Source organism: Arthrobacter sp. ov118 (assembly GCF_900116495.1).
Taxonomy (GTDB): Bacteria; Actinomycetota; Actinomycetes; order Actinomycetales; family Micrococcaceae; genus Arthrobacter.
Map to the genome: position 1 here is coordinate 1 of NZ_FPAY01000011.1, position 57,311 is coordinate 57,311.

Consider the following 57,311-nt stretch of genomic DNA (forward strand, 5'->3'; position numbering starts at 1 on the left):
TGCCACCTACCGGCTCAACAGCGCAGACGCAGGCAGGACCCTGTCCGTCCGGGTCACCGGAACCAAAACCGGCTACACCTCGGTCACGAAGTCCTCCACCGCAACGGCCGCAGTCACCGCAGGTACCCTTGCCCCGGCCCCGGTTCCGACGATCTCCGGGACAACCAGGGTCGGTTACACCCTCACGGCCAACCCCGGCACCTGGGGCCCTGCCCCAGTCAACCTGACGTACCAGTGGTACCGCTCAGGCACCGCCATCACCGGAGCAACCGCTGCCACCTACCGGCTCAACAGCGCAGACGCAGGCAGGACCCTGTCCGTCCGGGTCACCGGAACCAAAACCGGCTACACCACCGCCACGAAGTCCTCCACCGCAACGGCCGCAGTCACCGCAGGTACCCTTGCCCCGGCCCCGGTTCCGACGATCTCCGGGACAACCAGGGTCGGTTACACCCTCACGGCCAACCCCGGCACCTGGGGCCCTGCCCCAGTCAACCTGACGTACCAGTGGTACCGCTCAGGCACCGCCATCACCGGAGCAACCGCTGCCACCTACCGGCTCAACAGCGCAGACGCAGGCAAGACCCTGTCCGTCCGGGTCACCGGAACCAAAACCGGCTACACCACCTCCACACGGGCATCCGCGTCGACACTTCAAATCGCTCGCTAGGGCCTTTCGAAGCTGCCTAGTTTGATAATCAACACACCCGAGACGATGGAAACCATACTCCCAGCCGAAAGGCCGGTTCCCCTGCCTTGGTCCCTGGCTCACCGATACTGCGCCCTGGGCCTGCCATCAGCGGGCATGCTGGTTCCGCGTGTCTGCTCCGGCCGCCCCACGCGGTGCTCGTATCGTCAAGACATGCCAAGGGGAAGAATAGAGAATAGGCAGGGCACTCCTCTCCTCTTGGCAGGTCAAACATCGATAGATGACGTCCTCAGGGAGCAGTACGACCTGACTCCCCAGCTCCCATTGCATTGGGCCCCTTTTGAGACCAATCCCCCAGGCCAGCGTCGCGACGCCGCCGGCTCGCGTCCCACGCGGGCCGAGTAGAAGCAACTCCGCTAGCCTGATGGTGCCCAGGCGGAGCAGCCTGCCGCGTTACTTAGGGGGGCCGGTCCCCTCGCGGGCCAACCACCGATAGCGGATATTATGACAAGCTGGGTTGGGTAGGGTCCATTATCGGCGCCGTCGAAATCGCCTGTGGAAGCGGCCTTCAAAAAAGGGCACCGGCACCTCCGTCAAAATTGAACGAATTTGGTCAGAGTGTGACATGGCCTTTGATGACGGTACGGCTGGCGCCTCCCACCCAGATGGCGTCTGCTTCGCTTGCGATCCTCAGGTATCCGCCGCGTCCGAGGACAGTCCCCTGTTGGACACTGAAGGTACTCTCGGCTGCACCCTCACCGCGAAGCCACTGGGCCAGCCCAGCGTTCAGGCTACCGGTCACGGGGTCTTCGTCCACGCCGTGGCCCGGCGCGAACGCGCGGACCTCGAAATCCGCCGGGCCGCCCTTTTCGTAAGCACCGATGACACCCACTTTGATCTTGCCCATCGTGGAGAAGTGTGGCCGGAGATCCAGAACCTGCCGGGCGGAGGCCAGGCGAATACCAAGCCAGCCGGGACCGTTGTCAACCCAATTGCTGCCGAGGACTTCATCGGGGGTGATACCGAGGCCGGTTATAACCTGCTGCAGGACTGCCGCCTCGACCGAACCGGATCTGGTCAGGGGCGGCGCTTGGAAGGACAGTTCTGCGTCTTCCCGCCGTATCTTGACCAGTCCTGCACGGCACTCCTGAACGAGATGGTCCTTATCGTGAGGCTGCCCGCCATTCTCCAGCCACGCGTGGGCGGATCCGAGTGTCGGATGCCCGGCGAAGGGAAGCTCCACTCGTGGGGTGAAAATGCGGAGCTTGTAATCTGCTGCCGGATCGGACGGGGTCTGCAGGAATGTCGTCTCAGACAGGTTTGTCCAGTTGGCGAAGTTCTGCATCTGCTCTGCGGTCAGCCCGTCGGCGGCATGGACGACCGCGACAGGGTTCCCGGCTTTCGGACCGGGGGCGAACACATCTACCTGGGTGAACGGGCGTGCTGATGCGGCGAACATCATGGACTCTTTCTCGCCCGGCCGCAGGAGCTAATCCCTGCACGAGGCTTGGCTTAGTTGTTGGTGGCGCTGGCAGAAACCCCGCTCGGCTTTGGCCTCGGCGGCAAGTCAGCCTATTGTGCCGGAAACCTGGCTCTACCCTGTACTGGCGCAGCGCCTGGACACTGGCCGTCATTGGCTCCGTCCGCGGGCCCCGGGCACCTGAACCGTCTTGGTCGGCTTATCGCATCGGGGCGCCAGCTGGTGCGCAACTGCGATCCGGCCTCTCCCTGCCGCCGCCAATAGCCGTAAGGCGTTCAAGCGGAGGGGTTAATGGCTTGATTGCTGGCATTGCAGTAATGACCTCCAGCCCTGGGCGTACTACTTCCCTGCACGGCCAGCGGAAGATGGATCAGCCACCCGTTGCCGATGCAGGGCACCGGCTGGCTTCATGCGCTCTGCTGAGCAGCGCCGAAGCGGTTCGCTTCAAAGGCTGTGTGCGCCAGGCACAGATGGGCAGCCATCAGTGCCTCGGCCGCCGCAGAATTGCGGCTTGCGATCGCATTTGCAAGGTCCTGATGGAAGTGGACGCTGCGGTCGATGTCCGCATCTGAATAGTAGAAATACGTGCCTAAGGTCAGGGAGGTGTCGGTGAGGGTTCTGACGAACTGAAACAGCCTCGGTGACCTCGCAGCGGAAACAATGAGCAAGTGGAAGGCTTGGTTGTTGTGGTGCAGGTCGTCACGGTAGCCCTCAGCGCGGCGTTCGGCCAGTACCGCCATCTCATCTACGAGGGACTGCAGACGCGCGATTTCCTCTGGGGTGGCCGCTTGTGCAGCCAGAGAGGCTGCCCGGGATTCCAGCATCTGCCGCAGATCAAAGACTTCATTGATGTCACTGCGGGTCCACTGTGCTACGAACGAGCCCCGGTTCGACTCGGTAGTCACGAGGCTCTCCTGGGTCAGTCGCTTGAGCGCCATCCGTACCGGAGACCTGCTGACGTTGAGTTCCTGGCTGATTTCGGTCTCGACCAGATGCTGTCCCGGCGCGTAGGTGCCGGACATGATCCGGCTTCGGATCACGTCATAGACCTTTGTGCTCGGCTGGGCCATACCTCGCCCCCTTTACTAGGTAGTGTCGTCAGCGCACAGCGCCCCGTGCTCGGATAAAAATAGCGTCCAAGGAAAAGCTACTTCCACTCTAATATCCGTCCAGGACATGCCGGGTGATAGGCATGGATGGTCTGAAGCGCCGGTGGTAGGACTTCAGGCGGCGCTTCAGGGCTTCACCATTCGGGTTTAGGCGTCGAGTTTGGCTCGTGGGTCGTGCCTTGCTACCCGGCTAAGGAGATATTCAACTTCTGCCTTGGCGGTCTCGGTCAGTTTTCCGCCGGGACTGCGCTGGGCGTCGGAAGTCAGAACGCCACGCCTTTTCAGGACGTATTTCCGCACTGCGAGGCCGGCGGCACCAGGTTGCTGTTCGTAACGGATCAGCGGGAGGTGGGCGTCGAAGAGGTCGTGCGCGAGGTCACGGTCTCCTTCTGCCGACATCCGGACCACGTCAACGAGCATTTCCGGGAAGCAGTATCCGGTCATGGCACCGTTTGCACCGCGTTCGACTTCGAAGTCCAGGAAGGCCCCGCCAAAGCCGCAAAGGATGGACAGGTGCGGAATTTTGCCGCCTTCTTCCAGTGCACGGAGTTGGCTGATCTTTTCCAGTCCGGGCCAGTCTTCGTGCTTGAGCATGACGGCGTTTTCGTTCTCCACCGCGATCCGGCGGATGACGTCCGTTGCCATGATGACCGAGAAGGTCAGCGGGAAGTCCTGAATCACGAACGGGGTGTCCTTGCCGATGGCTTCAGCGGCGCCGCGGTAGTAGTTCACGATTTGGTCATCGGTGCGCAGCGAGGCCGGCGGGGCGATCATCACGCCGGCTGCGCCAAGGGACATTACCTTTGCGGACAGGGCGCCCATGGCGGCGTAGCCGGGTGCGGAGACACCAACGATGACAGGGAGGTCCGACCGGCTGATGAAGCGTTCTGCGACGGCTTCTGCTTCCTCGGTGGTGAGTTTGGGTGCTTCGCCCAGGGCTCCGAGGACGGTGATTCCGTTGACGCCGGCGTCTTTGTAGAAATCGACGAGCCGGTCAATGGAGGGAAAATCGATCTCTCCGTTGTCCAGGAAAGGCGTCGGGGCGATCGCGTAGACGCCCTTTTCCGTGCGGTTGAGTTTCATGGTGGGGCTTTCCTTCTCGGGTGGTGGCCGGCGTATGCCGGCCACCAGGTGAAAGGACCGGGAACGGTCCCGGTTAGACGCTGGGAATCAGGCCGCCATCGATCCGGACGACCGAACCGGTGATGTATGAAGCGCCGGCTCCCGCGAGGAATGTGACGGTCTGGCCGTATTCGTCCGGGTTACCGTAGCGCTGGACAGGAATGGAGGCGGTGCTTTCGGCCGTGACGTCGGCGACCGGGCGGTTCTCGCGCTGGGCTTTTGCCTCGTCCAAGGCGGTGATGCGGCCGGTTGCGATGCGCCCCGGGAGGACGATGTTGGAGGTGATCCCGAACGGGCCGACCTCCCGGGCGAGGGTCTTGGACCAGCCGACCAGGGTCGAACGCAGAGAGTTGGACAAGCCCAGGTTAGCGATCGGGGCGATGACTCCGGAGCTGGTGCTGGTGATGATGCGGCCCCAGCCGCGTTCCTTCATGCCCGGGAGTACGCGGTCGGTCAGGGCGATGACGGGCAGGACCATGGACTGGAAGTAGGAGTTCCAGGTCTCGGTGGGCTGACCGTGCACCAGTGTGGGGGGCGGGCCGCCGGTGTTGTTGACCAGGATATCGATCGGCCCCAGCTCCGCCTCGATTTCTGCGACCTTCTTATCGATTGCACTGACATCGGCAAGGTCCCAAGCGAAGGACTTGGCGGTGCCTCCGGCAGCGTTGATGGCTGCGGTGGTGACATCTGCGTACTTTGATTCGATGTCCGCGACAGCGACCTTGGCACCTTCAGCGGCGAGGGAGCGGGCAATAGCGCCGCCCAGGCCTCCGCCGGCGCCCAGTACCAGGGCGACCTTGTCTTTAATTCCTAGATCCATTGTTTTTCCTTACGTTCTCTCACGCCCGGCAGGGCGTGAACCTGGTGCTGACTTAGGCGATGGCCTTGGCAGCTTGTGAGGATTCGAGCAGCCAGGAGACTGCCGAATCGATGTTTTCTGCTGTGCCCGGCGCCGGCGTGGAATCCTTCAGCGCCCCGACAGTCTGTTCATAGCGCTCACGCGTTCCGGCGAGAACCGACGAGGGCAGACCTGCTTCGTCCAGCTGCGCGATGGCCCGGTCGACTTCATGGAACCGGCGCTCGGCATGGAGGACGTGGGTACGGACGACGGCGTTGAGGAAGTTCGTGAACCCCTCGGTGTCGATGTCCTCCAGCACCCGGTAGAGCTCCTCACGCACGCCTTGGCTCTCGGCAGCGATCAGCGCCTCAACCCCCAGGGCCTCGAGTCCCTTGGTCAGGACTGTCCTCAGCAGCTTGAGGGCGATTGCGTCACCGGCAGTGGCATCGTTCAGGGCCCTTGCCGGCGCCCCGAGTTTGCCGAAGTCCGTGACTGCAGATGAAGCATCCGGGCCAGCGGCGAGCAGGTTTGTCCTGACGCCGGTCAGGCCGACTGCGCCCATGATGGCGATGTCCACATATCCGGCCGACTTTGCCTCAAGGAGCTCGGCTGCTTTTCGCTTGTCGGCGGAGTTGGCTGTGCTCAGGTCGGCGTAGAGCGTCCCTGGGCTGGTGTGGGCAGAAGCCTGTTCGGCAACGGAGACTGCAACGTCGCCAGTGACGCAGGCCCAAATACGGTCCATGTCAGCGAGCCAGGGCCCAATGGAGCTCTTGAGTTCCACACCTAGTTGTTCTGCCAGCTCCTGTGCGGCTGCCGACGGGTAGGCATCACACAGGACCAGTTCGAAGTGGGGGGCAGCGGCGGCGGCGTAGAGCCGTCCCACTTCCCCGCATCCAATGATTGCAAGCTTCATTACTCGCTCCCTTCCGCTTTCAAAAGTACAATCCAAACACAATCTTGGCAAGGGGCCCGCAAAAAAGGGGACTATTGACGTTGCTTGACCAGAATAGTACTTTATATGTACAACTGGTGATCTGGATCATATGGCCCCGGAAGGTGCGGTTCCCCCGATCTAGGGCTCAGGTAATCGCAAGACCTCCCCAATCGACGAAGCTTGGAGCAACACTCATGACTGATACAACCCATCCGCCACAGGTGGATCCGCGGACCATCAAAATCATCAAGTGGCGGCTGCTGCCGTTCCTGATGATCTTGTACATCGCCGCGTTCATCGACAGGGCAAACATCGGCTTCACCGCCAAGCATCTTGAAGCTGACCTTGGCATCACCCCGGCAGTCTTCGGCCTCCTCAGCGGGGCATTCTTTATCGGCTACTTCATCTTCGAAGTGCCGAGCAACCTGCTGCTGCAGAAGTTCGGTGCCCGGAAATGGATCACGCGCATCGTTGCCTCCTGGGGCCTCGTGGCCGCAGCAACAGCGTTCGTCGACTCGGGACAGACGCTGCTCATCGTACGCATCCTGCTCGGCATCGCCGAGGCAGGATTCTTCCCGGGCATCATCCTGTTCCTCACCTACTGGTTCCCGGAAAAGGAACGCGCCCGCACCGTGGCGATGTTCATGGTCGCGCTGCCCGTGGCCACGGTTATCGCAGGGCCGGTATCAGGTCTGATCCTGGACAACATCCACTGGCTGAACTGGGAAAGCTGGCGCTGGATGTTCCTCATCGAAGGAGCCTTCGCCCTTGTTTTGGCGCCCTTCGCCCTGAAACTGCTGGTTGACAGCCCCGCCAAGGCAAAATGGCTGACGCAAGGCCAAAAGGACGAACTTCAGGCCCGCCTGGAGTTCGAGCGCGCCCAGAAAGTTGCCTCGCACGGGAGCTTCTCCAAATGGAAAGTGCTGGTCAACCCCCGCGTCCTGGCCATGGCGGTCATCTACTTCGCCAAATCAAACGGCATCTACGCGCTGGTCTTCTTCACCCCGTCCATCATGGCGTCCATCTCCAAGTCCACCAGCGCCACCACGGTCGGGCTGCTGACCGCCCTACCGTACGTGCTCGCCACGGTCGCCATGATCTACTGGGCCAGACGCTCGGACAAAACCGGGGAACGCCGGTACCACGTCGCCATCCCCTACCTCATCGGCGCCGCCGCCCTGGTGGTCCTCGGGTTCTTCCACACCGACATGGTCATCTCCACCGCCCTGATCTGCCTGATCACCGTGTGCATGTACGTCCCCTACGGACCCTTCTGGTCACTGCCGAGCATGTTCCTCACCGGAGCCGCAGCAGCAAGCGGCCTGGCCTGGATCAACGCCCTGGCCAACCTCGGCGGCTTCTTCGGACCCACCGCACTCGGGGCAGCCAACGAAGCCACCGGCTCCGTCTACGTCGGCCTGTTCTTCGTCGCCGGCCTGCTCGTCATCGCCGCGATCACCGTCCTGCGGCTGAAGGTCGTCACCCCCATCGACAATCCGGAGCCCGAGGAATCCCGCACGGCGAAGACCGCGATCAGCTAGCCCTTTTCCGGAGGCTTCCAGAAACGCAAGGTGTGAAGTGCCGTCGGCCGCCCGCCGACGGCACTTCGCAGGCTCCAGCGACTTGAATCTTTTCGTGCCGCCCGGAAAATACGTCCACTCCGGAGAGGAACTCCACCATGCAAACAACAACGCCAACGACCGGGGAAGCGTCCTTCACGGACGCCGCCCGCACAGCAGCCATCGACAGCAATGACCTGCAGCACCTCCTGCGCCTGGGAACCGCCACTGTGTACGAGGCACAGGGCCAGCGCGGCTCCATAGCATCGGAAATCCGCCCGATTGATCCCGGCATGAAACTTGTCGGCACAGCCCTGACAGTGGACACCTCTCCAGCCGATAACCTGATGTTCCACCAGGCAATTCTGATGGCAAAGCCCGGAGACATCCTCGTGGTCGACGCCAAGGGGTTCACCAACGCCGGCCCCTGGGGGGACATCCTGACCCTGGCAGCACAGCGTGCCGGAATCGCGGGCCTGGTCATCGACGGATCCATCCGAGATTCGGAAGCCATCATTGAGGCCGGATTCCCCGTCTTCGCACGCGGCATTTCCATCCGCGGCACAACCAAGGTTGACCCCGGCAGGATTGGCTCCCCCATCAATCTCGCCGGAACCCAGGTGGAGACCGGTGACGTCATTATCGGGGACCGCGACGGGCTCGTCCTCGTCAAAGCCAACGAAGTTCCGGCAACCCTGGCCAGCGCCGAAGCGCGGGAGGCAAAGGAAGAGGACTACCGGCGGCAGATCGCCGAGGGCGTGTCCACCGTTGAACTTCTCGGACTTCTCCCCACCCTCGAACGCTACGGATGGTGACCGGCCCCCGGGCACAAACGGCGCACCAGCTTCTGCCCGCTCCGGGATACCGGTACGGAGCGGATGCCGCATTAGAAAGGACGGGCCATGCGGTTCGCACATGCAATGAAACGGACAACGCCGGCACCTTCGGCCGGTGCTAAGAAGCTTCCGGCCGGGTTCCACAGGACACCGGACTGGAGCATCCTCAGACCGGGTGACCGCATCATCATCCGCTCCAGCGATGATGTGACGGTGGCCGGTCAGGTGGATGCGCTCACATCTGACGGAAGCCTCATGTGGGTGGTCCCCGACGGCGGCCCGGCACGCAAGATGTACTACTTCATCGACAACGAGGAGATCTGGAGTGCACGCCAGCCGGGCAGCTGATCTGCACGCCCAGCGCTCTCTTACTTCAGGCCCCAATCAAACCCGAATGGAATAACGGTGACACCATCCCCGCAGCACGTCTCTCTTTTCAGCACCATTGCGGTGAAAAAGGCCCTGGATGATGTCGTCTGCGACGCTTTCACACAGGAGACCGGCGTCGCCGTTGAGACTGTGTATGAACCCACCAATGCGCTCCTGGACCGTATCGCCGCAGGCGCCCGGCCCGACGTCATGATCGGCGTAACCCGCCAGCTGTTGCCGCTGGGGCAGAGCGGCATTGTTGACCTATCCACCTGCACGCCCGTCGCCAGGGTCCGGGTCGGAATCGCCGCGGCCGGGGATTCCGAGCCGGACATCACGACAGTCGACGCCCTCATCACGACACTGACCGCCGCCCGGTCCGTTGCGTACTCCCGTGCCGGCGCAAGCGGTCTGTATTTCGCCGGGCTGCTCGAAAGGCTGGGCATAGCGGAACAGGTGAATGCCCGCGCTACGGTCATCGATTCGGGATTCGCCGCAGCAGCGGTGATTGATGGAAGGGCCGACATCGCCGTTCAGCTGATGAGCGAGCACCGTTGCGTTCCCGGAGCGAATATTGTTGGCCCGCTTCCCGATGAGGTCCAGCAAATTACCGAGTTTTCCGCCGTCCTCGGCGTAGCAGCAACACTTCGCCGTGAGCCGCAGGCCTTCATCGAATTTCTCACCAGCAAGCAGGCTCGAGAAGCGTACAGTCTCACCGGCATGGAAGCCGCGGACATCACACCTACCTATCATCACGACCGAGAATCAAAGGTTCACAGCAAATGACACAGACCATTGCCGACCAGTCCGATACCTCAGCGGACGTCCCGGCGGCCGCGACAAAGTCAGCCGGGCACGTCATCGTTGACACGCTCGTCGCCCAGGCATCAAGCGCGCCCACGTGGTTCCGGGCGAGAGTTTCCTGGACGTCCTGGACGGGCTACATGGTTCTCCGATCGAGACCATTGTGTGCCGCCACGAGGGCGGTGCGACGTACATGGCGGAAGCCGACGGCAAGATGAACCAGACGCCGGGCGTCGCGATGGTCACCCGCGGCCCGGGTGCGGCCAACGCCCATGTCGGACTGCACACGGCGTGGCAGGACTCCACCCCCATGGTGCTCTTCGTCGGACTCATCCCCTTCGCCCACCGGGACCGCGAAGCCTTCCAGGAATTCGACATCAAAGCCTGGTTCGACACCGGCGCCAAGCGCGTCATGGTCCTGGACCACGCCGAGCGGGCCTCAGAAATCGTTGCCGAAGCCCTGTTCGCAGCCATGAACGGCCGGCCCGGCCCCGTTGTCATCGGCCTGCCCGAGGACGTCATCCGGCAACAGATCCCCGCCGAACTTCACCCGCCCATCCCCGTCGCCACCGGCGGCATGACCACGGTGGATTCCGATGCCCTGGCCACCGCCCTGGCCAGTTCCAGCAAGCCGCTCTTCGTCACCGGCGGCAACGACTGGACCCAGGAAGGCGCTGACCAGTTGACCGCGTGGCTGGAAAAGCACCACATCCCTGCGGCGGCTGAATGGCGGACCCAGGGCACCGTGCCCTTCGACTCCCCCTCCTATGTTGGCCCTATCGGTTACGGGCGTCCCCGTCCGACCTATGACCTGCTCGAAGAGACGGACCTGCTGATCTTTGTCGGCACCGTCCCGGGAGATGTCATCACCGACGGGTTCCTGTGCCGCCAGGACTGGTCCAAGAAAAACTTCCTCGTCACCATCGACCCGTCCCTCCGCGGCCGCTCGGGCCCGGTTTCCTACCAGATCGTCGCCAAACCCGACGTGTTCATCCGCGACCTTGCCAAGATCGAACTCCCGGTGAAGGACGAATGGAAAGCCTGGACGGCAAGGATGCGCGGCGAACAGGAAGCCTTCGCAGCTCTCCCCCCGGCGACGCCGACGAACGGTCCTGCCCGGATGGACACCCTGATGGCGAACCTCGTGCCCACCCTCCCCGCGGACGCCATGATCACCCTTGGCGCCGGGGAACACACCAACTGGGCGCACCGCTACTTCCCCACCCAGCGCTACGCGTCCATGATCAGCGCCCGAAACGGCTCCATGGGCTACTCCGTCCCCTCAGCAATCGCAGCGTCCCTGGAATACCCCGGCCGGCGCATCGTGACCATCGCCGGGGACGGCGAATTCCTCATGAACGGCCAGGAGCTCGCTACCGCAGCCCAGTACGGTGCCACTCCCCTGGTGATCGTGATGGACAACCAGGAATACGGCACCATCCGCACGCACCAGGAACGCCACTACCCGGACCGGGTCTCCGGCACCCAGCTGAAGAACCCGGAATTCGCGCTCATGGCCCAGGCCTTCGGCGGCTTCGGCATCAAAGTCGAACAGGACGCCGATGTCCTCGCGGCCGTCGAAGCAGCGCTCAAAGCCATCGATGAAGACCATGTCTTCGCGCTCATCCACCTCGTCGTCGAGCAGCGTGTCAGGGCCTACTAGGCGCAGACATAAGCACTGCCGACCAAAGCCCGAAGTCTTATGAACGGAAGTAGTAGAAGATGACTGTCCCCGCATTGAAGGAAATGGAATTACTGGACTTGGTTCCCACTGGCCTGTTGATTGGCGATCAGTGGCGGGATGCGTCCGACGGCGGCACGTTTGATGTGCATGATCCCGCCACCGGGGAAGTGCTTGCCACCCTCGCCTCCGCCACCAGCGAGGACGCCCTTGCTGCACTGGACGCCGCCGACGCGGTGCAGGCGTCCTGGGCCCGGACCGCACCCCGGGAACGGGCCGAGATCCTGCGCCGCGCCTTTGACCTGGTCACCGAACGCGCCGAGGACTTCGCGTTGCTGATGACCCTGGAAATGGGCAAACCACTCGCGGAAGCGCGCGGCGAAGTCACCTACGGGGCGGAATTCCTGCGTTGGTTCGCAGAAGAAGCGGTGCGCGACTACGGCCGCTACCTCACCAGCCCCGAGGGCAAGAACAAGATCCTCGTCCAGCACAAACCCGTCGGGCCCTGCCTGCTGATCACGCCGTGGAACTTCCCGCTTGCCATGGCCACCCGCAAGGTCGCCCCCGCCGTCGCCGCAGGCTGCACCATGGTCCTCAAACCCGCCAAACTTACCCCTTTGACGGCACAGTATTTTGCGCAGACGATGCTCGACGCCGGCCTGCCCGCGGGGGTCCTGAACGTTGTTTCGTCCTCTTCGGCTTCCGGGATTTCGGGGCCTCTGCTGAAGGACTCGCGGTTGCGGAAGGTGTCCTTCACCGGGTCCACCCCGGTGGGCAAGCGCCTCATGGCGGATGCCGCGCAGAACGTCCTCCGGACCTCCATGGAACTGGGCGGGAACGCACCGTTCATCGTGTTCGAAGACGCCGACCTCGATGCCGCCGTGGAAGGGGCCATGGCCGCGAAAATGCGGAACATGGGCGAGGCCTGCACCGCAGCGAACAGGTTCCTGGTCCAGGACTCCGTCGCCGCAGAGTTCACGGAGAAGTTCGCTGCCGCGATGAGTGCCCTGGCCACCGGGCGAGGCACCGACCCCGCCACGCAGGTTGGGCCGCTGATCGACGCGGGCGCCCGTGACGATGTGCACGCCCTGGTGGCCGCCGCGGTTGACGCCGGGGCCACCGCCATCACCGGCGGCGCCCCTGTGGACGGTCCCGGATACTTCTACCAGCCCACCGTCCTCGGCGGCGTACCCAACGACGCAGCGATCCTCGGCCAGGAAATCTTCGGACCCGTCGCCCCGGTCACCACGTTCACCACGGAGGACGACGCGATCCGGCTCGCGAACGCCAGCGAATACGGCCTCGCGTCCTACCTCTACAGCCGGGACTTCGGCCGGCTGCTGCGCGTGGCAGAGCAGATCGAGTTCGGCATGGTGGGGTTCAACGCCGGCGTCATCTCCAACGCCGCAGCACCCTTCGGCGGCGTCAAGCAGTCCGGCCTGGGTCGCGAAGGCGGTTCCGAAGGAATCGCCGAATACACCACCACGCAGTACATCGGCATTGCCGATCCCTACGCCGGCTAGGACCGCTGCACCTGTCCACCCGGGGGTCTGCTGCAAGCAAAACTATGGCAGACTCCCGGTGCCGGGCAGACTAAGCAGGTCTGTACAGCCAGAACCTGCTGCGTCCAAACTGGCGCCCCGCAGATGCCCACTGGATCAGGGCAGGACCATCGAGGAGTACTACATGACGCCGGCCGCCCACGCAGAACCGGTCACAGGGCTGGACGCCGCGATTGAAGAGCTGCGTTCCTCCCTGGAAGGCATCGTTGACACCTCCAGCCTGGCCCGCGCCCTGTACTCCAGCGATGCATCAAACTACCGGGTAGTCCCGGAAGTCGTCATCATGCCCCGGCACCGGGAAGACGCTATCAGCGCGGTCACCGTCGCGCAGAACCACGGAATTCCGATCACCGCACGCGGCGGGGGCACATCGTGCGCGGGAAACGCTGTTGGCCCCGGCATGGTCATCGACTTTTCCCGCTTCATGAACAGGATCATCTCCATCGACCCTGCCAACCGGAGCGCCGTCGTCGAACCCGGTGTCATCCTCTCGGACCTGCAAAAAGCAGCTGCTCCCTACGGGCTGCGGTTCGGCCCGGACCCTTCGACGGCAACACGCTGCACCATCGGAGGCATGATCGGCAACAACGCCTGCGGCCCCCACGGACTCTCCTACGGCCGCACAGCAGACAACATCAAATCCATGACCTGGCTCACCGGCACAGGCAAGATCATCACGGCCGAAGCAGGCACACAGGCGCTGGACGCTGTTCCCGGGCTCCGGAACTTCGTCTCAGAGAACATGGCTGTACTCCGCACAGAATTCGGCCGCTTCGGACGCCAAATCTCCGGCTACTCCCTCGAGCACCTGCTCCCCGAAAAGGGCTCCAACCTGGCCGCCGCCCTCACCGGGACCGAAGGCAGCTGCGGGATACTCCTCGAAGCCGAAGTCGCCCTGGTCCCCCAGTCCGCCGCCCCCGTCCTTGCGGTCCTTGGGTACGCAGACATGCCCACGGCGGCCGACGCCGTCCCTGCCATCCTCCCGCACCGCCCACTGGCGCTGGAGGGCCTTGATAAACAACTCGTCGACGTCGTCCGCCGTACCCACGGCACCGGCAGCGTGCCGTCACTCCCGGCCGGCGGAGGCTGGCTGATCGCCGAAGTAGGCGGCGACAACGTTCACGATGCGCTGGCAGCGGCGCAGCGGCTGGTCAACGACGCTGACGCGCTCGAGGCGGTCATCCTTCCGCCCGGGCCGGCAGCACGCCGCCTGTGGCAGATCAGGGCCGACGGGGCCGGCCTCGCCGGCCGTACAGCTACCGGCGAGCAGGCATGGCCAGGCTGGGAGGACTCCGCCGTACCGCCCGAACGCCTCGGGGACTACCTCCGCGGACTCGAAGAGCTTATGGTCTCCCACAATCTCTCCGGCCTGGCCTATGGGCACTTCGGCGACGGCTGCGTGCACTTGCGTATCGATTTCCCTTTGGAAGAGAACGCAGCGGTCATGCGCCAATTTCTGGAGGACGCCGCCGCCCTGGCTGTGCGCCATGGCGGCTCACTCTCGGGCGAGCACGGGGACGGCCGGGCCAGATCAGAGCTGCTGGCCACCATGTATTCCCCGGAGGCGCTGCGCGTCATGGAACGCTTCAAGGCCCTGATGGACCCTCAGGATGCCTTCAACCCGGGAATTGTTGTCCGCCCTGCGCCGCTGGACGCTGACCTGCGCCGGCCCCGGGCCAACCTGCTCTCAGCCAGCGACGGGTTCGCGTTCACCCACGACGGCGGGGACATCACCAAAGCAGCCCACCGGTGCGTCGGCGTCGGCAAATGCCGCGCAGACCTCGGCGTTGACGGGGGCTTCATGTGCCCGTCCTACCTGGCCACCAAAGACGAAAAAGACTCCACCCGCGGCCGGGCCCGCGTCCTGCAGGAAATGCTTAACGGCGGCATCGTGACCCTCGAATGGTCCGCCCCCGAAGTCCACGAAGCCCTGGATCTATGCCTCAGCTGCAAAGCGTGCGGCAACGAATGCCCCACCGGCATCGACATGGCAGCCTTCAAATCCGAAGCGCTGCACCAAACCTACAAAGGCCGAATCCGGCCCCTGACCCACTACACCCTCGGCCGGCTGCCGCAATGGCTTCGCCTCGCCGCCCCCATGGCCCCGCTCATCAACCTCACAGGACGCATCCCCGCCCTCAGCAGAATGATCATGGCCCTCATCGGCGCCGATTCCCGGCGCAGGCTGCCCCAGCTTCCGGCCAGTCCCTTCCGAAAAACACCCGAAGGCAAGAACTCACACCACGGCACCCCGGGCGGGCCCAAGGTCCTGCTCTGGGTGGACTCCTTTTCCGACGCTCTGGCACCCGGGGTTCCTCACGACGCCCTCGAAGTGCTCAGCGCCGCAGGGTGCGACATCCAAGTCGCGGGCCCGGGAGCCTGCTGCGGGCTGACCCTGATATCCACCGGGCAGCTGCAGCGCGCCAAGGCCGCCCTGCGGGCAACTCTCGATCAGCTCATCCCCCATGTACGTCAAGGCCGCACCGTCGTCGGCCTCGAACCCAGCTGCACCGCAACACTACGGTCGGATTTGCAGCAGCTTCTCCCCGAGGATCCCAGGGCAGCCGAGCTGGCCGGCTCGGTAAAGACCATCGCCGAGTTTCTCTCCGACATCAACTGGCGCCCGCCACGGGCGACAGGAAAGCTGCTGGTCCAGCCTCACTGCCACCACCATTCCGTCATGGGATTCACAAAAGACGAACAACTCCTCGCCTCAGCCGGTTACGACCTGGAAGTCTCCGCGGGATGCTGTGGACTGGCCGGGAACTTCGGCATGGAGAAGGGCCACTACGAGATCTCGGAGACGATTGCCGGTCAAGGAATCCTGGCGAGAGTCCAGGCAGCTCCCGACCGGACGATCCTCGCCGATGGTTTTTCCTGCCGTACCCAGGTCAAAGATCTTGCCGGGTTGGACAGCCTGCACATCGTCCAGATTCTGGCTGCAGCATTGCGGAGCGGTACCGCACATGATCCCAGCCTTGACGAAGCCCCCACCAGCCCCTAAATGGGTCTGCCTCGGAGCGCGCCTGCAGTGGGCGCACTCCGAGGCGTGGGCCGTCGGTGTACCGTTCTAGGCTTGGGTGTCCACGCGTGCTCCGGTCAGTTCTTCCGCAGTCCGGCTGACCCAGACGATCTCGAACTCGCTAAGAATCAGCAGTTTCCTGCTGGTCGTCACCGTGTCCATCATCCAGAACATCCCCAGATGTGGAGCGGTTTCGGTGACCGCACCGCAGTGAAGGAGCTGGCCGTCGGCCCGCGCTTCGACCCGGTCCTCTGGCACCAAATCGTCGCATGTGCGAACTACTGCGTTCTCGGCCATGAGAGGACCTTCCTGAAGATGCTTTTACAGCTCCTGGTGTTCACGCGTGAGCCCATAGGGCACAGCGTCACTGAGGGAAACCGTGAAGGAACCATAGTTATGGCGGGTCACGAGGATTCCCTGACGGTTTCCTGCTGCCCGGACCTTGAGGACTCCGACAGCTTCTTCCAGCTGCTGGTCCCGGTCTGAAGGATTGCAAGCCGTGACTGCTATCGCGGTTTTAGTGGAGTTCATGTGTTTTCCTTGCCTTTGTAGATGTGAAGCCTTAGCCCAGTTCTTCGAGGGTGCGCCGGGCGCCGTGAGCCCACAGCGATTCCAGCGTTGCGCTGTAGGGTTCCCGGAATTCTTCGACCGTGGCCAGGTCTCCGAACAGGGTTTTGTTCCGGATGAAAGCGGTGGTGTCGTTCCGCTGGCTTGCTGCCAGCTCCATCAGTTCATCCTTGAGGCGGTCCACGATGGTGAACTGCTCGCCCTTTTCCCCTACGCCCTCGGCGTACCGTGCCCAGCTGGCGCAGATGGCGGCACCGAGGGATACGCCTCGTCCGGCAGCAAGGTTTTCCCGTACGACCGGCAGCAGCCACTTGGGGATCCGGTCGCTGGATTCGGCGCGGAGCCGGGCGAGGGTGTCCTTGATTTCGGGGTTGCGGAACCGGGGAAGGAGGGCTGAACGGAATTCGTCAAGCCCCAAGCCCGGCACGGTGTGCAGGGTTGGGATGGCTTCGCGTTCGATGTAGGCCTCAAGGAGCCTGGTGATGTCAGCGTCCGATGCCGCTTCATGGGCGTAGGTATAGCCCAGGAGGGTTCCGAAGTAGCAGATGGTCTGGTGTCCGACGTTGGCCAGGCGCAGCTTCATGATTTCCCAGGGCTCGACGTCTTCCACGAGCTGCACGCCGCCCTGCTCAAAGGGCGGGCGTTCTCCGTCGAAGTTGTCTTCCAGTACCCACTGGCACCACGGTTCGGCGACGACGGGCCACCGGTCCTGGACGCCGAGGCGCTGCTCGACGTCGTGGCGGTCTTCTTCGGTGGTGACGGGGGTGATGCGGTCCACCATGGAGTTGGGGAACCTGACGTTTTCCTCCATCCAGTCGGCGAAGGCCGGGTCGATAAGGCGGGCGAAGGCTGTGAAGCTGGCTTTGGCTACCGCTCCGTTGCCCTGGATGTTGTCGCATGACATCACCGTGAACGGGGCGATGTTCCGTTCGCGCCGGCGCTGCAGGGCGGCGTACACGAAACCGAAGACCGTCGAGGGTCGTTCGGGGTTTTCGACATCCCGGCGGATTTGCGGCTCGTCGGCGAGGAACCCGCCGGTGACCTGGTCAAAGTTGTATCCGCCCTCGGTGACGGTCAGAGACACGATCTTGACCTCAGGCGATGCCATCCGCTCGATCACCTTTTCGGGATCGTCCGGAGCGAAGAGGTAGTCGATGATGCTGCCGATCACGCGGGCTTCGCGGGATCCGTCCGGGTGCTTCAGGACCAGGGTGTAGAGGTGGTCCTGTTCGGCCATAATGCTGGCCATCCGCCGGTCCTGCTCGAGGACGCCGACTCCGCAGATTGCGTAATCGTTGGCCAGTCCGGCGGAGAGCAGGCGGTCGATGACCATGGCCTGGTGGGCGCGGTGGAAACCGCCCACCCCGAAGTGCATGATTCCTGCCACGAGGTTGTCGCGGTCGTAGGAGGGGGTGGCAACGATGCCGCCGGCGTTGATCTTCGGGAGGTTGTCCTGGTTGAGGGCTACGGGGGCTTCAACTTCGGTGTTGTTGGTCATGTTTCTTTCCTTGGGCTCGGATGCACTTCAGGGGGATTCAGTGAAGATTGTCGTGGCGGTGCTGCATGGTTCGTTGGCTTTCAGTGTCGGGGGCGAGGGAAAACATGATCGCATCGAACAGCACCAGTGCTGACTGTTCAAACCGGCTCCCGCCAAATTGCTGGGAAGGTCCTGCCGGAACGCGCAGAACCAGCTTGGCGGCCTGCGCCAGCGGCGAGCCCGCGTTCTCGGTGACTGCCAGAACCGTTGCGCCCGCGGAGCTGGCCGTCTGGGCCTGGGCCACGGTCACTGGTGTTGTGCCGGAGCGTGAAAAGAGGATGATGCCGTCACCCACCCTGATCGAGGGGGCGGTTGCTTCTCCGACCAGATGCGCGTCGTGACCGACGTGCATCAACCGCATCGCGACCATGGCGGCGACCAGTCCGCTCCGGCCTTGGCCGGCGGTGAACCATCGCTGGTTCAGCCCGGTCAGGGCTGCTGTGGCCTCCTCCAGATCACGACCGTCAGCCATGAGCCCGGTTGTGAGTTCGTTGATGACTATCTGGAGCGCGTTAAGTGGTGACACTGCCGACATGAGGCAACTCCTGTCTTAATTCCTGAAAAAATGCCCGCCCCGAAACGGCGTACCGGATCCCTGCCGACGCGGTCGTCGGGAGGTTCTCCGCATTGACCCCGCCATCGACTCCGACGGAAAGATCGGCATTGTTAGCCGCCCTGACGGAGTTCAACCGGTCCAGGTCAGCAATGTGTCCTGCACTGCCGGGCGGGGTGAGCATGACGAGCACGCCGTCAAGGTCCAGCGCCTTCAGAGCATCAATGTCTCCGGGGGCAAGTTCTTCGACGGCTATCCAGATCTCGCAGGACAGGGCGCGGGCCAAACGCAGGATTTCCGGGGCGCTGGCGAGGTTGCGCAGCTGAACGGTGAGCCGGCGCGGGATAATCGGCAGGTTCTTGATGGTTTCGACCGGGTCATCGACCATCAGGTGGATGTCGAGTACTTTCGCTACCGGTGCCAGTGGTTCCAGTTCGGCCAGGCTCAGTCCTGGCTGGCCGCGAAAGGATCCCTCGATGACGTCGGCGTGGACCCAGTGGCCGCGGTGGGCAAGGTAGCGGGCTGCGGCGGCCCGGTCGTCCTTCAGGACTGCAAGCAGGCTCCCGGAGAGGAGGACGTGGTGTTCTTGTGCGAGCTCGGTGAGTCTGCCCATCATGCCCCCTCGCTGTACTGGCTGACAGACAGGTACCGGTTGTACCGTTCTTTGGCTTCCTCGTCCGGCCGGGGCTCAGCAGCAAGGTGTGCTTTGGCGGCCCAGACGTCCCGGACTTCACGGATGTCTCGCCCATGAAGGCAGGCGGCTGCCTGGATGGCTGCGCCGGCTGCCACCGGTTCGATGGCTTCAGAAAGGTGAACAGGCCTATTGGTCAGGTCGGCAAGCAGCTGGGGATACGCGAACGAACGCGATGCCCCGCCGGTGGCGATGACGCGGCCGGTGATGGAGGTGCCGGCATCCTGCAAAGCGTTCTCGCCTCGCAGCAGGCCGAAAATCACGCCTTCAACCGCTGCCCGGGCGATCTGGTCCCGGGTCGTGCCCGTTGTCAGCCCGGCGAGCGTGCCCGTTGCCGCCGGCAGGTTTGGTTTGCGTTCCCCGTCAAGGTAGGCGACGAGGACGGGCAACTTCTCGGTTGGCGCGTTCAGGGCCAGTTCGCTCAGTTCTGCGTGGCTGACGTTGAGCCACCGGGCGAATGCGTCGGTTACGCGCGCGGCATTGAGGGTGCTGACCAGGGGAAGGTAACCACCGGCGGCATCGGCTACGCCATCGACGATTCCTGCCGGGTCTCTCACAGGGGTGTCGCTGGTGGAGAAGACAACTCCGGAGGTCCCGAAGGAGTAGGCCACGTCCCCTGTCCGCACCCCTAGGCCGAGGGCGCTGGCGTGCTGGTCGCCCGCCCCCGGACCGACCACGGTGCCGGGGCGCAGGCCCAGCTCCTGCGCAGCGCTCTCGGTGACCATCCCGGCGGCCGTGGCAGGGCCAAGGACCCGGGGCAACATCGAAGCCCAGTCCTTATCCGGGTCGATGAGCTCGAGGATGCCGGTGTCATAGGCGTTGCGGCTTGCATCGTAATATCCAGTTCCGCTGGCTTCGGACCGGTCGGTGACCAGTTGTCCGGTCAGCCGCCACGTCAGCCAGTCATGGGGAAGCAGGATCGAGGCCAGCTGTTGAAAAGATTCCGGCTCGTTCTTCCGCAACCACATGACCTTGGAGACGGTGAAGGCGCTGGTAGGGACAGAACCGATCCGTGCCGCCCATTCGGACGGCGCCAGGACCTCTAAAAGCTGTCGCATCTCGGGTGCGGACGTGGTGTCGTTCCAGAGTTTGGCCGGGCGGATGACCCGCCCGGTCCCATCCAGTGCCACCAGGCCGTGGCACTGGGCGGCGACGCTGATGGCCTGGATGTCCCCGGCGGCGACGGCCGCATCTTTGGTTGCCCGGCCGAGAGCCTCCTTCAGGGCATTCCACCATGATTCGGGATTTTGTTCGCTGACGGGAGGAAAGGTTTGAGGGTGGGGAGCTGACCCCGTTCCGACTGCCTGCCCGTCCTCGTCGTAGAGGACCACCTTCGTCGATTGGGTAGAGCTGTCAACGCCGGCAAAGAGACCCATAGCGCTAGACCACCTTCAATTTGAGCAGAAAGCCCGCGATCACTTGACGGCGCCGAGGGAGAGGCCCTGGACGAGTTTGTCCTGGGCTGCGAAGCCGGCGAAGAGCACGGGGAGGGAGATCACGACGGCGGCGGCGCACACTTTGGCGAGGAACAGGCCCTGGCTGGAGACGAAGCCGGTGAGGAAGACCGGGGCGGTGCCGGCCATGACGCCGGTGAGGACGCGGGCGAGGAGGAGTTCGTTCCAGCTGAAGATGAAGCAGATCAGGGCGGTAGCGGCGATGCCGGGCATCGCGACGGGGGCGACGACCTTGCGGAGTGTGAGCAGCAGGCCCGCGCCGTCGATCTGGGAGGCCTCGAGCATTTCAACGGGGACTTCATCGAGGAAGGAGCGCATCATCCAGACGGCGATGGGCAGGTTCATCGAGGTGTACATCAGGCCCAGGAACCAGATGTTGTCCAGCGCCCCGGCAGTTTTGGCAAACAGGTAGAGCGGCAGGACGGCGGCGACCACGGGCATCATCTTCGTGGAAAGGAAGAAGAACAGCACGTCGGTCCACTTCTTCACCGGCCGGATGGACAGGGCGTAGGCGGCCGGGATGGCCAGGGCCAGGACCAGGATGGTGGAGAAGATTGAGGCGGTGGCGGAGTTAATCAGGGACGGCCACGGGCTGACCCCGGAGGTTGCGCCGAAGAACTCCTTGTAGGCGTCCAGGTTGAGGCCGGCGGCGACGGACGGCGGGTTGGTTGCGGCGTCGACTTCGGAGTGGAACGAGGTCAGGATCATCCACAGGACCGGTACCGCGAACAGCAGGGCCAGCAGCCAGGCAGCGATGCCGGCGGCGGTGTTGTTGCGGGTGGGGTCCATGCGGGATTTGCCGCGGCGCCGGGGAGTGCGGCCGCTGTTCAGGGCGGTGGGGCCCGGGGGTGTGCCTTGCGGTGCAGCGGGGGTGAGGGTGCTCATCGTGCTGCCTCCTTCTTGAAGAGCGAGAATACGGTGCGGAGTGCGAAGGTCGCCACGATGATGGTGCCGATGACCACCACGACGCCGGCTGCGGAGGCCAGGCCGTATTCGTTGGCGTAGTAGAACGTCTGGTAGATGGCGTAGGGCAGGTTGGCGGTGCCCAGGCCGCCGGAGGTGATGACGAAGGTGGCGTCGAAGTTCTGCACGATGTAGATGGCTCCGAGCAGTCCGCCGAGTTCCAGGTACTGGCGCAGGTGCGGCAGGGTGAGGTGGCGGAAGATGGCCCAGGGGGTGGCGCCGTCCATCTGGGCCGCCTCGACGGTGTCCATCGGGCGGGACTGCAGGCCGGCGAGCAGGATGAGCATCATGAACGGGGTCCACTGCCAGACCAGGGAGATGATGATGGCCATCAGGGGCGCCGTGGACAGCAGGTCGGGCTGGGGCGGGGTGTCGGAGCCGAAGAGTGACCAGATCCAGGTGAGGGTGCCGTTGATGAGGCCGTAGACGGGGTTGAGGATGGCGTGCTTCCAGATGAGCGCCGCCGCAACGGGCACGATGAGGAAGGGGGCGATCAGCAGGGTCCGGGCCAGTCCGCGGCCGATGAACTTCTTGTCCAGGAGCAGGGCCAGGCCGAGGCCCAGGAGCAGGCTGGTCAGGACGACGGCGACGGTCTCGACGATGGTGACGATGATCGCCTGGCGCATGTCGGGGTCGGTGAGGACATGGATGTAGTTCTCAAAGCCGGCGAATCCGGTCTCGTCCGGGCGGAGGCTGTTCCAGTTCAGGAACGAGATGATCAGGGTCACCACGAACGGGAGCTGGGTGACGATGATGAGGAAGATCAGGGCCGGCAGCAACGGTGCACGCCGCGCCCAGGCCAGTGCGCGTTCCCGAGCCTTGGCGTTCCTGGAAGGTTTGGGGGCGCTGTGCCCGGAACGGGCAGTGCGCGCTGTTGCTGTAGTCATGATGGTCTCCTGCGGTTCCGTGACCCGCCCGGGAGCGGGTCACGGAATCGGTTGGTGGGTTGTTACTTCTTGTACTTGTCGCCGATTTTTTGTGCGGCTTCCTGGCCCTTGGCCAGCGCATCGGCGACGGAACCCTGGCCGGCGATGGCGGAACTCACGCCTTGGGAGACGGTCGTGCCCAGGTCAGCGAACTCGGGGATCCCGACGAACTGAACGCCAATGGCAGGCCGCGGCTGGACGCCGGGGTTGTTCGGGTCAGTGTTTTCGATGGCCGTCTTTTCGGCCGCAAAGAACGGGGCAGCCTGCTGGAACTCGGCATTCTGATAGGTGGAGGTGCGCTTGCCGGACGGGACCTTCGCCCAGCCGAGCTTGGATGCGACCAGTTCCTCATACTTCTTCGAGCTGGCCCAGGCGATGAACTTGCCCGCCGCGTCCTGCTTCTTGGACGCCGCCTGCACACCCCAGGACCAGGTCCACAGCCAGCCCGATGACTTAGTCTCCTTGACGGGCGCCTGGGCGTAGCCGATCTTTCCCTTGACCGGAGAGCTGGAAGCTTCCAGGGACCCGGCGGCCGAGGTGGCGTCGTACCACATGGCGGCCTTGCTCTGGGTCATGGTGTTCAGGCATTCGGCGAATCCGGCCTGTGCGGCGCCGGCCTCGCCGTGGTCGCGCAAGAGCTTGGTGTAGAACTCAGTGGCGGCGGTGAACTCGGGGGCGTTGACCTTCGCGTTCCAGTCCTTGTCGAACCAGGTTCCGCCGAAGGTGTTGACCACAGTGGTCAGCGGGGCGAAGATCTGGCCCCAGCCGGGCTGGCCGCGCAGGCAGATGCCCTTCATTCCCGGAGCTGCGCCGTCGGCCTTGGCGGCCAGGTCAGCGATCTGGTCCCACGTGGGCTTCTCCGGCATGGTCAGGCCCTTGGCGTCGAAGATGTCCTTGCGGTACATCATGAAGGAGGATTCCCCGTAGAAGGGTTCGCCGTAGAGCTTGCCGTCCTTCCCGGTCAGCGACGCTGTGTAGGCCGGCAGGATGTCCGCCTGGTTAAATTCAGCGTTCTTGCCCACGGTGTCATCCAGCGGCGCCAACCAGCCGTTCGCCGAGTAGAACGGGATTTCGTAGTTCGACAGGGATGCCACATCGTACTGGCCGGCCTGGCTGGAGAATTCCTGGCTGATCTTGGCCCGGACATCGTTCTCCGGCAGGACCGTGTAGTTGACCTTGATGCCGGTTTCCTTGGTGAAGTTATCCGCAGTCAGCTTCTGCAGGTCTTCCATCTGCGGATTGTTCACCATCAGGACATTGATGCTGTTCTGGTCACCCGCGGTGCTTCCGCCGCCGGCACCGGAGCAAGCAGATAAAGCGAGAGCGCTGATAATTCCTATCGACAATGCAGACGCGATACGCGCCGACCGATGGGAAATGGCCATTGGGATCCTCCTTGATTCCGGTGGCTACCGGAGCAGTTACGAAATGAGCGTTGTGTGTGACCTTCACGATCACGCCGCCCCAGCAGTAGCGTGTTTGTGCTCGATCCGCTCATTTGTGAGATAAGTCTCATATGAGAGATTAGGGGTCATCTGCGCTCTGAGCAACTATGCTCATATGAGCGATATGAGAGGAGTGGCCGTGTCTAACAGTCCAGCGGGGAATGAGCCGCTACAGCAACGGGTGTTGATGGCCGATGTGGCCCGTGCCTACTATCTGGAATCCCAGTCCAAGGTGCAGATTGCCGACCGGTTCGGCCTGAGCCGCTTTCACATAGCGCGGCTTCTGGACAATGCATTGGCTTCCGGCATAGTCACCATCCAGGTCCATGATCCGCGTACCCCGGCGGCGCCCCGAGAGCAGCAGCTCGCCAGGCTCCTGGGGGTGCAAACGGTCCGCATCGTGGGGGAAGAAGACACGCCGCAATTGCATGTCGAGCGGGTTGGAGGAGCGGTGCTGAACCAGCTGGCAGAAGACATCCGGCCTGGCATGACCGTTGGCCTATCCTGGTCCAGGACCTTGGACCGGGCCGCTCATCTGCTCGCAGCACTTCCGTCATGCACGGTCGTGCAACTGACCGGGGCTTTTGAGACAACCGGCGGCGGGACCTTCCGGCGGCTCCTGGCGCAGCTTGATCGCCGCAGCGGCATCACCACGTACCCGTTGTACGCCCCGTTGGTCGTGGACCGCATCGAAACCGCACAGGATCTTCGCCGGCAACCGGTAGTGGCAGACGCGCTGGCAAGGGCTGATTCCCTGGATATCGCCGTGGTCTCTATCGGCGCCTGGCGCGCGAAGGAATCCGCGGTCTGGGAGAAGGCAAGCCCCGCGATGCGGACGGCATGCGAGGCAGCGGGAGCCGTAGCCGAGTTCTCTGGGCTGTTCATCGGTAAAACAGGCGAGGCCGTCAGCACGCCTCTGGACGGGCGTGTGATTGGCGTCAGTCTTCAGCAACTGCAGACCGCGCGACAGGTCATTGGCTTTGCTACTGGAGTCGACCGGGCAGATGCTGTCCGCGCTGCTGCGTCATCAACGATCTTCTCCTCCCTGGTAATGGATGTTGATCTGGCAAACGCGCTGATGGAAACATCACAGCCATAGGTGGGGGAAGCCCAAAAGGTACGTCGTGCGCCCATGTCCCCAGCCCACGGGACACGGTCGGTCGGCATAGCGACACCCTTGTCAGCTTGCAGTACACCCCATCCTGACGTCAGGCAGGAGTGAAAAGCTCGTCAGAATAGGGTCCTGAAAGCAGTTCCTGCACGTGTCCGCCGAACAGTCTTAGATTCAAACCTGACAGCCGGCCGCGCTGAGCTACGTCGGCAATTGCACAACAGCCTGCTGCTCAATTGCGGGTGTTCGGGGTGAAGGCAGGACCCGCTGCCCACAGCCGGGGACAATCCTTGGGGGTTATCCACCGCTACTGCTGCCGAGGGAGCTACCCCAACGGCTCCCAATTTCCAGCCGTGGATAACCCGGATTGACCCCAGCCATGGACAGCTAAAAGTCGGCTGGGCTCCGGCCCTGTGGTCCGGGGCAGCAAAGGCTCAACGTGTCCCTGGTTCTCTTCCTCCGATCGTGACCATCCAGCGGTGCTAGTCAAAGATTCCTGCTTCAGGGGTCTTATGGGGAAGAGCAGTTCTGTCCAGGGCGGGGGTTTTGTGTCCGTCGTAGGCGCATTTTTTGAAGGGGCCTTCCTTGTCCATGAGGACGCGCATGTGGGGGTCTGCGTGGTTCAGCCACCAGGTGCTGATGCCGAGGGCAGGCTCCAGCCGTAAGTGTTCCCAGGCCCGCCAAGTGGCTTCCATCCGAATCAGGGCTTCGGGGTGTTTGTACCATTCAGGGCACCATGCGTAGGCTGCGCCCTCGTTGACTTCCCGGACATAGGACTGGGCCAGCAGCTCGGAGAAGAACTCGACGGCGCTGGAGTACACCAGCTCCGGCTCACGCCCGGCATGGCCGTGACCTCTCTCTGCGGGCTGTACCTCTTCGTCGCCGAAGGCGTCCCCGAACTCTTCGCTCACGCCGTGTCACCGTCGGTCCAGGGGTTGCGCGCCGGGACGGCCACCAGATCCAGTGGCTGCTGTTCCAGTGCGCCAAGCGAGTCTTTGACCTTCTGGGCGTGGGGGCCGTTCATCCAGGGGATGGTTTCGATCATGGTGGCCGGGGCACCGGAGGCGAGCAGGATGGCCCTGAACCGGGGCAGTGCGGCCAGGTCGGCAACGGACAGGATTTCGTCCTTGCTTTCCTGCCGGGAGGAGGTGGAGCCGTGTTTGCTGTGGCTGCGGGAGACGTTGATGTAGCTGTACTGCCCGATCAGGCGGGAGAGCTCATCGAGGTAGCCGACTTCGGAGACGCCGCCGCCGTAGATTTTCACGTTCGAGGCGGACCAGAGTTTCCGCATGCCTTCGAGGTTCCAGACTTCCACGCCCTGGGACCAGGACTGCAGGATGGTCATCAGGATGATGCCGCGGGAGCCGTAGTGGCTGTACTGGTCCGGCAGGGCCTTCCACCGGCAGACGTTTGCCGCTTCATCGAGGATCCCGAGCAGCGGGGTGGCGAGGCGGCCGCCGGGCTGGGAGGTGGCGTACTTTTCGGCCGCTTCCACGACGGCTACGGTCAGGGCGGTGACAAGCGGTCCGGCGGTGCCAGCGCCTTCGCGGGAGAGGCTGTAGAGCGTGCCTTTGCTGCCCACGAACTCTTCGGGGACGAATTGCGGCCGTGGGTCCGTCTCCACCGTCGTGCCGGACATGGGGGTGACCCATTGGCTGACGTCGCGGTCGGTCAGACAGGAGACCATCTGCCGGGCGGTGCCGTAGACGCCGGCGCGCTGCTTTTCGGGTTCGCGGATGTGGCCCATCACCATGTCCGAGAGCAGGTCATAGCCGGTAGTGCGGAGGATGTCGGCGGGGGCTTCGTCGTGCGGGCGGGTCAGCCAGGTGTAGACCTGCGTGACCGGGGCGGCGTCGAGCGAGGCGGCGAGCAGGAAGGCTTTGAGCAGGTTCTGCCCGGCCGGGTCAAAGTAGGCATCGGGCTTGGTCCCGGGTTCCCGGGAGCCTGCGGCGAAGTGCTGTGCCATGGTCCCGGCCGTGGCTTCGTTCCTCACGTAGGACAGTGGGTTCCACCACCAGGTGGGGTCTTCTTCGGCGACGGCCTGCGGGTCGAAGACCCACACGTCGCCGGCTTCTGAGCGGATCGGACGTGTCACGTCCACGATGTCGCGCTTGTTCGACGTGGCGATCACCGCGCCGGGCGCGTCCAGGATCGCCGGGACAGCATACGAGGTGGTCTTCATCGTACGGGGCCCGGCGATGAGGATCAGCATGTCCTCCCAGGAGGCCCACAGCGGGCGCTTCCCGGCGACGCTGCGGCCGAGCCGCACACCTGTGGAGTTCTCCACGCCGAGGCGCACGGCCGTGGCCGTGGCTCCTTTTGTGCCCAGGTGATCGAGGTCTTTCCCGCGGCCCATGTGGACGGCGGCCTTATCCACCCTTGTGCGCTTGTGCGCTGTTCGGGAGCGGACCACCAGCACTGTCACCGTCAGGGCAATCAATATTCCGAGGAGCACGCAGGCGACGATGGTGGACTGGACCGGCCAAGGCACCCGGCCCTTGGCCAGTCCGGCAACCAGATCAATCGGGTGGGCCGGGGGCGAGGCAAGGCCGGCCATCCAGGATCCGAGATGTGCCGAGACCCAGCTGCCGCCCCCCATGACGACAGCTGCGCCGATGGCCAGCCAGATCCCCAGCCCGTCGCCGAGCCCGGTGCCTTTACGGTTCGGGGCACTCATGCTGCACCCTCTTCCTGGACCGGAGCGGCCGCTTCGGCCAGGGACTCTGCCGGGGCGTGCCAGCGCTTGTTGGTGTCATTCAGGGAGGCCTCGATGGAAGTGAGACCGATCTGGACGGGGATGCCGGGGCGGCCGCCGACCTTGATCAGAAATTTCCCGCGTCCGGGAGGTTCGACGTCGCCGCCGCGAGAGTCCCAGGCGGGCGGGTCCTGCCAGGAGATGAGCTTCTGCTGTTCCTGCCGCGAGAGCGGGACCGCTGCGGTCAGCAGCGGCATTTCGGAGGCCGGAAGCCCGCCGCAGATGACCATGCCGGAGCGTTCGACGAAGCCGCGGGCCTTCATCCGGTCTTCTTCTGCCGGGAGTGCCAGCAGGTCGGACATGGTGTGGGAGATCATGACCTGCCCGACGCCGACTGAGCGGTTGAGGCGGGTCAGGGCGTCCACCCGGTCCACCATGCCCTTGCCGGCGCGCAGGGCCCGCCAGAGCTCGTCGAGGACGACGAAGTAGTTCCGGCGCGGTTCCAGCCCTGCGTCGGCGAGGGCGTTGGCGACGTTGACGGTGCCGAAGCCGTAGGACCAGCAGGCCAGCAGCACTGCGGCCTGCAGGTCCGTTTCCGTCTCATCGATACTGGAGACGTCGAAGACGACCGCTCGGTCACGCCGCATCGGGTTCGTGGTGTGCCGGGAGAAGATTTCCCCGAGTTTCCCGCCGCCGGTAAGGCCCAGCAACGTCGCTTCCAGTGCCCGGGTTTCCTGCAGGTAGACGGTCATGTCGCCCCGGTCCAGGGCGACCTGGCGCAGCTCGTCCGGGGCGGCGATGATGACGTCGAGCAGGTCTTTCAGGACCGGAACACCGTCGAATGAGTCATCGAGGACGCGCAGGGCCCGGTCCAGGATGGTCTGTTCCTGATCCGTGGGCGGGTTGTTCCGGCTGATCGTGATGAGGGAAACGACCATGTTCAGGCGCCGGCCGTGGGCATCGGCCCGGACCCGGACGGCCGCTTCGTGGTGTCCGCGCTCCTCGAGGAGCTGGGCGACCTCAACGGCCTGTCCCGGATCGAGGATGTTCAGGTAGCCGCGGCCGCGGCCGAGTTCGATGACCTGCCCGCCGATGGCGCTAATGGCATCCACGTGTTCGCCCTTCAAATCCCCGAGCACCAGCGGGTGGACGCCCTGGCCGGACAGGCCCAGCAGCATGCGGCGCACGAGCGTGGACTTCCCCAGACCCGGTTTGCCGAGGATGAACGCGGACGGGTTGGAAATCAGGTGGGCGCGCTGGAACCAGCTGATCGGATCACAGCAGACGGTGGCCTGGGTTTCCTCGTGCCGGCCCAAAGGCACACCGATCATGGGCGAGGACGCACCCGAGGAAAATGGCCACAGCCCGCAGACCTGCACCGTGGTCCCGCGGTATTCACGCACCGCCGGGACCAGGGCGGCAGCCCCTCCCCCGCGGCCGCCCCACCCGCGGGACCCGGGGACACGCAGCCGGGCCGGGCGAGCAGTGGCCGCACGGTCACGGGCTTCGGAGTCCACACCGTCAAGGAGCGGATTCTTCTTCCGTCCAAAGAGCTTCTGCATTACAGGGCCTCCCTGATTTCGGTGGGCAGCAGGATGTGTTTGGGCAGGACGAGTCCGAGCGGCAGGGACGCGGCGAACGCGGTGTCCTGGGAACCGTAAGTCCGGCGCAGCAGCACCCGGGCCGTGCCGGAGGTCTGTTCCACGGCCGCGACAGCGTCGGCAAGGCGGTCCCGGTCGGTGACGGTGGCGGTGACGACCATGCTGAAGTTCACCAGCCCCGCCCCCTGAGCTTCCTCCTGAGCGGTCTGCGCGGCGGAGCGGGCATCGACCAGGGCGCGGGCCGACGGGCGGCCCCCGGAGGTGATGCGGACGTTGGCGTTGTTCTGATCCCGCTCGACCACGGCGGCGGCCCGGGCCGAATCCATCGGCCGGTAGAGCAGGGAAACGCGCTTGCGGTCGATGTCCCCGTGCGGAGCCAGCAGCCGGGACAGAATCCGGCTGTTCACCGACCCGCGCGGGGCACCTGTCATGGTCCAGGAAACAGAGAACGCACCGTCGTGCCGGTACTCATCCCAGCCCGCCTGCGTCGCGGACGGGCCGACTTCGCCCCACGTCAGGGCGACCGGGGACCCGGCGGCGTGGGCTTCATCGATAATCAATGCTGCGGGCGGGTCGTAGGCGATCCGGACGACCTCGCAGAGTTCCTGTGCCGACATGGGCCGGGCGATTCCGGCGCCGGTGGCCTGCAGCCGGGCACCGAGCCCGGGGATCCGGGACGCCAGGTCACGGGCGACATCTTCGGGTTCGCGCTTCCGGGACCCGGAGCGCAGCGCGGCCGTGAAGGTCAGGGACACCCAGGCCCGCACGGTGGCCGAGCCCTCCGGGTAAGTGCGGACAACCTCGCGGAGGATCGCCTTCGCGGCCTCCGGGGCGTCGGCGTGGATGTTCATTTCGACCTCGTTGCGCAGCCGGTAACCGGAATCCGGTGCGGTCTCCACGGTCACGGCCGCGGCCTCGAGTCCTGCTTCGTCGCCGAGGCCGGCAATCCAGCCGCCCCAGTTCGCAACCCACGCGTCGACCTGTTCGGGATCCACCAGGGACGCACCATCTGGTTCGGTGGAGAAGACCACGGTGAAGTGGTTCGTGGTGGGGACGTGGAGCATGGCGAACGGGCGGTTGTAGGAGTCGTTGAACTCATAGAGCCGGGATTTCGCGGCCAGGCCGGGCAGCTGGTACATGCCCCACTCGGTCACTCCCAGCGGGCCGGAACGGTAGAGGTTGGTCCCGGACGAGCGGGCGAGACGGAAGTTCATCCGGGTCGCGAACCGGTCCACCGTGGACTGGCCGTGCTTGTCCTTGACGGTCAGCAGCAGCACGAACAGACCCGCGACGGCGAGGACGCTCAGGCCGGGCAGCAGGCCAAGAAACGCGAAGGTGATGATGCCGGCCAGCAGGCCGGTCATGACGATTCCGGTGCCGATCGCGCCCAAGCTTCCCAGCCCGGCGGAACGGGGAACGCGCCAATTGCCGTAGGACGGTTCCTTATAGTCGGTATTAATTGCTGCCACGGGGGCCCTCCTGTGGTGAATCGTGTCCGGTTGAATCCTGGGCGGTCTGGTGTGCGGCCTGAGAGGCCCTGGACGCTGCTTGTGCTCCTGCGGCGACGGCAAGCCCGGCGGGTCCGGCGCCTTTGGCCGCTCCCGACGATGCCCCTGCACCGGCAGTGCCCGCGCCCCCGCCCGCTCCTGCGACTGAGCCGGAGGTGCCTGCCCCGGCGGTAGCGGCGCTTGCGGTGGTGCCCTTGCCGGGCGCTCCGCCGGGTCCCGTTGAGCCTGAGGTGGGTTTGGCGTTGCCGCCGTTACTGCCGCTTGCGCCCTTGCTGGCCTGTGCGCTGGCACTCGTCTGGCCAGGCTGGCTGGCCGGTGTGGGCGACGCGTTGCCGCGGCCACTCCCAGACCGACCCATCGAGACAGCCCCGGTGGCCATGGCCCCCACCGCCGCTCCGGCTCCCCCGCCGGAACCAGACGCGACAGCTCCCACCATCGGGGTGACGAAGCGCATCAGCGCCGGCAGAGCCAGCAGCGCGACAATCATGAGGGCGAAGCCGGTAATGGATCCCAGCAGGACGTTGCCGCCCGAGGATCCCATGAGCTTGAAGGCCACGGCGTAAACGATGGCCGCGGCCGGCTTGTAGAGAATGAACGCGATGGTCCAGCCGATGGCTTTCTGGAACCACTGGCGTCCCATCTCGGTGTTGGTGAATGCAGCGGTGGTCGGCAGGATCCCGGCCAGGATTACGAGCATGCCGCCGCGGACGATCATGAGGACGATCTGCACCAGCGAGGCAAGCAAACCCACCAGGCCGAGGATGATCAGGATGAAGACCCCGACCCCGGTCTGGTTCGTCATCACCAGGATGGCCATCGCGTGGGCGAAGCCCTTGCCGTCCGTTGCCCGGTCAATGATCGAGGCCGAGAACGCATCAGCAGCGATCACCAGAATGGAAATCACCGCCAGCCCGAGGCCGGTCACCAGCGTGAGGGTCAGCAGGGACCGGAGCAGGTCTTTCAACGGTGCCCCGCGCTGCTCCCAGATCATCCGGGTGCCCCCAAGAATGACCGACAGAACCGCCAAAGCCAGGGTCCAGTAGCCCAGTTCGGAGTTGACGAACCCGACCACCGGACTGGGGGTGAGCCCGTCCTGGGATGCGAGGTTGGCCGTGGGCATGGACACCCAGAACGTGGAGAGCGTCGTCACCATCTGGCTCATGCCCTCCATGATCGACTTCGCCAAATTGCCAATGGCGTCGTCGAGCATCCCGGAAACCGCATTGCCGCCCTGACAGATGACATCCAGGGGAACGCACTCAACCATGTCAGACCCCGGCCCATGCGATAAAGCCGCTCATGTCGCTGAGCGGGGCAACGTCGTTTATGAGCTGTCCGGCATCGGAAACCTTGACTTTCCAATCCCCATCGAGCCACTGGAGCGGCAGAACTGCGTGAAACAATTTTCCGCCGGAGGTTTGAAAAGCCAGATCAACGTTGGCTTCGGTGGGCACGTAGGACTTGAGCAGGAAGCCTCGTACCTGAACGGTGCCACTTGAGCCGGTGGAAGGATCCAACATCGTTGCTTGCTGTTTGGCTGCGTCACGCCCAGCACCGGGAGTCATGAGCTTGTCTGCCAGCTTGATATTCATTTGCTGTGACTTGGACGAGCCAAGGGCCACCAGGTTGACGGCAGAGTAGACGGCGCCCGTTGGCGAGTGAGCAAAGCAGGACCTGAATCCGCTGTCGTCCGTCAGCCCCGGCCCGAAGGTCTTGGGGTCAGTGGGGGCTGCCATTTTACCGACGAGTTCCCACTTGGACTTCGGTGCTGCGCCCAGAGCCGTCTCCGTGCTTGAGGGAAGCCCGCAAACACTCTTTCCAGCCGCGTCGGCTGACTTTGTGGGCGCCGCGGAGGCACCGGCCGACGATGAGGCCGGGGCGGGCTGGGCGGTGCTGTCTGCCTTGGGGAGGAAAAAGATCACGACGACGGCTGCGATTAGTGCGACGACCAGGGCGGCCGAGATGATGAATCCGGGTCGGGTGAACGGGCTGCGTTCGGTACTGCTTTGGGTGGATTCGCTCATGATGAACCTCTCCGGTAGTTGCTGGTTTAGACGAAGGCGCGGACGATACCGGAGGCGCCGGTGATGATGATGCAGCCGGCCAGGACCCAGCCGAGCTTTCCGATGGACTCGCCGCCTTCGCCGCGGCGGAGTTGGATGACCATGCCGATGCCGACGATGATCACGCCCAGGACGCCGAGGACCAGACCAATGCCGGAGGCCCAGTTCAGGACAGTCAGTAGGCCTTTGGCCTGTTCCGGGACGAGCGGGGTGGGGTTGGGGATGACGCTTCCGTCAAGTACAGCGAAGGAGTTCATGGTGAGACCTTTCAATTGGTGATGCTTGGTGTGGTATCGGTAGCCAGGGCGGCCAAGTCAGAGATGAACTGTTGGTACTCGCGGGCCGACGGCAGGGTCGTGGAGTCTCCGTGCCGCCAGGCCTCGACCCAGGGCAGGGTCCAGTACCGGGGGGCGCCCCCGCCGACGATGGCGGCGAAGTCCCGAAGAGCTTTGGGAGTCTTCCCCGGTGCGTCCGCCAGAACGGCGAGGCCGAGCAGATCAACCGCGGGCGCCGCGCCTGATACCCACTGGACCAGAGCACTCCGGGCCGCTGTCAGGCCCCGCATGTCTGCACGGCAGACCAGCAGCACCCGAGGCTTGGCGCCGTCCTGGAGAACAGGCCAGCAGTGACCGGCGGGGCGTGCCCCGTCGCTCAGCTCAGCGATGCGGCTTTCACCGGATCCCCCGTGGGCGCCGGTAATCCACAGCGCTGCAGAGCCGGAGAAGGTCCGGCGGCCCAGACGGTCTGCAGCGTCCGGTTCAACCAGGCCCCTGAGCGGCGCGCTGATCACTGCCGCCGGCGGCACGTGTGCATCCGGGGCTGCCGTTTCTGCGCCGTCGGCCCGAGCCGGGTGGGTGATCCAAGGGTTCAGGGACTGCTGCACGGCTGCTCCTTTCAAAGTCCGTTGTGTGTGGTTTAGAAACCGGCGGCCACGGCGGCCGCGGCCGCCAGCCATGCTCTCTGGGTTGCGGGCTGGAGGGCTTCATAGCGGATGGGGCCGTTGACCAGGGCCGGATCGTAGGGAATTCGCACGACTGCGCGGACGAACGGGGCGAAGCCGTCAGCGATCCGCTGTGCCTCGTCCCTGGCCCGCTTCAGGGCGTCTCCGCTCATGCTGCGCTTGGCGTCTGTGGACTCAGAGACGATCACGACGGCGTTGCGTGCCAGCTCCGCGTCATGCCCGCCCCGGGCCTCCAGCGTCTGCAGCGTCAGGCGCGCGGCTTCGGCGCGGTCCTCGATGGCTGTCACCGGGACGACGAGCTGGTTGGTGTGATCGATCATCCGCCGCCAGTTCGCGGCCCGGGCAGTGTTACCCGAGTCCATGACTACCAGCCGGTAATAGCGGGTGAGCACCTGGTGGGCAATATCAACTTCCTCGGCGGTCACTTCGTGATCGCCTTCCTCGTTTTCATCCGAGCGCAGGACGTCGAACTTGTCGGCGGTCTGGTGATGGACGAACTTGGCGATTTCGGCCGCGTTCGTGCCCGGTGAAAGCAGGGTCCGGGAGGCCTCGATCAGGTCCAGGACGCTCCGGTCGTGGGAGCCCTTTTCCGTCCGCCAGCCCAGGGTTCCTTGGGATTCGTTGTTATCCCACGCGACCGTGGCCGCGCCGCTGTAGCGGGCGAGGATGGCCGAGAGCATCACCACGGTCGGTGTCTTGTTCGCCCCGCCCTTGCGGTTGACGACGGCAATGGTCCGGGGACCGGGCCAGTGCTGGCTGACCGTGCGGACGTCCTTCCGCTCTGAGAGTTCTTCCTCCGAGGGGTCCATCCGCAATCCCAGCCGGGTCAGGGTTCCGCGCCAGCCCTGCGTGGCCGGTTCCAGCACCGGGGCGCTGACCAGGAAGGAGGTCTCTTTCAAGCTCCGGCGGGCCGGGGCGTCCTCCACGGCCGGGGCCGCTGCGGTAACTGTCTCAGGGGAGGGAGGCATTGTCGTTCCTGTCGGTGCTGTAGTTCCAGTGAGTGCGGCAGCTTCACTGTTCAGCCCGGACTGAGCCGGGCCCGGGGCCGTGTGGGGCTGCGCCGGTGCGACTGGGGCCGTCTGGGTGACGACGGCCACCCGGGGCGCTGCAGTAGTGGCGGCTTCCCTGATCCGGCGGCGGACCGGTTTGGGTGCGTAGCTGACGGATTCGGTGCTGCCGTCGGGGCTGACGATGAGTTCGCCGTGGCCTTCGGGGTCATCAATAGCCACCCGGACGGCCCGGTTCAGCGTCTTGGCTTCCCCGACGACGAGGGCCAGGGCGTTCTCGCGGAGCTGTTGCAGGGATCCTGCGCGTGCCACGGCGCGGGAGTTCCCGGCGACGATGACGTCGGCGGTGCCGTTGTCACGGACGATGGCCTGGATCTTGGGGAAAGCCAGTACGTCTGTCGGGGTAAGTCCCATGAGCTTCTTCCTGTTCTTGAGCGGGGTGGTTTGGGTCACCGGTCGGACGGCGGGGTGAGCCGGTTGACCTTCCAGGTGGAGTCTTTGGAAGTGCGCAGCAGCTGGAGCGCATAGGGGCCAATATCGGTCGGAACCGTGACGGTGACGCCGTAGCCGTTGGCTTCATCCACGGCCAGTACCGCCGGCCCGGTCACCCGGTTCACCGAAATGTTGGCCGGGTCCACCGTGGAGTAGTCAGCCGTGGCCTGCGGGGTGAGCCAGCGGGCGAAGTCATTCGCCCAGAGAGCAGCGTCGGTGCCGGGGCGGGCGTAGTCGGCCATGGCCCGGGTCGCGACCTGGGCCGCCTCCCTCTTGCTTTCCTCGTCCCAGGCGATGCCGGAGGTGGGCGGGACGGTCCCGCCCAGGGCCTGGGACCTGCCGCCGGCGCTCATCGACGGAGCCACGGATGTCGCAGGGGCGGACATCGAGATGGGCTGGCCTTCCGGACCGCCGCCAGTGGTCGCCGTGGGTGCGCACGCCGTGCACAGGAGCACGGCGGACAGGACTGTCAGGGTGCGTTTCACTTCTTCTCCTCCGAGCCTGGCACGTACAGGAACGCGCTGGGCACAGCGTTGTTCACGGTGCGGGTGTAGTACTGGTGGTCTTCCGGGGCCGGGTTGCCGTTGTAGCCCTCTTCCAGATAAGTCCCGTCAGTGTTGAGGGCCTTCACGACGGCGACGTGGCCGTAGGTGGGGTCCGCTCCCCCGGCCCCGGGCGCGTACCAGACAATCGCGCCGACCCGCGGCGCGGTGCCGGTGGGCCAGCCGCGGGCGTTCCAGCCGTCCCGCCAGGACAGGGCCGAGCCGAGATTCACGCCGTCGGGACGGAAGGTGCTGTTGAGGATCTTGTACGGGGCCGCGGTGCTGCCGAGCTGCTGGTTCACCCGCCACAGGGCGAAGTCCACACACTCACGGTTGAACATCCCCAAAGCGCTCGGCTGGTAGACGGCAGCGTTGGCCCACGGCAGGTCATCGCCCGCACCGGAAGCGCCGGGAATCGCACAGCCCGCGCCGGTGAGGGAAAGCTTCGTGTCTGAAAGCGCTTCGACGATCTTCGTTGCGGGCACCCAATAGCGCCGGTAGTGATACGGATCGGCGTTTCGCTGGACCCGGTTGGCAGCGATCGTCGGCTCCAAAGACTCCCAGCCGTCGATCTTCTGCAAGGCCCTTACGAAGTTGGCCGCGCTGATGGACGGGTTCATCCGGTCCGCGTAGGAACCCCAGGCACCGTTATCCCGTTGCTGAAACAGACCCCGGGAATCCGGTCCGGCCCCGTCGCCGATATCCAACACCCGCAGGCCCGACTCCCCCAGGGCCACCATCACACTGATCATCTGGCCCTTGGCCGAGAGGTTCAGGCTCTTGCCCGCGTTCATGATCGCTGCAGCATTCGTCAGCTGCTCAGGTGAGTATTCGTGGAACTTCGTGTCGGCGCTGATCGACACGGAGACCGAGGGGTCACAAACGGCCGCAGCTGGAGTCGACCCGAGGAGCAGAACAATCGATAGGACAAGGCCCAGGAAGACCGCGGGCATGATAATCACAGTGCCGATCAGCAGTCCCTTCGGCTTCATGCGAGCCACCGAGTCAGACCGTTTTGAACTCCATTGCTTAGTAATAGAGTGCGATGGCAAAGGAGGCACTGATTCTCCATGGCGTCAGGCAAGATGGATCCATGCCAAGCCTGATCCGACCAAAACTGCCGCCCGAAGTTGAGATGGCAATCAGTCTTTTGGGCAACCGTGCCCGAGTGGACATCCTGCGCCGCCTGTCGATGCTCGGCCCGTCGACCATTGGGCGCCTGCACGCTGCGGTGGATATCAGCCGACCCAGCCTGAATCGGCACCTCGATTTTCTCGCCAAGGCGGGTCTGGTGCAGACCGATCCTCCCGCAGGTATGCGCCACGGCAAGGATGTCGTCTATATGGTTCAATCCGCTCGAGTCCGAGAGCTGACCCAGAAGTACACCAGTTATGTCCAAGGCATGTGACCGCGACTGTCCCAGGACGCGCCGGCAGTACGCCGGTGCTCGGTGGCGGGTCGTACAACTTATCGTGGTGGGCACATGTCCACGATAGCAGGGCTGAAACATGTTTCAACCATGATTCAGTCGCTTTCGGGTTCCTTGCTTTCGTAGGAGTCCACATCGTCCAAGAGTGCGTTGATCGCCTCGAGGGTCTTAATGTCGATGTCGCCGAGAGTTCGGGCCGCGATGTTCTTCAGCTTGTTCCGGCGCATCTTCTTCAGGAGCTGCAGCTCGCGCTCAATCCGTTCCGGGAGTTCGCCGGATTCATCCGTCAGGTACGCCGGTTCCACTTTGAAGAATTTGGCCATGGCGACGAGGGCTTCTTTGGGGACGGTATCTGGAGATTCACCGGAGCGAATTCGCCACCAGCGCGTTCGAGAAAGCTCGTAGCCGTTTTCGCGCACGCCTGCCTGGATGTCTGCGAACTCATAGGGTTCTCCGCCTTCGGCCACCACGACGTCCAGGAGGAGGTTCACCTTGCGAGCAAGCGTCTCCGCCCGCTCTAGCCGATCGCGGGGACTGTCACCGCCAACCATAAATTCAACCCCATTCAATTTCAATCGCTGTTAGCCGCAGCTGGTTCCCGCCGGGCCCGGCGGGAACCAATATTCATACCAACGGCGTACAGCCAGATCCCACCCTACCGGGTCGGAATTCCATTCTTGTGTGTGTCCGGAACAGTCGAACTCCACGAGTTCTATCCGGTCTTTATGTGCTTGCGCGAAGTGAGCGGAAGTTTCAAAGGGAACGGACCAGTCATTCCTATTGTGGAGGATCAGGACCGGGATACTCAGGGCGGTCTGGAATCTGGCCCGATCAGCACCGCGCACCTCCAACGGACCCTCGAGGCCGGCCAGTCTGCTGAATCCGTTGAGCGCTAGGAGCCGGGCTATGAGTGAGCCAAGGAGTTTTGGACACCGGTGATGGCGGGCGTTGGCACGCAATACGTCCTCCCAGACCAAAACCGGCGAGATCATAACGAGGCCCTTGATCATCTCTGCCAACGACGACCGCTGCACCGTATTTAGGGCCATCGTTGCCCCGAGGGACCAGCCAAACACCACACATTCAGTTCCGCCGCGCTCCGGAATAAACCGAAGAGCTGCTTCTAGATCGCGCCACTCCGATTCGCCCAAATGCGATCGAGCGTCTCTCGAGCGAGGGCCCTCGCCGTCATTCCGATATGAGATGACCAATGAGCTGAGTCCCATACGCGATGCGGTCTCAACCCCACGAAGCGTCTGTGCCCGGGCGCTCCCTTGCCCATGGACATGAATGGCCCAGCGGTCAGTTCCCCGGTCGATCATCCAGGCAGGGGCTGGGCCGAGAGTTGTCTCGACAAAAGTCTCGACCACGTCAGCTGCAGCGGACGACGGATCGACCGAGACAATGCCACTCCACCTCCCTCTGGACTCCAAGGACAGGCCCGCAGGCCGATGAAGGAGGCTACGCGTGACCCTGCCGTCACTGGTGGAAATGACCGGACCGATGACGGCCGGGGGGCCGCCTGCCGAGAGCTGCAGGCCGAACTGCCCGGGCGCCAGCGTGTGTCTCGTGGCTGGGAGCTCGATCTCGCTATCGGAAATTGCTAAAGGGGCGGTCCCGTAGCGGCGCCTGTACGTGGCTGAAGTCGCCTGACGGGCGGCCCATGCCGCACCGGCAAGGGCGCCCGCAGCACCAAGTAGCCCGGAACAGGCAACAGCCTTCAGCGGGGACGCCACGACAGCCGCTCGAGGTGGTCGGAGGCGCTGGCCAGTTTTCCGAGGCCCTCGGCGCCGATTCTGTCTCTTGCTTCGGGATCCCGGGCCAAGGAGTCCTGGATCTCCACAATCATGCGGTGCAGCTCGCTGCGCCGGCGGTCCTGGCGTTTCGGAACCACACCAAGGTCCAGCGTCAGCCCGGCGTTCCCGGCTACTGCCTGTCCCCAGACAGGTTCCAGACCCGCAAGCACCGAGCTGGTTCGCGCCGTTTCGTAGATGGCAGTGACTTTGCGGCTGGCAGGAGGCAAAGCCATACCGGTACAAAGAAAAAGGAACGTAGCCGAATTCAACACCGCGTAAATTCCGGACAGGGCGGAGAGTGCCTCAACCTTACCGAGCACGTGAAGTGCATCCAGTACGAGCACATCGACGACGAACAGGACAGCGGACAGGCATCCCACGCCAACAAGCGCGAACGCTACGGTGTAGATTCCGGTGGTCCAGGCCTTCCGAAAGCGCAGGCAGGTCCAGCCTGCGGCAGCCATAACCGCGCCAATGTAAAGGTACTGGCCAGCCGAATACAGGGCCGCCGCCCACTGCCCTCCGTAATCCCGCATGAACGACGTCGACGTAACAGGAGCATCGATCAGAACGAACAAGATGATCGCCGATATCGCTGTGCCCACAAGTCCTGCTTTGGCCGATACGTCGTACGAGGATTTCCTGCCGTAGGATGCCGGCTGTGCAGCCCGATGAATGGCGCGGGCGAGAAAATAGACACCCGCCAGCAAGAGAAGGTTCGCTCCAAGGTCCGCATAGTTCCTCCCGCCGACCCACCCATCTGCGAGCAGGTAAACAGGGTTAATGTTGAGGACCATGGACACGGAAATCAGCACTGAAGCCCATAGGATGCTGGTGTCTTTACCCTGACCGCGTGACGCGATGACAATGAGCGTCAGGGTGACCATCAGCCCCGCTGCGATGATCTCCATCAGCCGAAGACGTCCTCGAAGGCGCCCGGTTCACCAGGCCCTGCCCTCAACGCCTCAGCCATGAGATCGGCAAGGTACTCGGCCGTGGCCTCTTCCAAGGTCCGGAACTCGGTCCGCATGAGGGCCCTGCGCACAATCTCCGGAGACAGGCCACGAAAGCCGCTCTTTAGGACGGTGCCCGCACCGGGAGTTGTGTCGTGGCCCAGGACCATGTGAGCAAGTTCGTGAAGAATGAACTGCTGACGCTGCAGCTCCCAGGGCGTCGGGGGATGAAACACCCACTCGATCTTCGCCCCCGGCAACCACAGACCACAGATGGACGTGCCGACCAACTTCTCGGTGGCACGAATCCGGATTCGCTTGCCGCGGAGATCTTCGATGACGCTCAGAAGCAGACTCAGAGTCAGGCCGACTGGCAGTTCCAATGCCGCGAACGCGCCGGATGCATCGCGGAAAGCCTCTTGAGATGTAGTTACAGACAGGGAACGCAGAGCTTGCGTCACAACAACATGACCCTTCAATAGCTTCAATGGGGATAGGCTAGGTTGAAACATGTTTCAAACATGTTTTAGTCTGGTTTAGGGTTCAGCATATCCCGGGCAGAACGGCCCAACCATATCAAGAGGGACTCAGAAGTGTGTGCCATCACCAGGGGAAGGAGGGCCGTCCATGGCTGACGCCCCGGCACCGCACCCACCCGCCCACGACGTGTCCGAATGCAGCCCCTCCGCCGTCAATCTTCCAGTCGGCGGGGTCACCGAAAGAGCGACTCATGTCGGCGCGTCGGACTGCCATCCCACCAGGAAGATAGAGTTTCAGCGCAGGCCTGCGAAGCCCAAGGAAAGTGTGGTGCGACACGCGGAGTCGTTTTCTGTAAACAAATCCCCGGATGTCGCCGAAAGCAGTGCTAATTTCAGTTCAGCCGATAGCTGTAAACAGAAACCTCACAGTGGTCGACTCCAGGTAGCACCAGCGATGAAGCAGCCACAACCGCAGGTTGTGCGAGATTCAAAGGACATGACCATGAGCGCAGTAATCAATCGTGGAGGCGGACGGCCCAGCAAGGGCCTACGCAAATACATTGGCTTCCGCACGCAGGCTAAGACTGCGGAGGACGTTCAGATGATCGCTGCCGCCAAAGGCATGACTGTCACTGATTACGTTTCCTCTGCCGTCGACCGGTCCCTGCGCGAAGACCTGGCATTGCTGGATCATTTCGCGCATCAGGAGGAACTGCCGATCCGCATAGCCTCATAACAGAAGAAGGCCCGCACTAGGCGGGCCTTCGAAGCTGAAGATCCACGATCCGGGAAGCTTGCCGGCGAACAGATCGTAGATCGGATGGAAGACCTTTACAGGACTTCATTTGTGTTGCAAAACCGATCCTGCAAGATCGGTCCTTAGTCATTCCCTCGACAGGAACAGCATCATCGTACAACAGCACGCCCGCGTGCTGCCAGCCACATACAGCGCTGGCGTGTCGCGCGGGCCATCCTCTACGCACAGCCCCGCTCAAGCGTGGGCTGCCTTGGCGCCTCTTCTCGCAGGCCAGCCCCGAGTTCGCCTCTCTCGAGACGCCGGCAAGACGTACCCTCAAAAGCACGAGCGAACTCTCAGTGAGACGCTGCCCACCGTCCCTGCGGCGGTCCGGATATTCGGCAAAGACGGCACCTGCGCTGCGATATTCCTTGACTTTGACTCGTCCGTCGCCGGTATTGACTGGGTCGAAGCCGACGTTCGCGCCGTCCAGACCTGGCTGCACTCGGTCGGTGCCCGCTGGATTGAGGACTACTCCCCCAACGGCGGCCGGCACGTATACATCCCGCTCGAGCAGCGGGTCACCTTTTCTGAAGCGCGTGATCTTGTCGAGGCGCTGGGCACCCGGTACCGGAGCCTGGACAAGACCCCGCACCAGAACCTCCTGCATGGCTGCATGCGCACACCCGGATCCCCGCACAAACGTGGCGGATACCAGGAACTCGCCATGAGCCTGTCCATGGCCTACGACGTTGCACGCCGGCCCAACCCGGCCACCGCGTGGGCAGCCATGAAAGCCGACCTGGCGGGGGAGATGGCTGCGGTCAGGGCACTCCGTCTCGAAGGCACGATCACACCGGCCACCGCCGAGACGCCCCGACTCCAGCACCCGGCCGGGCGGATGTCCCGGACCATGCAGCTCATGGCCCAGACGGGGCTATACGACACCAACCGGTACGCCTCCGATTCGGAGGCACGCCAGGCCGTCGTCACGGGGGCGGCGGCCGCCGGACTGGAACTCGTCGACGTCGAACGCCGGATGATGCAGGGGACCTGGCCCGGACTGGCCTCCTTCTATGCCCGCTACGCCTCCCGCCACAGGGTCCCGGCATTGCGCAAGGACTGGCTGAACGCGATCGCGTATCTGAGCAAAAACCTCGAATCCAGGGACGGAAAGAACAATGCCCGTATATCCCCCACAAGCCAGCCAAATACACAGCCCCCCGTATTACAGGGGAATCTGGTTTCATCAAATCCCGATGCTGAGCATCGGTTCATCCGGACATGGCGAAATGCACTGCGGTTGAAGGAACGTGCCTACCTTGATTCAAGGACCGGGCTGGCCAGGAGAATGGTGCTGAGGTCGCTGGGGGAGGCAGCACACATGACCCGGTCCAGGTTCATTGAATTCGGAGACAGGTCCATCGCCGTGGCCACCGGCTTGGACCACACCACAGTCGGATCCCACCTCAGAGCACTGCGCAACGAGAAGGACCCGCTGGTGACCCTGGTTGAACAAGGCCGGGGTACCAAGGGAGACCTCTACATGCTGACCGTGCCGGAGGAGGTGAAGACGGCGGCCGAAGACCTTTCCTGGAGGAAGGGGAAAATCCACGCACTGCGGCCGGTTTTCAGGGAGCTGGGACTGCCGGCGGCCTTCGTATACGAAGCACTGGAACACTCCCCCGGCCTGTCAACATCCGAGATTGTCAAGCTGACCAGACTGTCCAGGACTGCTGTCACTGAGGCGCTTGAGGTGATGGCCGCCTGGAACATGATCGCCCGGAACAATGCACGGGCCTGGTCAGTGGTGGCATCGACGTCACTGAAAGACCTCGCCGAGCACTTCGGGGTCATGGAAGCTGTCGCGACGCAGCTGCAGCGCTACGCGATCGAACGGATCCTGTGGAAGGAATGGCTGTCCAAGAACGTCAACACCGTCGCCGAGCTCCTCTCCCCCGGTGAGGACTATCCGTGGGAGGCATTCGAGGGTCCACCGGACGAGTGGGCTCTCACGGACATGGCTTTCACTAGGGCTGGCTAACTGTGCCGATCCTATTTGCGACGCTCTTCTCTCATGCCATTCGGCGGGCGATGTGGTTGGTAGTTTCCCGGTCGTGCGATGAATCTCCGCTCCCCCGAGTCACGACTGTTCCGGCGGGCGGAGGAATTTTATACCGGGATGCGCAAATGGTTCCATTTGCTAAAACGTGGCGACAACGCCCACTTCCCCGCGCTGCCGCAACTCTGGGAGACCAGTTCCAGCGTGGCCTACGGTGACGGTTACCCTTCGGGACGTGCACTCCCCCGGCCGCATCCGGGCGTCCGCCGACACAATGTAAGCAACTACGTGCCTGGGAAACTGTCCGGCCCCATGCCCCAAATAGACATCAGGAGCAAATGCCACCATTGACCCATAATCTGAAATGCCTCCTTTTGCGCACATCCCCGCCTCTGGCCCTGACTCCCCCGTCAGCCAAAGCCTGCTGACAGAAAGAGAACCATTTCCTTGAGGCCACAAATGGAACCACTTGCCCGCGAGCACACCCAGGTGGGATGCACCGGGTTCAGGTTTCCGGGGAGAGCGTCGTCAGGAAACTTCGTCGCCAGGGAAGAATCCACCGCTCCGGGATTGCCCTGGTTCTGGTCAAGCCGGCAGTGAAGTCGACGGGAATAAGCCGAGTGACTGCGCGCCAGTGGTGGAGTGGTCCGGGAAGCGCGCACCCGCCCCTGGCCTGGGCTCAGTGTTTGTGGAGCTGGCAGCATGGGCCGCCAGCGCGAATGTCACCATACGCGCATAAGTCACCTTTTGCGGCAAATGCGGAGTTTTCTTAAATCCCTCTTTTTGCGTACGTGGTACCAAAAGCGCATGAGGTGGCATTTGCGTTAATACGTGATTGGCGCAAATCCCACCATAAGCGGCTGGGTATAGCTTTCGACCAGCTTTCCGCAAATACCTCCATTTTTGAATCCAATGCTGCGCCTCTTTGCCCTCCCGTTGAGCAAATGCCACCATATGCGAAACGGGCTTTGCCGTTTGCGGTGAGACATCCCTTGCTCAAATAGAACCATTTGCGAAAAGCTGTCAGGCCGGCCTACTGTAAGCCCACGTTTTAACCGACCCGTGCCAGCACGCAAGATATGCGCAAGAAGGAAGCATTACGCGGGAACCCCTTCCTGGGGCAGGCGCTACTCGGGTCCGTTGAATTATGCGCAAATGGTTCTTTTGCGCACCCAGATCCTTTGCGTCATGCGCAAAAGGTGCCATAGGTGGTACTTGCGCAAAGAGCGGCATATGCGTGCTTTGCTCAAGCTGCGCTTATGGTGCCATTTGCGCCAATAGTGGGATACGCGTGAAAAGAACCATTTGCGCCTCTCCTCCCGCGTGGCGTCCGGGCAGACAGGAGGAGCGCCGCTAGTCTGGTCTCATCGGCTGCCGGCCCGATGAGTTCCCGTCACACGTGGGGCCTTCTGCCGCACCGTTTTTCTACCAGCAGTGCAACGGAAGGTACCCAAGACATGTCGGCAAAGATCATCGCCGTTTGCAACCAAAAGGGTGGCGTCGGCAAGACGACCCTCGTGACCGGGCTGGCTGAGGTCTTTTCCAGAACGCTCGGTAAGAAGGTCCTAGTCATCGATGCGGACCCGCAGTACAACGTGACCTCCGCCTTGGGCGTGACGGGACCGGAGTTCACCCTTAACGATGTTCTCTACGGCGACGAGTCGAACAACCAGAAGATCATGCCGGGTGTCGCTGGCGACGCCATCATGCCGGCGGGGGAGGCCTGGCAGCCAAAGGATGACAAGAATGAATCTTTCCCGCGACTCGACCTGATCGCGGCCGAACGCAATCTGGCATCCCGCGAACGCGACTCCATGATGGCCCGCGAGCACCGGCTTCGGATCGCACTGAAGGGTGTCGCAGACGAGTACGATATCGTCCTGATCGACTGTGCACCATCGCTGGGGCTCCTGACCGTCAACGCCCTGACGGCAGCCACGCACGCCCTTCTGATAACGGAGCCCCGGGTAGCCTCAGTAGAGGGACTGTCCGAAATCGTTACGACCATCGGCGAGGTACAGGAGAACCTGAACGAGAACATCGAGCTCCTGGGTGTCATCGTCAACAAGCAGAAGAAGCGTGCTGACCAGATGCACTGGATTGAGAAGATCAATGCCAACTTCGGTGACCTCGTCTTCGAACCGATGCTTCAGGACCGCGAAGTGTTCGCCAAGGCGCAGGCGGCCTCGCAGCCGCTGCGGGCATGGGGCTCCGAGGCCGCCCCGCATCGGGCTGACCTGGTCCAGCTGGCCACGCAGATCTGGAAAGGTGCAGAGTCATGAACCGTCCAGGACCCGCCCCGGAACGCGGAGGCACCCCCATCGCCCTGGACGCCGTCCGGAAACGCAGCGGACTGACCAAGGCACGCAACACCAGCGTCATTGCCGACATGACGCGCATGGCAGATGAGCCGGCCGCGGATCCACAGACGGCGACACTGCACTCCATACCGACCTCCACGGCAGACCCCGAGCAGATACCCACCTCCGCAGCACCCGCACTTCCACCGGAGCCGACTGAGGTAGCGCCGGTTCAGCCACAACCTGTCACCTACATGCCGCCGGTCCAGCCGGTGCAGCACCCTCCGCAGCAGGTCCAAGCCGTTCTGCGGCAACCGGCTCCCGAGCCGTCGGAGCCGGAAAAGAAGAAGTACCGGAAGACCAGCTTCTTCCAGTCGAAGGAGTCGGGCGCCCGGATGCGATCCGCGTACATGGCGACCCGTCACCTGACCGGATCCAGAACACTCTCGGACTTCATCCTTGCTGCCGTGGAGCGTGAGGTCGAGGCTTTGGAGCGCCAGTACAACGAAGGGAACTTGTTCACCGCAGACCCGGGCAGTGTTCCTCGAGGCAGGCCCCTGGAGACTTAGGCGCTATCGGTCCTAGCAGTGGAGTGCATCCGCTCGTCATGCCGCCATTGAGCCTTAGGGTCATATGCTTCTCATGCCCGTGGTTCATATCGAGTAGGCCTCCTCGGCTGCCGTGGCCCGCAGATTAATCTGGGCCATTGGTTGGGGGGAGTAAGTGACTTCCCCCGCTTCGCGCGCAGAGCGGCTGTCAATCAATAGCGCTCCTCTAGCAGAAGGGCCGTGTGGTTGGGGTATACCCCCACCGGACGTCATGCATGCTCGCCACTGGCGACCGATCGGGGGCCTGATGCGGCATTTCCTGACGCCTTGCCGTGAGGATCTAAGAGGTCAGCAGACATTCACCGCCGGTGAGCCAGCCGACATTGCTTACCGTTGGTCTGCGGTCCCGATGGTGGCTTGAAGTGAAATAGTGTTGGGGACGAGGCTCGCGTTGGCTTTGGCGGAGACGACAGCATGAACCACAAACGAAGGACTCCTGTTGGCCCGCAAAATCCATGTCCAGCTGATCGATGACCTTTCCGGCGAGGATGCACAGGAAACCGTCCGATTCTCCCTCGACGGCACCGACTATGAAATCGATCTGTCGGCCGAGAATTCGTCCGAACTGCGCGAGGCGCTGGCGCGGTTCGTCTCCCACGGCCGGCGCATCCGCAGCGCGGCGGCCGGGAGTCGGCGCGGCCGGACCGGATCGACCGGCAGAGAAGAGACTCAGAAGATCCGGGAGTGGGCAATGGCCAACGGGTACAGCCCCAGCTCCCGCGGACGTATCAGCCAGGACATCAAGAACGCCTACGACGACGCCCACTCCTAGGCGATAAGCCCGCCCGGCCGCGGTTCGAAGGCCCGGCGCATCGGCTGTCGATGCGGAAGCGTATATCCGTTAGGAAGCCGGCCAGGTAGTGGCGCGACGTTCGTATGGGTGGACTCGGGGGAGTGCGGGGAAGTCAGTCTCCTGATTAGGCTCGGGTGACCGTGAGGGTGACGTTGGGGCAGGAGTTTGCGTAGCGGACCAGTGCCGCTTTCTCTGTGCTGTCGACCCGCAGGCCCCAGCGGATCTTCACCGCAATCCACTGACCGATGTAGGCGCAGCGGTTCGTCGGCGGCATCCACGCCTCCGGGCCACTGGCCTGCTTTGAGGAGTTGAGCGCGGACGTCTGGGCGCTCAAGGTGCGGCTGTCGCCGAGGTCGTTGTAGAAGGCCACCCGCCGCGCCTGGGACCAGTACTTTGCCCCGGATCCCCAGGCCTCATGGACCGGCACCGTGTGGTCGATCTGCACCGTCGACGCGGAGGTGTGGACGCGGTTGTCCCACGAGGTCACCCAGCGTCCCGTGCTGGCTGTGCAGCCGCGGCTGGTATACGACACGGCAGCCCTGGACTCCTGGACCAGAACTTCCTGGCGCGTGTTCTGGCAATCCCGGTTGGTATCCCGCCAGACGCCGAAATAGCGGTCCCGGTCATAGCCGGCGTTGACCTCGGCCGCGACAATGAGTCCGCGTACGGCGGTCCGCAGCGGAGCCGTGTACACGGATGCCGCCTCGGCCGGAACGGCAAGGCCGGTCACCAGCAGGCCTGCCGCAACCACCGATGCACCGACCGCCCGCCGCAGTGTCAGCAATCGACTGGATTTCAGTGCCGGCAGGCCTGCGGCGCCAACATGACTGGTGCGATGGTCCTTCATGGTTCCCCCGTACTCTATGAAAGTGACGCCTCAGGACGGCGTGAAGCAATAGTCGCACACCCCGCCGACAGCCCGTGGCGCCTGGCACTCTTAGGAGGCAAATCGCCGGGATAGCACGAAGGGGTCCCGGCTATGCGACGTCGGATTTTCTCCGGGAAGGTTTGGCAACAAAGCTGGGGCTGTTGCCGGGCAGTTTCCGTACTCTTGGGGGAGAGCGACGACGATCCGAACCACAGGCAGCTCATAAGCCTCATGGCCGGCGCCGAACCGGCATTCCTCGCCGGCAGCTTCGCCACCGACTTCCAACTCTTGATACTCGGCCGTCAGAGTCTCCGGTCGTGATGCGGAGAGGACGCTTGTCACTTTGCGCCAAGGCAGCCTCTAGCTAGCTCGCAGCCGGGCCTGCAATCTTGCGCAGGAGGCCGGCAAGGTACTGAATGCCCGGGCTTTCGGTCACGGTCCTTCGGTGCACCATCCCCACATGACGAGCCGGCACGGAGGTCCAGCTCAACCACCTTAAACGTGGGGGGCAAACTCTGAGGATAGTCGTCGTGTCAGGCACTGTCATGCATCTTTGACACATCGGTCTCACAAACGATCCATTACTGAGACAGCCTGGTCGCTCGGCCGTGGGCTTCAAAAGTCCCCGCCGCGACATGTTGCTGGTTGTCTCGAAATCCCGTTCAATAACAGGTAGTCGCACAACTGCGAATTGTTCGGGATTAAGAGAATACTGGGGCTGCCATGGCTGTGATCGGGTATGCGAGGGTTTCCACCACGGAACAGAACCTTGATTTGCAGCTCACGGCACTCCAGGCCGCCGGCGCTGCCCGGACCTTTTCCGACAACGGTGTTAGCGGATCCACGGTGGAACGCCCTCAACTCGCCAAAGCCCTGGACCGGCTTGAAGCCGGCGATGTGCTCACCGTGTGGAAGCTGGACCGCTTGGGCCGCAACACCCGGCATGTCCTGGACGTCATCGAGAACATCCGGGAACAGGGAGCAGGTTTCCGGTCCCTGACCGAAGGACTGGACACGACCGGGCCCATGGGCACGGCGATGCTGACGATCATGGCCGCTTTCGCGCAGCTGGAGCGCGACACGATGATCGAACGCACCAGGGCCGGACTTGCCGCGGCGGCGGCCAACAACCGGCACGGCGGAAGGCCCCGCAAAGTCGACGACGCTGCCGCAGCCCGGGCCAAGGAACTCAAAGGCAAGGGCATCAGTGCCTCCGACATCGGCAGGATGCTCGGAGTCTCCCGCGCCACGGTCTACCGATACCTCATATAGGCGCCGCGCAGAGACATCTGGCAATCCGGCACCGACATGGCCAGATAGTGGATCGAAGGGGAGGAGTGCGGCTCCGGTGGGTCAGGCTCAGTGCGGGAGCCAGCAACTACTGCTCAAACTCGCCGGTGGCCTTGGTGACGCATGAGAGACGGGTGGCTCCTAGGGCTGGTAGTACTCCTCCGTCGGAGTGAAGCCCGCACGGTCCACTCTCCGGTGGTAGTGAACTCCGGTGAGCCCGCCCAGCACGGCACCTATCAAGGCTGTGGCGGCCACCGCGATGGCAGCAATGATGCCGCCTATACCCAGCTGCCCCTCGAGCAGTGGAAGGCGAAGCAAACGGTTGAGCGTGGTCAGGACATCGTATTGCCCAGTGATCGCCAGCAGTGCCATCGTCGCGGCTCCGATGACGCCCCATATCCACACCATGAGCCCTTGGCCGACGCCGTTGAAACGCGCCATCCGCCCTGCCACGTAGCCACCCGAAAAATAGGCGAGGAGCTGGAGCGACAGGAGCACGATCATACCGGTCATGCCACCTGATGATTCCTGGCCAGCTCGGGGGAGCGGGTCCGTGCCGGGCAGAAAGCCGGCCCTGCCGCCCGCCTCCACCAAAGCAACCAGCAAAACAGCCATTGCGGTCGAGACCAGCCAGCCGAAGAAGGCCGAGCCGATCTTGATGCCGCCGAACCGCTCCTCTTCCCGGGCAACCACGGTTTCACGGATAGCGGTGGCGGCCGGGTCTCCTGGCAAAATACCGTCGATCGGGCCGCCTGGGTCATCTAAGTACCCGTCGTTCTCGCCTTGGGGGAGAACACCGTCAGTCTCTTCGTAGAAGCGGTCGTCAACGCGGTGGTCAGAAGCGCGGTTTTCCGTTTGATTAAGGGGTTCCGGAGTGCCGTCCCAGTCTGCGTCGAGTCGTCGCGCATCATCAGGACCGCTTGCGCTGCCCATCACGTATCCTGCCTTTCAATGATCTACCGGGCTCACTTCCGCGGTGCCCGGGCCCGGACATTCCTAAAATTATGCGCACTCAGCCCGGTTCACGAGGGGCTTTGGGCCCGACTTTGACCCAGTGCCCAGTGGCTGCCCGTAGAGCGCCTCCCACGCCGACACATCGATCAGTTCCGGCCAAGTTGCGGCCTCGCGCAGTCTGCGCAGACGACTCCGACAACCCACAGGATTTTTTCCTTGCAGAGTTATGGGCGTTCCAGGTTGTCCGAAAGGACAAAGGCTGGGCTGGCCGCGGCGACGTTCGCGGTGGGCGATGTAGTCCCGTGCGGCCATTCCAGTCATTGCCAACCCGGGGCATGGTCCCCGGCCTTGGGCGCCGGGCTTGTGACGTGGTCGGTGCCGGCGCTGCTGTGCTGTCCGCAGCCGTGGCCATCGCACGTTCCCTGCGCAACGCCGCGCCAGCCCACGCCAGGCGGCTCCAGACACGGGAGCGCTCGGAGTCGTCTGTACTAACCGTTGTTTGACCGAAGCTGCGTGCACGAGCCCTCATCTTGTTCGAAGTCGCGTGCCCGTAGGGGTCTGACCGGGAGAGATCCATTATCGGGGTAGTTCTGGCCCATGCGTTCGCTATTGCACGGATTAAGGTGCATGCTGACCAGGAGGACAGCCGTGAAATTGGAGCCTAAGACGTTCCGTAACTGGCGGTTCTCGCGCAGTACCCAGGCCCCCTGGCCACCTAAACACCGGTCCGGGCTCCGTTGGAGCCGTCAAGCAGCCGGCGGTTTCCATCGGTAAATACGGTGCGGTCTCTGGAACAGATATGCGCTCCTGACGGGCGCATCCTCAATAATTGAAAGTCCGGTATTCATCACGGACCCGCCGGAACGATGCAATCCTGCGCCGCGGCCTGCATCGCCTGGTCGACGAAAGATTTTCCCACCTTCAGGCGCTGGCCCGTCCCGCCGCCAAACGGAGCCGCCTCACTTGAGCAGGGACTCAGCGTCCTGCTCGACGGCCCTGTGAGCGGAACCTCGCAGCGGCCCGGTCGACACGGTCCCCATGGCGGCTATCGCGGCGGCTGATGCTGTGACGTCGGACAGGGACGTGTAGCTGCCCAAAGAAGGGAGCGTAAGCCGGAGCGGCGGCTGGGCAAGGGCCCGTAAGGGCATTGGTGATCGTTGAAGCTGCGGATCACCACCGGTCGCTTGATTAAATGGAAATGCGAAGCAGGGGCCGCCAGGGCTCCATCGCTATGGTTCTGGTGTTCTGTCGTTGTGTGTCATACTCTGTAAGTGCCTGTTGCGCTGAGCTTCAGGAAGTAAACCCGAGACCCGGCCGGACGACCGCGGCGCTCGGGTTTTGCGTTTAAGTAATCTGCTTGACGCTTGTCACCACCGGTCGAATAAGCTGTCGCCAGGATCCCCCCTTGGCCCAACACCATGCAATCGCATCTGGAATCACCAGCAACTGTTCCTGGGCTGACTTTGCGTGTTCGTAGCGCATCCGCTCCTTACATCCGGCTTTTCGGGAGAACTCGATTAAGCATTCGCGGTCGCGTTGAACAAGTGATTCATCCTTGTCGATGACCAGCAGTGACTGCCCTGGGTGAGCCGCGACATCGTTGACAAGTTCGCGGAAACACTCGGCTCGGCGTTCGGGTTCGTTGGAGAATCTGCGTCCAGCATCGTACACAATGGCCTCAACCTCCGAACGCACGATCACATCGATGATGGCTTTTCGACGTGAATCCCTCTCGTCCTTCATGTGCAGGCCCCGCTGCCCAGGCAAAATAAGTCCGCGTAGTTCCCGACGCACGTCGGCATGACCGGAGGGAACCAAAACGCCGGCCACAAGCAAATAACCTCGTTGCTTTGTCTCGTCAACAAAGAAGTGGTTCCTAGTCGACACGTCGTGCGTACGCCTTACTCATCCGTGTCTTCCTCAATCTTGCCAGCTGCATCGTCAGCGCTCCTACGGTTGGACGCAACCGTCTGCGCCGGCTTCTTGAGGTCCACGATGAGCATGTTGCCGTCACGATCTGGGACCCACCTCTTCGCTACTGACGTGTCTATGCCGATGAACTTGGTGAACATTGTGCCGGCGATCAACACGATGCCCTTCTTCTGAGGCTTTGCACCGGCAGGCCCCTGCCGACGAGTCGGGTAGGCGTTGGGATCGGTCAACTTTGCGGCCTGAATAGCTATTAGCCGGTTTTCTTCGTCCCAAAGAAACTCGACAGCCTCAGGTTCATCGATCAAGGCAAAGGCAGCTTCGTTCAGCGAAAACATGCCGCGCTTTTGGATGGTAACCGTCGGGACTGTTGGAGCAGGAGCGCTGCCCTTCTCGAAAACTTTGAAACCCATCCGCCGCTGACCTCTTTCCTTTTCGCCGATGCTTCTGTCATCGATCATAGCCCACCGCAGCGATGGGTGCGTTCGACGACACGATGGAGAGTTTTCCTCATTCGATCACCCGCGCGGGAAAGTTAGTGAGGTATGTCGCAGGTTCAGAAAATTGGCGAAGCCTCGTCCTGTATAGCCCAGATCCCTCCTTGGTATAGAACTGCGTTCCCATCAAGCCGATGGGTTCATTTCCCGCGCACGTGGCATCTACTGTGCAGTTGGGGCTCACTACTATCATCGTTCCGGCTGGCTGGTTGGATAATCCCGCTAATCACATGGAGACATCCGATCAGGCATAACATTTTGCGCCGATACGACGGACAGTTTGGCAGCGTGGACGGGCTGGTTTGCCAGGAGGGCTTCTGATTGAAACTTGCCCTCCCGTCTCGTATCCCTTGGGATACGAGACGTCTCACTGGCTCTGTCCCGTAGGGTCCTGATTCCCTGTGAAATTGTCAGTTTCAGAAGTCGTCTGCACGGTTTGTCAGAAGTCCTCTGCACTCGCACCTAGGCAACTCCGCGGCTCCCGCCTGCTGCACTGTGCGCCCTTCCTTTTGCTTCCGGGCCGCGACACGAACACCTCCTTGGATGCAAATCTGGTGTCACACTATTCACTCAGTGTATAGATTGGCGCGTGAACAACTCCCTCACCCTGCTGGGCCTCCTAAGCCGCGAGCCGAGCTACGGCTACGACCTCAAGCACTCTTATGACCGCTACTTCGGAGCGGGAAAGGCCCTGGCCTTTGGGCAGGTGTATTCCACTCTCGCCCGCATGGTCCGCGACGAGCTGATCCGCGCCTTGGGTGAGGAGACCGGCGGTGGTCCGGACCGCAAGAAATACGAGATCACCGTGGCCGGCCAGAACAGGGTGCGCGAGTGGCTATTCACTCCCGACGTTCCCTCGGAGTCCCTGCAAAGCGAGCTCTTTGCCAAGACGGTCGTCGCCTTGTTGCTCGATGACGACGCCGATCGGCTGCTTGATGTGCAGCGCGGGGAACACATGGCTCGGATGCGAGAACTGACCCGGCTGAAGAAGGACGCGGACCTGCTGCGGGTTCTGATGTGCGATCACGGCCTGTTTCACATCGAAGCCGACCTTCGCTGGATCGACCTCACCAGCGCCCGCCTTACCCAACTCAAGAAGGAGCTCCAGAGCGCATGAACGCCAATGACACCGTTGCACCCATCCTCAGTGCCCGCGGCCTGCACCATTCCTTCGGGCAGACCGAAGCATTGCGGGGCATCGACCTCGACGTCCACGCAGGGGAGGTGCTCGCCGTCATGGGCCCGTCCGGATCCGGCAAGTCCACGCTGCTGCACTGCCTGGCCGGTGTTCTTGTCCCCGACGGCGGTTCGGTGACCTACCGTCCCGCAGGACGGGCCCCCGTGGAGACCAGTGCCCTCAAAGAGCCGAAACGTGCCCGGCTGCGGCTGACCGATTTCGGGTTCGTCTTCCAGTTCGGCCAGCTGCTGCCGGAGCTGACGGCGGCGGACAACGTCAGCATCCCGCTGCTCCTCGCCGGGACCCGGCGGCCGGAAGCGCTGCGCCGGTCGAGGGAGCTGCTGGAACGCCTCGGTCTGGAGGGGCTGGGCGCCAAGCTGCCCGGCGAACTGTCCGGAGGACAGGCCCAGCGCGTCGCCGTCGCCCGGGCACTGGTGACGTCCCCCGCCGTGTTGTTCGCCGATGAGCCCACGGGTTCACTGGATTCCCTCGCCTCAGAGAACGTCCTGACCCTGATGCTCGAGCTTGTCCGCGAAGCAGGCACCACCGTGGTGATAATCACCCACGACGCGCGCACCGCCGCGTATGCGGACCGGGAAGTCATCGTGCGCGACGGCGCAGTCGGCGCCAGCTACCGGGTGTCCGCGTGAATCCCGGGTTGCTCAAGCTGGCAGTCGTCGGCAGCCGGTCGGCATACGGCCGGCTCGCCGGAATCGCTGGAGGGGTTGCCGCCGGCGTGTGCCTGTTGCTGTTGCTGTGGGGCGGTGCCAACGGTCTGAGCGCACGTGATGACCGCGGTTCCTGGTTGCGCGAAACCGGGCGTCCGTCCGTGGCCGCCTCCCCAACGGAGGATCCGACCACTTCCGGACCGGGGACACCGGTCCCGCTGACCACAGACACAGTGCTCATGGAGGCCAACCCGGTAGAGGTCTTCCGCGACCAACTGATAAACCGCCGCGACGTGGCGGCCTTCAGCACGACCACGGTCAAGATCCCCGGAATCGTCACCCCTCCGGAACCAGGCCGCTACTATGCATCCCCGGCGCTGCAGCGCCTGATCGCGTCAACACCCCGGGATGAGCTCGGCGACCGTTTCGGAACGTTTGCCGGCACAATTGACGATAATGCCTTGCCCGGACCCGACTCCCTGATCGTCGTAACAGGAGCAACGGAAGCCGAACTCCGCCAGAACGGCCGGGCTGTCCTGGTGTCAGACTTCACAACCAACCCTTATGGTGGCAGCACGGCCGCCTACAACACGGTGCTGTCCATTGGGGCGATTGCGGTGTTCTTCCCAGTTCTGCTGCTGATCAGCATTGTCACCGGCCTGGGTGCTGCCCAGCGCCGGGAACGCTTTGCGACCCTGCGCCTCATCGGGGCATCCCCACAGGTTGTCTCCCGGATCGCGGCCGTCGAAACTGCGGTCCCCAGTCTGATCGGGGCACTGCTGGGCGTCGTGCTGGCTATCGCGCTCCGGCCGGCTGCCGCCCAGATACCGGTCAACGACACCCGGATGTTCACCGCCGATCTGGTCACCGGCTGGGCGGCGGCCGCCGCCATCGTCGCGCTGGTTGTCAGTGCCTCGGCGCTCGTGGCCGCGCACCGCACGGCCCGTGCCGGCATTGGCCCCTTGGGGGTGACGCGGGCGGTGCACGAAAAGACACCCACCAAGTGGCGGATCGTGCCATTGCTGGCCGGACTGGCCGCCATGACCAGCGCCATCGCCATCACCTGCACCCCGCACCTGCGGTCACCATGGCTGGAAATGCCGCTACTCATCGGCGGTTTCGCGCTGATCCTGGTGGGCATCGTGGTCGTGGGCCCCTGGCTGACCCGCCTGGTGAGCGGGATGGGACTGCGTCAGGCTCGGAGCGCGGCGGGAGTCATTGCCGCCAGCCGGATCCAAAGAACCCCGGTGGCAACCTTCCGTTCCGTCTCCGGGCTCGTGATCGCCGTGTTCGTAGTCTCCGTCTTCGCCGGAGCATCCAGCATCATTGAATCAACAGAAGCGCCTCCGGCGCGGCCCGGCCTACTCCAGCCCACCAGCCTCCACGCCACCGTGGGGGCCGGACACACGCCGGCCCAGGTGTCATCGGCCGCCCGCCAGGCCAGGGGACTGCCCGGAATCCGGAGCGCCACCATCGGCTACGGCCCGGCAGCCCTCTCCACTAGGGACGCCAGCCCTGAAATCTACCTTCGCGCTGCAGATGCTCCCGCCCTGGGTTTCCAAGACATTCCAGCAACAGAGATCGTCACGGTTGATACGTCGTTCCTCTACTCCTGGACAACCCAGCCGCGGGCACTGACCCCGGCGCCCGCCGCCAATCTGGACGAAATGGTGCCGGTGGTTATTGTGCTCGGCACCGACGGGACCCCCGAGGCCATCGATCGCGCCCGAACGCTCTTGAACAGTTCAGGCGTCACCGCGCATCCCGCCGCCACGTCCAGGGACACGGGACTGCAATCGTCCACCCGCCTGATTCAGGGCCTGGCCGTGCTTGCCTACCTCGGCATGTTCGTCGCAGTCGCAATCGCCGGCCTGTCCCTGGCCGTCTCCACGGCCGCCGCCATCCTGGACCGGAAGAGAGTTCTTGGCCTGATGCGACTGATGGGAATGCCGGTCTCCGTCCTGCGCCGGATCATCACCCTCGAAGCAGCCGTCCCACTCCTATCCGTGCTGTTGCTCTCGGTCGGCCTCGGATTCCTCGTAGCCTGGCTGATGGTCACAGGCATCAACGACTCCTACCGGATGACCTGGCCGGCGCCCGACTACTTCACAGCCTTGGGCCTCAGCCTGCTCCTGGCCATCGGGGCGGTTACCGCAACATTTAGTCTCATCCGGGGCACTACGGCCATGACGACTACCCGTTTCGAATGAACTCGCAGTTTGCAAGAACACCGTCCGGTAGATACCAGCAACGAGGTCTTCTCGGAAATGAAGGATTCCGGGAAGGGTTCGAATCGAGAATCGCCTTTGTCGTGCCGTTCGCTCCTGCGGGGAGGAGCCAGCAGTGGAAGCATCGCCACCGTTGTCGGCACCGCCAGGCATCGGTTGGGCTCTGTCCAAGGATGCCTGTTTGGAGGAACATGGTGGCATCCGCTGCGACCGCCCGGATCCGCGGCGGGTTTGATCCGAATCTGGTGGATTGGGGTGGCGGGGTGGATAAGGCAGTGGTGGGGCTTGCTGATGCGATTGAAGCGCTGCGCGGGGAATTGATGGCCGCGGCGGCGGCGGGTGAGGGCCAGGTGATGCGGTTTTCCATTGAACCGGTGGAGTTGACGGTGCAGGTTGCCGCGACCAAGGACGCGAACGGCAAAATCGGATGGGCTATCTTTGAGGCCGGCGGCGGGTATGAAAA

50 protein-coding genes and 2 pseudogenes (1 of these 52 running past the window's edge) are annotated in these 57,311 nt (G+C 63.7%); 20 read left to right on the forward strand and 32 right to left on the reverse strand.

Annotated features, from left to right (window positions below; all coding sequences use genetic code 11):
• A pseudogene (locus tag BM372_RS20750) lies at window positions 1-670 on the forward strand (carboxypeptidase regulatory-like domain-containing protein); the annotation flags it as partial.
• A gap of 592 nt (window positions 671-1,262) precedes the next feature.
• Here BM372_RS20750 and BM372_RS17280 read toward each other — a convergent pair.
• From BM372_RS17280 to BM372_RS17300, 5 genes are all read right to left on the reverse strand, one after another.
• Window positions 1,263-2,111: a PhzF family phenazine biosynthesis protein gene (locus BM372_RS17280; RefSeq protein WP_090956691.1), complete on the reverse strand. Its 849-nt coding sequence runs from the start codon at window positions 2,109-2,111 to the stop codon at window positions 1,263-1,265.
• A 425-nt stretch (window positions 2,112-2,536) separates the two neighbouring features.
• On the reverse strand, window positions 2,537-3,199 hold the full coding sequence (locus tag BM372_RS17285; RefSeq protein ID WP_090956692.1) for a GntR family transcriptional regulator: 663 nt from the start codon (window positions 3,197-3,199) through the stop codon (window positions 2,537-2,539).
• Window positions 3,200-3,385: 186 nt separating this feature from the next.
• Window positions 3,386-4,321: a dihydrodipicolinate synthase family protein gene (locus tag BM372_RS17290; protein ID WP_090956693.1), complete on the reverse strand. Its 936-nt coding sequence runs from the start codon at window positions 4,319-4,321 to the stop codon at window positions 3,386-3,388.
• A 73-nt stretch (window positions 4,322-4,394) separates the two neighbouring features.
• On the reverse strand, window positions 4,395-5,180 hold the full coding sequence (locus BM372_RS17295) for an SDR family oxidoreductase (protein ID WP_090956694.1): 786 nt from the start codon (window positions 5,178-5,180) through the stop codon (window positions 4,395-4,397).
• Window positions 5,181-5,232: 52 nt separating this feature from the next.
• Window positions 5,233-6,111 (reverse strand): DUF1932 domain-containing protein, encoded by an 879-nt coding sequence (locus tag BM372_RS17300; RefSeq protein WP_090956695.1) that lies wholly within the window; start codon window positions 6,109-6,111, stop codon window positions 5,233-5,235.
• Window positions 6,112-6,326: 215 nt separating this feature from the next.
• On the opposite strand from BM372_RS17300, the gene BM372_RS17305 reads away from it, so the two are divergent.
• The 7 genes and pseudogenes from BM372_RS17305 (at window position 6,327) to BM372_RS17335 (ending at window position 15,947) form a co-directional block, all read left to right on the forward strand.
• On the forward strand, window positions 6,327-7,673 hold the full coding sequence (locus tag BM372_RS17305; protein WP_090956696.1) for an MFS transporter: 1,347 nt from the start codon (window positions 6,327-6,329) through the stop codon (window positions 7,671-7,673).
• 137 nt (window positions 7,674-7,810) lie between these two features.
• Window positions 7,811-8,506, forward strand: a complete 696-nt coding sequence (locus BM372_RS17310; protein WP_090956697.1) for a 4-carboxy-4-hydroxy-2-oxoadipate aldolase/oxaloacetate decarboxylase — start codon at window positions 7,811-7,813, stop codon at window positions 8,504-8,506.
• Between the two features lie 87 nt (window positions 8,507-8,593).
• Window positions 8,594-8,875, forward strand: a complete 282-nt coding sequence (locus BM372_RS17315) for a hypothetical protein (protein WP_090956698.1) — start codon at window positions 8,594-8,596, stop codon at window positions 8,873-8,875.
• Between the two features lie 57 nt (window positions 8,876-8,932).
• Complete coding sequence (locus tag BM372_RS17320; RefSeq protein ID WP_090956699.1) at window positions 8,933-9,682, forward strand: substrate-binding domain-containing protein; 750 nt, start codon at window positions 8,933-8,935, stop codon at window positions 9,680-9,682.
• A pseudogene (locus BM372_RS17325) lies at window positions 9,679-11,363 on the forward strand (thiamine pyrophosphate-dependent enzyme). The gene BM372_RS17320 and the pseudogene BM372_RS17325 overlap by 4 nt, the downstream one beginning before the upstream one ends.
• A gap of 59 nt (window positions 11,364-11,422) precedes the next feature.
• A complete protein-coding gene (locus BM372_RS17330; RefSeq protein WP_090956700.1) occupies window positions 11,423-12,904 on the forward strand; it encodes an NAD-dependent succinate-semialdehyde dehydrogenase in 1,482 nt (493 codons plus the stop codon).
• A gap of 163 nt (window positions 12,905-13,067) precedes the next feature.
• Window positions 13,068-15,947, forward strand: coding sequence for an FAD-binding and (Fe-S)-binding domain-containing protein (locus tag BM372_RS17335; protein WP_090956701.1), 2,880 nt, complete (start codon window positions 13,068-13,070; stop codon window positions 15,945-15,947).
• Between the two features lie 66 nt (window positions 15,948-16,013).
• Here BM372_RS17335 and BM372_RS17340 read toward each other — a convergent pair whose 3' ends face one another.
• From BM372_RS17340 to BM372_RS17380, 9 genes are all read right to left on the reverse strand, one after another.
• Window positions 16,014-16,262 carry a hypothetical protein gene (locus BM372_RS17340; protein ID WP_090956702.1) on the reverse strand — a complete coding sequence of 83 codons (249 nt, stop codon included), beginning with the start codon at window positions 16,260-16,262 and terminating at the stop codon, window positions 16,014-16,016.
• 24 nt (window positions 16,263-16,286) lie between these two features.
• Window positions 16,287-16,496, reverse strand: coding sequence for a hypothetical protein (locus BM372_RS17345; RefSeq protein ID WP_090956703.1), 210 nt, complete (start codon window positions 16,494-16,496; stop codon window positions 16,287-16,289).
• Between the two features lie 31 nt (window positions 16,497-16,527).
• Entirely contained in the window at window positions 16,528-18,030 is a 1,503-nt protein-coding gene (locus BM372_RS17350; RefSeq protein ID WP_090956704.1) for a mannitol dehydrogenase family protein, read from the reverse strand.
• A gap of 37 nt (window positions 18,031-18,067) precedes the next feature.
• Window positions 18,068-18,604, reverse strand: a complete 537-nt coding sequence (locus tag BM372_RS17355) for an SIS domain-containing protein (RefSeq protein ID WP_090956705.1) — start codon at window positions 18,602-18,604, stop codon at window positions 18,068-18,070.
• Window positions 18,582-19,238 carry a beta/alpha barrel domain-containing protein gene (locus BM372_RS17360; protein WP_090956706.1) on the reverse strand — a complete coding sequence of 219 codons (657 nt, stop codon included), beginning with the start codon at window positions 19,236-19,238 and terminating at the stop codon, window positions 18,582-18,584. Before BM372_RS17360 ends, BM372_RS17355 begins: the two co-directional genes overlap by 23 nt.
• Window positions 19,235-20,689, reverse strand: a complete 1,455-nt coding sequence (gene xylB, locus BM372_RS17365) for a xylulokinase (protein ID WP_090956707.1) — start codon at window positions 20,687-20,689, stop codon at window positions 19,235-19,237. Before xylB ends, BM372_RS17360 begins: the two co-directional genes overlap by 4 nt.
• A 39-nt stretch (window positions 20,690-20,728) precedes the next feature.
• Window positions 20,729-21,652: a carbohydrate ABC transporter permease gene (locus tag BM372_RS17370; protein WP_090956708.1), complete on the reverse strand. Its 924-nt coding sequence runs from the start codon at window positions 21,650-21,652 to the stop codon at window positions 20,729-20,731.
• The gene (locus tag BM372_RS17375) at window positions 21,649-22,617 is read right to left on the reverse strand and encodes a carbohydrate ABC transporter permease (protein ID WP_090956709.1); all 969 of its coding nucleotides are present in this window, start codon (window positions 22,615-22,617) and stop codon (window positions 21,649-21,651) included. The genes BM372_RS17370 and BM372_RS17375 overlap by 4 nt, the downstream gene beginning before the upstream one ends.
• Before the next feature lie 62 nt (window positions 22,618-22,679).
• Window positions 22,680-24,041 carry an ABC transporter substrate-binding protein gene (locus BM372_RS17380; protein ID WP_090956710.1) on the reverse strand — a complete coding sequence of 454 codons (1,362 nt, stop codon included), beginning with the start codon at window positions 24,039-24,041 and terminating at the stop codon, window positions 22,680-22,682.
• Between the two features lie 199 nt (window positions 24,042-24,240).
• Here BM372_RS17380 and BM372_RS17385 point away from each other — a divergent pair, with 199 nt between their 5' ends.
• On the forward strand, window positions 24,241-25,200 hold the full coding sequence (locus tag BM372_RS17385; protein WP_177236054.1) for a sugar-binding transcriptional regulator: 960 nt from the start codon (window positions 24,241-24,243) through the stop codon (window positions 25,198-25,200).
• A gap of 494 nt (window positions 25,201-25,694) precedes the next feature.
• Here the strand turns inward: BM372_RS17385 and BM372_RS17390 are convergent, their stop codons facing one another.
• The 11 genes from BM372_RS17390 to BM372_RS17440 are packed head-to-tail and all read right to left on the reverse strand — an operon-like array spanning window position 25,695 to window position 37,073.
• The gene (locus BM372_RS17390) at window positions 25,695-26,123 is read right to left on the reverse strand and encodes a DUF4913 domain-containing protein (protein ID WP_090956712.1); all 429 of its coding nucleotides are present in this window, start codon (window positions 26,121-26,123) and stop codon (window positions 25,695-25,697) included.
• Window positions 26,120-27,889 (reverse strand): type IV secretory system conjugative DNA transfer family protein, encoded by a 1,770-nt coding sequence (locus BM372_RS17395; RefSeq protein WP_090956713.1) that lies wholly within the window; start codon window positions 27,887-27,889, stop codon window positions 26,120-26,122. The genes BM372_RS17390 and BM372_RS17395 overlap by 4 nt, the downstream gene beginning before the upstream one ends.
• A complete protein-coding gene (locus BM372_RS17400; protein ID WP_256214374.1) occupies window positions 27,886-29,469 on the reverse strand; it encodes a helicase HerA domain-containing protein in 1,584 nt (527 codons plus the stop codon). Before BM372_RS17400 ends, BM372_RS17395 begins: the two co-directional genes overlap by 4 nt.
• Complete coding sequence (locus tag BM372_RS17405) at window positions 29,469-30,977, reverse strand: SCO6880 family protein (protein ID WP_090956714.1); 1,509 nt, start codon at window positions 30,975-30,977, stop codon at window positions 29,469-29,471. Before BM372_RS17405 ends, BM372_RS17400 begins: the two co-directional genes overlap by 1 nt.
• Window positions 30,964-32,283: a TrbL/VirB6 family protein gene (locus BM372_RS17410; RefSeq protein WP_256214375.1), complete on the reverse strand. Its 1,320-nt coding sequence runs from the start codon at window positions 32,281-32,283 to the stop codon at window positions 30,964-30,966. Before BM372_RS17410 ends, BM372_RS17405 begins: the two co-directional genes overlap by 14 nt.
• Window position 32,284: 1 nt before the next feature.
• On the reverse strand, window positions 32,285-33,040 hold the full coding sequence (locus tag BM372_RS17415) for a DUF8175 domain-containg protein (RefSeq protein ID WP_090956715.1): 756 nt from the start codon (window positions 33,038-33,040) through the stop codon (window positions 32,285-32,287).
• 26 nt (window positions 33,041-33,066) lie between these two features.
• Window positions 33,067-33,336 carry a hypothetical protein gene (locus BM372_RS17420; RefSeq protein WP_090956716.1) on the reverse strand — a complete coding sequence of 90 codons (270 nt, stop codon included), beginning with the start codon at window positions 33,334-33,336 and terminating at the stop codon, window positions 33,067-33,069.
• Window positions 33,337-33,347: 11 nt separating this feature from the next.
• Window positions 33,348-33,962 carry a DUF6668 family protein gene (locus BM372_RS17425; RefSeq protein ID WP_090956717.1) on the reverse strand — a complete coding sequence of 205 codons (615 nt, stop codon included), beginning with the start codon at window positions 33,960-33,962 and terminating at the stop codon, window positions 33,348-33,350.
• A 32-nt stretch (window positions 33,963-33,994) separates the two neighbouring features.
• Window positions 33,995-35,461 (reverse strand): chromosome partitioning protein ParA, encoded by a 1,467-nt coding sequence (locus tag BM372_RS17430; RefSeq protein ID WP_090956841.1) that lies wholly within the window; start codon window positions 35,459-35,461, stop codon window positions 33,995-33,997.
• A 35-nt stretch (window positions 35,462-35,496) separates the two neighbouring features.
• Entirely contained in the window at window positions 35,497-36,024 is a 528-nt protein-coding gene (locus tag BM372_RS17435) for a hypothetical protein (protein ID WP_090956718.1), read from the reverse strand.
• Window positions 36,021-37,073 (reverse strand): CHAP domain-containing protein, encoded by a 1,053-nt coding sequence (locus BM372_RS17440; RefSeq protein WP_090956719.1) that lies wholly within the window; start codon window positions 37,071-37,073, stop codon window positions 36,021-36,023. Before BM372_RS17440 ends, BM372_RS17435 begins: the two co-directional genes overlap by 4 nt.
• 101 nt (window positions 37,074-37,174) lie before the next feature.
• Here BM372_RS17440 and BM372_RS17445 point away from each other — a divergent pair, with 101 nt between their 5' ends.
• The gene (locus tag BM372_RS17445; RefSeq protein WP_177236055.1) at window positions 37,175-37,489 is read left to right on the forward strand and encodes an ArsR/SmtB family transcription factor; all 315 of its coding nucleotides are present in this window, start codon (window positions 37,175-37,177) and stop codon (window positions 37,487-37,489) included.
• 116 nt (window positions 37,490-37,605) lie between these two features.
• Here BM372_RS17445 and BM372_RS21115 read toward each other — a convergent pair whose 3' ends face one another.
• The 3 genes from BM372_RS21115 to BM372_RS17465 form a co-directional block, all read right to left on the reverse strand.
• Window positions 37,606-38,001: a hypothetical protein gene (locus tag BM372_RS21115; protein WP_090956721.1), complete on the reverse strand. Its 396-nt coding sequence runs from the start codon at window positions 37,999-38,001 to the stop codon at window positions 37,606-37,608.
• Window positions 38,002-39,230: 1,229 nt separating this feature from the next.
• A complete protein-coding gene (locus BM372_RS17460; RefSeq protein WP_090956723.1) occupies window positions 39,231-40,217 on the reverse strand; it encodes a hypothetical protein in 987 nt (328 codons plus the stop codon).
• Window positions 40,217-40,720, reverse strand: a complete 504-nt coding sequence (locus BM372_RS17465) for a hypothetical protein (RefSeq protein WP_090956724.1) — start codon at window positions 40,718-40,720, stop codon at window positions 40,217-40,219. The genes BM372_RS17460 and BM372_RS17465 overlap by 1 nt, the downstream gene beginning before the upstream one ends.
• 166 nt (window positions 40,721-40,886) lie before the next feature.
• Between BM372_RS17465 and BM372_RS21120 the strand changes: the two genes are divergently transcribed.
• The 5 genes from BM372_RS21120 to BM372_RS17490 all read left to right on the forward strand — a co-directional run bounded on the left by BM372_RS21120 (window position 40,887) and on the right by BM372_RS17490 (window position 47,216).
• Entirely contained in the window at window positions 40,887-41,474 is a 588-nt protein-coding gene (locus BM372_RS21120; RefSeq protein WP_256214377.1) for a hypothetical protein, read from the forward strand.
• A 193-nt stretch (window positions 41,475-41,667) separates the two neighbouring features.
• Window positions 41,668-43,518 carry a helix-turn-helix domain-containing protein gene (locus tag BM372_RS17475; RefSeq protein ID WP_090956725.1) on the forward strand — a complete coding sequence of 617 codons (1,851 nt, stop codon included), beginning with the start codon at window positions 41,668-41,670 and terminating at the stop codon, window positions 43,516-43,518.
• Between the two features lie 1,475 nt (window positions 43,519-44,993).
• Entirely contained in the window at window positions 44,994-45,818 is an 825-nt protein-coding gene (locus tag BM372_RS17480) for a ParA family protein (RefSeq protein ID WP_090956726.1), read from the forward strand.
• Window positions 45,815-46,405, forward strand: coding sequence for a ParB family protein (locus BM372_RS21125; RefSeq protein WP_256214378.1), 591 nt, complete (start codon window positions 45,815-45,817; stop codon window positions 46,403-46,405). Before BM372_RS17480 ends, BM372_RS21125 begins: the two co-directional genes overlap by 4 nt.
• Before the next feature lie 478 nt (window positions 46,406-46,883).
• Window positions 46,884-47,216: a histone-like nucleoid-structuring protein Lsr2 gene (locus BM372_RS17490; RefSeq protein WP_090956727.1), complete on the forward strand. Its 333-nt coding sequence runs from the start codon at window positions 46,884-46,886 to the stop codon at window positions 47,214-47,216.
• Window positions 47,217-47,361: 145 nt separating this feature from the next.
• On the opposite strand, the gene BM372_RS17495 is transcribed toward BM372_RS17490, so the two are convergent.
• Window positions 47,362-48,084, reverse strand: a complete 723-nt coding sequence (locus BM372_RS17495) for an HNH endonuclease family protein (protein ID WP_256214379.1) — start codon at window positions 48,082-48,084, stop codon at window positions 47,362-47,364.
• Between the two features lie 744 nt (window positions 48,085-48,828).
• Between BM372_RS17495 and BM372_RS17505 the strand changes: the two genes are divergently transcribed.
• Window positions 48,829-49,377, forward strand: coding sequence for a recombinase family protein (locus BM372_RS17505; protein WP_090956729.1), 549 nt, complete (start codon window positions 48,829-48,831; stop codon window positions 49,375-49,377).
• 159 nt (window positions 49,378-49,536) lie between these two features.
• Here BM372_RS17505 and BM372_RS17510 read toward each other — a convergent pair whose 3' ends face one another.
• The 3 genes from BM372_RS17510 to BM372_RS17525 form a co-directional block, all read right to left on the reverse strand.
• Window positions 49,537-50,328, reverse strand: coding sequence for a hypothetical protein (locus tag BM372_RS17510; protein WP_090956730.1), 792 nt, complete (start codon window positions 50,326-50,328; stop codon window positions 49,537-49,539).
• Between the two features lie 1,365 nt (window positions 50,329-51,693).
• Entirely contained in the window at window positions 51,694-52,236 is a 543-nt protein-coding gene (locus BM372_RS17520; protein ID WP_090956732.1) for a hypothetical protein, read from the reverse strand.
• A 14-nt stretch (window positions 52,237-52,250) separates the two neighbouring features.
• The gene (locus tag BM372_RS17525; RefSeq protein ID WP_256214380.1) at window positions 52,251-52,739 is read right to left on the reverse strand and encodes a hypothetical protein; all 489 of its coding nucleotides are present in this window, start codon (window positions 52,737-52,739) and stop codon (window positions 52,251-52,253) included.
• 625 nt (window positions 52,740-53,364) lie between these two features.
• Here BM372_RS17525 and BM372_RS17530 point away from each other — a divergent pair.
• The 4 genes from BM372_RS17530 to BM372_RS17545 form a co-directional block, all read left to right on the forward strand.
• Window positions 53,365-53,892: a PadR family transcriptional regulator gene (locus BM372_RS17530; RefSeq protein ID WP_090956734.1), complete on the forward strand. Its 528-nt coding sequence runs from the start codon at window positions 53,365-53,367 to the stop codon at window positions 53,890-53,892.
• A complete protein-coding gene (locus tag BM372_RS17535; protein ID WP_090956735.1) occupies window positions 53,889-54,602 on the forward strand; it encodes an ABC transporter ATP-binding protein in 714 nt (237 codons plus the stop codon). Before BM372_RS17530 ends, BM372_RS17535 begins: the two co-directional genes overlap by 4 nt.
• An 8-nt stretch (window positions 54,603-54,610) precedes the next feature.
• Window positions 54,611-56,830: an FtsX-like permease family protein gene (locus tag BM372_RS17540; RefSeq protein ID WP_256214381.1), complete on the forward strand. Its 2,220-nt coding sequence runs from the start codon at window positions 54,611-54,613 to the stop codon at window positions 56,828-56,830.
• 209 nt (window positions 56,831-57,039) lie between these two features.
• Window positions 57,040-57,311 carry the 5' portion of a trypco2 family protein gene (locus BM372_RS17545; RefSeq protein ID WP_090956737.1) on the forward strand. The gene runs 157 nt beyond the window's last position, so only the first 272 of its 429 coding nucleotides appear in the window; it begins with the start codon at window positions 57,040-57,042; its stop codon lies off the right edge, out of view.

What these genes read in the sequence shown, in the direction of transcription:
- BM372_RS17420 (WP_090956716.1), bottom strand. Translation starts at nt 33,336, where the DNA reads ATGAACTCCTTCGCTGTACTTGACGGAAGCGTCATCCCCAACCCCACC.
- BM372_RS17350 (WP_090956704.1), bottom strand. Translation starts at nt 18,030, where the DNA reads ATGACCAACAACACCGAAGTTGAAGCCCCCGTAGCCCTCAACCAGGAC.
- BM372_RS17310 (WP_090956697.1), top strand. Translation starts at nt 7,811, where the DNA reads ATGCAAACAACAACGCCAACGACCGGGGAAGCGTCCTTCACGGACGCC.
- BM372_RS17300 (WP_090956695.1), bottom strand. Translation starts at nt 6,111, where the DNA reads ATGAAGCTTGCAATCATTGGATGCGGGGAAGTGGGACGGCTCTACGCC.
- BM372_RS21120 (WP_256214377.1), top strand. Translation starts at nt 40,887, where the DNA reads ATGGCTGACGCCCCGGCACCGCACCCACCCGCCCACGACGTGTCCGAA.
- BM372_RS17440 (WP_090956719.1), bottom strand. Translation starts at nt 37,073, where the DNA reads ATGAAGCCGAAGGGACTGCTGATCGGCACTGTGATTATCATGCCCGCG.
- BM372_RS17295 (WP_090956694.1), bottom strand. Translation starts at nt 5,180, where the DNA reads ATGGATCTAGGAATTAAAGACAAGGTCGCCCTGGTACTGGGCGCCGGC.
- BM372_RS17305 (WP_090956696.1), top strand. Translation starts at nt 6,327, where the DNA reads ATGACTGATACAACCCATCCGCCACAGGTGGATCCGCGGACCATCAAA.
- BM372_RS17380 (WP_090956710.1), bottom strand. Translation starts at nt 24,041, where the DNA reads ATGGCCATTTCCCATCGGTCGGCGCGTATCGCGTCTGCATTGTCGATA.
- BM372_RS17355 (WP_090956705.1), bottom strand. Translation starts at nt 18,604, where the DNA reads ATGTCGGCAGTGTCACCACTTAACGCGCTCCAGATAGTCATCAACGAA.
- BM372_RS17290 (WP_090956693.1), bottom strand. Translation starts at nt 4,321, where the DNA reads ATGAAACTCAACCGCACGGAAAAGGGCGTCTACGCGATCGCCCCGACG.
- BM372_RS17445 (WP_177236055.1), top strand. Translation starts at nt 37,175, where the DNA reads ATGCCAAGCCTGATCCGACCAAAACTGCCGCCCGAAGTTGAGATGGCA.
- BM372_RS17335 (WP_090956701.1), top strand. Translation starts at nt 13,068, where the DNA reads ATGACGCCGGCCGCCCACGCAGAACCGGTCACAGGGCTGGACGCCGCG.
- BM372_RS17360 (WP_090956706.1), bottom strand. Translation starts at nt 19,238, where the DNA reads ATGATGGGCAGACTCACCGAGCTCGCACAAGAACACCACGTCCTCCTC.
- BM372_RS17375 (WP_090956709.1), bottom strand. Translation starts at nt 22,617, where the DNA reads ATGACTACAGCAACAGCGCGCACTGCCCGTTCCGGGCACAGCGCCCCC.
- BM372_RS17340 (WP_090956702.1), bottom strand. Translation starts at nt 16,262, where the DNA reads ATGGCCGAGAACGCAGTAGTTCGCACATGCGACGATTTGGTGCCAGAG.
- BM372_RS17345 (WP_090956703.1), bottom strand. Translation starts at nt 16,496, where the DNA reads ATGAACTCCACTAAAACCGCGATAGCAGTCACGGCTTGCAATCCTTCA.
- BM372_RS17285 (WP_090956692.1), bottom strand. Translation starts at nt 3,199, where the DNA reads ATGGCCCAGCCGAGCACAAAGGTCTATGACGTGATCCGAAGCCGGATC.
- BM372_RS17480 (WP_090956726.1), top strand. Translation starts at nt 44,994, where the DNA reads ATGTCGGCAAAGATCATCGCCGTTTGCAACCAAAAGGGTGGCGTCGGC.
- BM372_RS17535 (WP_090956735.1), top strand. Translation starts at nt 53,889, where the DNA reads ATGAACGCCAATGACACCGTTGCACCCATCCTCAGTGCCCGCGGCCTG.
- BM372_RS21125 (WP_256214378.1), top strand. Translation starts at nt 45,815, where the DNA reads ATGAACCGTCCAGGACCCGCCCCGGAACGCGGAGGCACCCCCATCGCC.
- BM372_RS17525 (WP_256214380.1), bottom strand. Translation starts at nt 52,739, where the DNA reads ATGATCGATGACAGAAGCATCGGCGAAAAGGAAAGAGGTCAGCGGCGG.
- BM372_RS17280 (WP_090956691.1), bottom strand. Translation starts at nt 2,111, where the DNA reads ATGATGTTCGCCGCATCAGCACGCCCGTTCACCCAGGTAGATGTGTTC.
- BM372_RS17395 (WP_090956713.1), bottom strand. Translation starts at nt 27,889, where the DNA reads ATGAGTGCCCCGAACCGTAAAGGCACCGGGCTCGGCGACGGGCTGGGG.
- BM372_RS17430 (WP_090956841.1), bottom strand. Translation starts at nt 35,461, where the DNA reads ATGGGACTTACCCCGACAGACGTACTGGCTTTCCCCAAGATCCAGGCC.
- BM372_RS17495 (WP_256214379.1), bottom strand. Translation starts at nt 48,084, where the DNA reads ATGAAGGACCATCGCACCAGTCATGTTGGCGCCGCAGGCCTGCCGGCA.
- BM372_RS17410 (WP_256214375.1), bottom strand. Translation starts at nt 32,283, where the DNA reads ATGGTTGAGTGCGTTCCCCTGGATGTCATCTGTCAGGGCGGCAATGCG.
- BM372_RS17330 (WP_090956700.1), top strand. Translation starts at nt 11,423, where the DNA reads ATGACTGTCCCCGCATTGAAGGAAATGGAATTACTGGACTTGGTTCCC.
- BM372_RS17460 (WP_090956723.1), bottom strand. Translation starts at nt 40,217, where the DNA reads ATGGAGATCATCGCAGCGGGGCTGATGGTCACCCTGACGCTCATTGTC.
- BM372_RS17510 (WP_090956730.1), bottom strand. Translation starts at nt 50,328, where the DNA reads ATGGGCAGCGCAAGCGGTCCTGATGATGCGCGACGACTCGACGCAGAC.
- BM372_RS17505 (WP_090956729.1), top strand. Translation starts at nt 48,829, where the DNA reads ATGGCTGTGATCGGGTATGCGAGGGTTTCCACCACGGAACAGAACCTT.
- BM372_RS17370 (WP_090956708.1), bottom strand. Translation starts at nt 21,652, where the DNA reads ATGAGCACCCTCACCCCCGCTGCACCGCAAGGCACACCCCCGGGCCCC.
- xylB (WP_090956707.1), bottom strand. Translation starts at nt 20,689, where the DNA reads ATGGGTCTCTTTGCCGGCGTTGACAGCTCTACCCAATCGACGAAGGTG.
- BM372_RS17415 (WP_090956715.1), bottom strand. Translation starts at nt 33,040, where the DNA reads ATGAGCGAATCCACCCAAAGCAGTACCGAACGCAGCCCGTTCACCCGA.
- BM372_RS17400 (WP_256214374.1), bottom strand. Translation starts at nt 29,469, where the DNA reads ATGCAGAAGCTCTTTGGACGGAAGAAGAATCCGCTCCTTGACGGTGTG.
- BM372_RS17315 (WP_090956698.1), top strand. Translation starts at nt 8,594, where the DNA reads ATGCGGTTCGCACATGCAATGAAACGGACAACGCCGGCACCTTCGGCC.